Origin of the sequence: Poseidonibacter sp. (assembly GCF_041821165.1) — a bacterium.
In the GTDB taxonomy this organism is placed as follows: Bacteria; Campylobacterota; Campylobacteria; order Campylobacterales; family Arcobacteraceae; genus Poseidonibacter.
In genome coordinates this window covers 1-52,264 of record NZ_JBGUES010000003.1, presented here as the reverse complement: position 1 = coordinate 52,264, position 52,264 = coordinate 1, and the positions used below count along the sequence as shown (strand labels likewise).

The window sequence follows — 52,264 nt, the reverse complement described above, 5'->3', positions numbered from 1 at the left end:
TGATGCTTTAATGACAGCTTTAATCTTTATAAAATTAAAAAATTTTCCAAAAGTTAAAATAAATTAATATTAGGTTAGAATCACATCCCAAAATTACAGCTATAAAAAATTATATAAAAGGATATAAATAAATGTTAGTATTTATTTTAAACGCAGGAAGTTCATCTTTAAAATATCAATTAATGAATCCAGAAAACTCAAAAGTTTTAGCTTCTGGACTTTGTGAAAGAATTGGAATTGATGGTAGATTAGTTCATGAAGCTAATGACAAAAAGATTAAAGAAGAAATTTCAATGCCTACTCATAAAGAAGCAATTGAAATTGTTCTTAACTGTTTAACTAATGGAGAAAACAAAGTAATAGATAATATTGATGAAATTTCTTCTATTGGACATAGAGTTGTTCATGGTGGAGAGTATTTTTCAAAGTCTGTAATAATAGATGATGATGTATTATCAAAATTAGAAAAACTTATACCTTTAGCACCATTACATAATCCTGCACATATTGTTGGTATTAAAATTTGTAGGGAATTAATGCCTACAAAACCAAATGTAGCAGTATTTGATACTGCTTTTCATCAAACTATGCCTGCAAGTTCATATATGTATGCTGTTCCTTATGCTGATTATAAAGATCATGGTGTTAGAAAATATGGTTTTCATGGAACAAGCCACTATTATGTATCAAATGAAGCATCAAAATTATTAAATAAAGAAAATACTAAAGTAATAGTTTGTCATTTAGGTAATGGTTCATCAATTTGTGCAGTTCAAGATGGGAAATCAATTGATACATCAATGGGATTAACACCACTTGAGGGTTTAATGATGGGAACAAGATCAGGAGATTTAGATCCTGCTGTTATTTCTTATTTAATGCAGAAAAAAGAGATGAGTGCTGAACAATTAGTAAACTACTTAAATAAAGAGTCAGGATTACTTGGTGTTTCTGGTATTTCATCAGATTTAAGAGAAATAATTGAAGCTAGTGCAAAAGGTGATGAACGAGCAATGTTATCAATTGATATGAAGTGTAATAGAATAAAAAAATATATTTGTTCATATGCTGGAATGTTAGGTGGAGTTGATGCAATTTGTTTTACTGCTGGAATTGGTGAAAATGCTGATATTATTAGAGAAAAAGTTTGTTCTGGTTTAGAATTTATGGGAATAAAACTTGATAAAGAGAAAAATATAAATAGAATGGATGGAAATAGAGAAATCAACCATGATGATTCTAGGACAAAAATATTTATAATCCCTACTAATGAAGAATTAGTTATAGCAAAAGACACATATGAATTAACAAAAGCATAATGCTTTTGTTAATTATAATTTTTGTAAAAAATCTATACTTACTGTACAATTCTTGTACAAAATCACCTTTTATTTAATAATTTAAATTTCTACAAGCCTTAAAATAGCGATATATTATTACAAAAATGCACAAATCTTTTATTTTTATTTTTAATTGTATATTTTGTGTACTTTTTCCAAAATATCCTATACAATATAATTTGTTTTAAGATTATATACCGATGCTACTTTAATGCTACGGTTATAAATTATAATCTTCACGACAGTTAAAAGTAGAAAGGATAACTTAATGGGTTTAATTGAAAATATTAAAGAAAAAGCAAAATTACAAATAAGAACTATCGTACTTCCAGAATCAGAAGACGAAAGAGTACTTAAAGCGACACAACAAGTATTAGAAGAAAAAACAGCAAACGTTGTTTTAATTGGAAATGAAGATACTATTAAAAAAGATGCGCAAGCGTGTGGAGCAAATATTGAGGGAGCAAGAATAATTGATCCTAAAAAATTTGATAATATTGATAAATATATTGATGAATTAGTTGAGTTAAGAAAGAAAAAAGGTTTAACTAGAGAAGAAGCTACTGAAATCATGACTACAGAACCAAGATTTTTTGGTTGTATGATGGTTAGACTTGGTGATGCTGATGGTTTAGTTGCAGGTTCAAACTCTCCTACTGCTGATGTTTTAAAAGCTGCTATTCATGTTATTAAAACAGCACCTGGAATAAATACTGTTTCTTCAGCATTTATTATGGAAACAGCTGATGGAAAATTTGGTGATAATGGTTTAATTTTATTTGCAGATTGTGCAGTAATTCCTGAACCAAATGCTGAGCAATTAGCAGATATCGCATGTGCTACAGCTGCAACTGCATCATCTGTTGTTGGTTTAGAGCCAAGAGTTGCAATGTTATCATTCTCAACAAAAGGAAGTGCAAACCACCCATTAGTTGATAAAGTACAATATGCAGTTGATATTTTAGATGAAAGAAATGTTGATTTCTCATTTGATGGTGAAATGCAAGCAGATGCAGCAATCGTTGAAGCAATTGGAGCAAAAAAAGCACCAGGTTCAGAAGTAGCTGGAAAAGCAAATGTATTAGTATTCCCTGATTTACAATCTGGAAATATCGGTTATAAATTAGTTCAAAGATTTGCAGGAGCACAAGCTCATGGACCAGTTGTTCAAGGTTTAGCAAAACCAGTTAATGACCTTTCAAGAGGTTGTTCAGTTGAAGATATCGCAAATTTAGTGGCTATTACAGCAACACAAATCAAATAATTAAATTTAATAACAAAGGAAATAATATATGTTAGTATTTATCTTAAATGCAGGAAGCTCGTCTTTAAAGTATCAATTAATGAACCCAGTAAGTAAAGAAGTTGTAGCAGTTGGTTTATGTGAAAGAATCGGTATCGATGGTGTTTTAAAGCATGAATTCGGTGAAGGTCAAAAACTTACTTTAGAAGTTCCTATGCCAACTCATAAAGAAGCTATTGAGTTAGTATTAAAAACTTTAACTGATGGAGAAGGAAAAGTTATTTCTTCTATTAATGATATTGATGCAATTGGACATAGAGCTGTTCATGGTGGAGAAGAGTTCGCTTCATCTGTAATGGTTTCTGATAAAGTTATTGAAACAATGAAAAAATTAATTCCTTTAGCACCATTACATAACCCTGCAAATATCATGGGTATGGAAATTTGTAAAGAATTAATTCCTGGTAAACCAAATGTAGCTGTTTTTGATACTGCATTCCACCAAACTATGCCTGATTATGCATATATGTATGCATTACCTCATGATCAATACACTAAACATGGTATTAGAAAATATGGTTTCCACGGAACTTCTCACTACTTCGTATCTAATGAAGCAAGAGGAATGTTAGATAAAAAACACAATACTAGAATTATCGTTTGTCACTTAGGAAATGGTTCTTCAGTTTCTGCTGTATTAAATGGTAAATGTATTGATACTTCAATGGGTCTTACTCCTGTTCAAGGTTTAATGATGGGAACAAGAGCTGGTGATGTTGGTGCTGGTGCAATTTCTTACATGATGAACCAAGAGGGTATGACTATTGATGAAACTCTTGATGTTATGAATAAAAAATCTGGTATCTTAGGAATTTCTGGAAAATCATCTGATTTAAGAGAAGTTTTACAAGGTATGCAAGATGGTGATGATAGATGTAGATTAGCTGTTGAAATGGTTGCTTACAATATCAAAAAATATGTTGGAGCTTACGTTGCAGCACTTGATGGTGTTGATGCATTATGTTTCACAGGTGGTATTGGTGAGAATTCATCACTAATTAGAGAAATCGTTTGTGCTGGTCTTGATGGTATGGGATTAAATCTTGACCCTACTAAAAATAATAAAAGATCAGGAGATGCAAGAGATATCGCAACAAATAGTTCTGCTGCTAGAATCTTTGTTATTCCTACAAATGAAGAATTTGTTATTGCAAATGATACTTACAAAATTGTATCTGGACTTGAAGCATAATTCCTTTCTAAAAGATGAAGCTTTTGCTTCATCTTTATCTTTCTTCTTACATAAAAACTCTATATTTCTTTTACCTTTTAAATAAAAAATCATCATTTCAAGTATTATTTAAATTAGTTACAATAAAGTGACTTAAAAATGACTGTTATAAGTAATCATTAATCCTTAAAGTAGTAGTATTGCAATAAACTTATCAAAAGGATTATAATGAAAAAGTTATCACTTATTTTTCTACTTCTAATTACAACACTATTTACAGCATGTTCTGATAAAAAAGAGAATAAAGAAGTAATTAGTTCAAAAGAGGTAATAAAAGTTGGTACATCAGGTGGATATTACCCTTTTACATTCTTTGAGAATGATAAACTACAAGGTTTTGAAATTGATATTTGGAATGCAATTGGTAAAAAACTTAATGTAGATATTGAGTTTAAAACTGCAAAATTTTCTGGATTATTTGGAATGTTAGAGACAAATAAAATTGATACTATTTCAAACCAAGTTACAATGACTGAAAAAAGAGTTGCAAAATACTCTTTTGCTAAGCCTTATGTATTTGATGGTGCACAAATTGTTGTACATGAAGATACACAAAATGTTTCTTCTTTAGATGATTTAAAAGGTAAAAAAATTGGTGTTTCTTTGGGAACGAACTATGTTAATATTGTAAAAGATTATGATAAAGATTCACAAATTGAAGTTATTTCATATGATGGAAATGGTTTTGAGCAAGATGTAGTTTTAAAAAGACTTGATGCTTTTGTTCAAGATAGAGTATCCTCTGTTGAATTAATTAAAAAATCTAAATTACCATTAAAACTTGTAGGTTCACCTATTGTAATTATTGAAAACTCTTTTCCATTTATAAAAAATGAGAAGAATGAAGAATTATTAAAGAAAGTTGACTCAGCAATTGTTGCATTAAGAGAAGATGGAACATTTAAAAACATTTCTATGAAATGGTTTAATACGGATATTACGACAAAATAAATGTATAGTTTTGATGTAGATTACACATTAGGAATTTTTCCAATACTTTTAAAATATATAAATATTACACTAAGCTTGGCTGTTATTTCAACAGTCATTGCTTTGAGTATTGCAATAATTATTGCAATAATTAAGACATATAATATAAAAGTATTATCTCAACTTTCTGACCTTTATGTTTCTTTTTTAAGAGGAACACCTCTTCTTGTTCAACTATTTTTATTTTATTATGGTTTACCTCAAATTATTCCATTTTTCTCTGCTATGGATGCATATTGGGCTTGTGTTCTTGGTTTATCTCTTCATTTTTCTGCTTATATGGCAGAATCAATTAGAGGTTCAATTAGTTCTATAGAAAAAGGTCAATTTGAAGCAGCTTATTCATTAGGGTTAAATAAAACACAAACATTTATTTATATTGTTTTACCACAATCTATTCGCGTTGCAATTCCTAGTTTAATGAATAATTTTATTGATTTAGTAAAAAGTACATCTTTAGCTTTTACACTAGGTGTTCCAGAAATTATGGCAAAAGCTCAACTTGAAGCAGCAAGTAGTTTTAAATATTTTGAATCTTTCTTAGCAGTTGCTATTGTTTATTGGGTAATTGTGCTAATATTTACTTATCTACAAAATAAGCTTGAAATAAAACTAAATAAAGCATATTAACTCTTATTTATTTGTATTTAAAGCTTATTTATTCTAAATAAAGGCTTTAATATGGATTATAGAATTGAAAAAGACACAATGGGGCAGATCCAAGTTCCTAATGATAAATATTGGGCAGCTCAAACACAAAGAAGTCTACAGAATTTTCCTATTGGTGATGAAAAAATGCCAAAAGAGATTATAAATGCTTTTGCATATTTAAAAAAATCTTGTGCTATTGTTAATAATAAATTAAAGAACTTAGATGATAAAAAATGTGAAGTTATTTCAAAAGCTTGTGATGAAATAATAAGTGGTAAATTTGATGATAACTTTCCTCTTGTAGTTTGGCAAACAGGTTCAGGAACTCAATCTAATATGAATATAAATGAAGTTATTGCAAATAGAGCAAGTGAACTTTTGGGATATGATTTTAGAGTTAAAAAAGTTATTCATGAAAATGATGATGTAAATAAAAGTCAAAGCTCAAATGATACCTTTCCTACTGCAATGAGAATTGCTTTTATTCTACAATTACAAAATAAATTAATTCCTTCAATAAATATATTAAAAACAACAGTTGAAAAAAAAGTAGAAGAGTTTAAAGATATAGTAAAAATTGGAAGAACTCACTTACAAGATGCAACTCCTTTAACTTTAGGTCAAGAATTAAGTGCTTATGTTGAAATGTTAAAAAAAGGCTTAGAACAAATTGATGATTCAATAAAATATCTTCAAGAATTAGCAATTGGTGGAACTGCTGTAGGAACTGGGTTAAACTCTCATCCTAATTTTTCACCTATGGTTTGTGAGGTTTTAAATGAAATTACAAATACAAAGTATAAATTTAAATCACATCCAAATAAATTTCATGCATTAACATCACATGATGCTGAAGTATTTTTAAGTGGAGCATTAAATGCTCTTGCATCTAATTTAATGAAAATAGCAAATGATATTAGATGGCTTTCAAGTGGTCCAAGATGTGCAATAGCAGAAATTAATATTCCTCAAAATGAACCTGGTTCTTCTATAATGCCCGGAAAAGTAAATCCAACACAAAGTGAAGCTATGACAATGGTTGCTGTTCAAGTTATGGGAAATCATACTTCTATATCAATTGCTGCTAGTCAAGGAAATTTTGAACTAAATGTATTTAAGCCTATAATTGCATATAATTTACTTCAATCTATTAGATTATTAAGTGATACAATAAAAGCATTTAATGATAATTGTGCAATAGGAATAGAAGCAAATATTAAAAATATTGAAAAGTTTTTAAATAATTCATTAATGTTAGTAACTGCATTAAATCCTTATATAGGTTATGAAAAAGCGGCATTAATAGCAAAAACAGCTTATAAAAATAATACAAGTTTAAAAGAAGAAGCAGTAGCTTTAAATATCTTAACAAAAGAAGAGTTTGAGAAGTATGTTAAACCAAATGAGATGATTTATGCAAAAGAATAAAAAAGTAAAGTTAAAAGCTTAATAAGCTTTTAACCCACTCATAAAATTCATAGAAACTTTTGAAGCAGTTTCACTTATGAATTTATTGATAAATTTATCAAATTTATCTTGTTTTTTCCAAATTGGATTTTCTACTTTTGATAATTTAATTAAAGCATCAGAAGCTAAAGAAATAGTTCCAACCTCATCAACTAAACCAACTTTTTTTGCTTGTCTAGCTGTAAAAACTTTTGCATCTGCATATTTAGTATGATTTTTCACATCTAATTTTCTTGCATTTGCAACATCAGTTATAAACATATTATAAGTATCATCAATTATACTTTGTAATTGTTCTTTTTCATAATCAAACCATTTTCTTGTAGGTGTTCCTGATTCTTTGAACTTACCTGCTTTTACAGTTTGTGTTGAAATACCAATTTTAGCCATTAATTCTTCTGTATTTACACCTTGCATAATTACACCTATTGAACCAACCATTGAACCTGGATTTGCAATAATTGTATTAGCCCATATAGAAGCATAATAAGAACCACTTGCAATTATTCCACTTGCGTATGCAACAACTGGTTTTATAGCTTTTAACTCTTTAATAGCATAAGCTAATTCAACAGAAGGAGCAACTGCACCACCTGGAGAGTTTACTATTAGTAAAACACCCTTAATACTAGGATTATTTTTAGCCTTTTCAATTTCATCTAATGTTTTAGATACATCTAGGATTGGACCATAAAGTTCAATCTTTTGTAAATTTGCTGATTTATTTATTACATCTTCACTAATACTATCATTTGAACCATATATAACAAAATACATAATAGTTAAAAAAACTATTGTTTTAAAATACTTAGTAATAAAATCTAAAATAGCAATTATTGGTGAAAATAAAAATTTAATCATTTTAAACAAATTCTCCTCCTATTATAGTTTTTTCTACAGATTTAGTATGTAGTATTATTTGCATAGCTAAGTCATCTTTATCAACAACCTCATCTGCTAATGTTATTGAAATAATATCTGCATCTGCATCTTTTTGTAATTTTCCTTTATTTAAACCCATTGCTTTACTACCATTTATAGTTGCCGCTTTTAATAAAGTTTTTGAAAATTCAATTATATTTTCATCAGTATGCATCATTAATGCATTTCTTAATTCATCAAACATTGATAATGAATTATTAGAACTAAGTCCATCTGTTCCAATTGTAAAATCAATTCCATTTAATCTTTTTAAATCAAGTTTTGTATTATTTAATACCCTATTTGATGTAACACAGTGATTTATACTTGCACCTAATAGTTTGATTTTTTCTAAGTCATTATCACTAGCTTCTACACAATGTGTAAATGAAAGATTTTTTACATTTGAAAATTGATTTAAAAACTCCATTGGTTTTGTAACAGCCTTACTTTGACCTAAAAAGTTTCTAAAGAATTCTGTAAATAAACCTTCATCTTTATGTAACCATTCAAACTCTTCAGGTGATTCTAAAAAATGAGTTGAAACAGGAAGGTTTTGTTCTTTTGCTAAAGCTAAACTTTCTCTTACTAAAAAAGGATGAACAGAGTATGCTGAATGAATTGCAACAGCTGGCATAAAGTTCTTTGAACTATTTTTCTTAGCACTTTCTAATCTATTTTTAAAATCTGCAAATAAAGTATCAGCCATATCAGCTTTTGAACCAATTACTTCACAAAAAAATACTGTATTTATAGGTGAATTTATACAAGCTTGCATATCAAATGAATAAGATGAAATTGCACCAATTGTTGTAGTACCTGTTTTTTTCATTCTATCAAGTTTTGTTGATATTAACTTAGGAGTAGCTTTTTCAATTAATGTATCTCTATTTGAAATAACTGAATTTAACCATGCCATAAAATTACCATATTTTAATGTTGTACTATTAGCACTAAACTCTAAATGAACATGAGAGTTAATAAGTCCTGGCATTAAAACAGTATTATCTTTTGATTGAATGATTTCTTTATTTGGATATTTTATTTGGATATTTTCAAGAGTATCAATATCTAGTATCTTATCAGTAAAAACAATAGCACCATCTTTGATGATACTAAAGTCTTCATCGCAGGTAATAACCCACTTTGCACTTAAAATTTTCATTAAATATTAATTATTCAGCAATTGGTGCTGCGTTTTCTTGTGCTTCTTGTACTGCTTTAATTTCTGAAATAATTTGCATTAATGCAATTAATCCCATATGGTAACCAAAAGGACCAAATCCAGAAACAACACCTGTTGCAGCTGCAGCAGTTACTGATTTTTGTCTAAATTCTTCTCTTTTATAAATATTTGAGATATGTACTTCAACAGTTGGTAACTCAACAGCACTTAATGCATCTTTAATAGCTATAGAAGTATGAGAATATGCTGCTGGATTAATTAAAATACCATCAACTGTTCCTAAAGATTCTTGAATTCTATCTACAATTTCACCTTCTAAGTTTGATTGGAAAAACTCTAATTCTACTCCATTTTGAGAAGCTGCACCTTGTAATTGTTCATGTATTTGGTCAAGACTCATTGGACCATAAATGTGTTGCTCTCTAATACCTAACATATTTAGGTTTGGACCTTGAATTACTGCTATTTTCATATTATATTCCTTTTATAAAATTTAGGTAAGATTATATTTAAATTATTGTTAAACGATACCAAAGGAAAGGTTTTTTATGAAGAATTTTATTATGCAGGATGAAAATGCAGTTTATTTTGAATGTGGTTTCTCTTGTGACAATGTTATATTTTTAAGTTTAAATACTGATAATTATTTTATCACAGATGCTAGATATACAGTTGAAGCACAGGAATTTAGTAAAAACTGTGAAGTTATCGAGTCTTCAAACTTAGTTCAAACAGTAAAAGATATTCTAAAAAAGAATAAAATAAAAAATATTATATTTGATCCAAATGATTTTTCGTATGCTATGTATATAAACTTAACTAGTGATTTAAAAACTAAATTCACTCCAAAGCCAAACTTTTCAAAAACAAAAAGAATAATAAAATCAGATGATGAAGTTAAACTATTATCTAAAGCAGCTAAACTTGGAAGAAAAGGTTTTAAAGAATTAGGTAAATATATTAGAAAAAATGGATATAAACAAACAGAACAGTTCTTATTTTTTAAAGGAATTGAAAAAATGAGTCAAAGTGGAAAACTTGACTTAAGTTTTGATCCTATTATTGCAATAAATGAAAATGCTGCAAAACCTCATGCCCTACCAAGTAAAAAAATACTTACAAAAGATGATTTAATATTAGTTGATGCTGGTGTAAAATATAAAAGATATTGTTCAGATAGAACTTGTGTAACTAGTGCAAATTTTGAAAAACTATCTTTTAAAAGGGACCAAAATTTTAAAAATAAAAAACATCAAAAAATTTATGACTTAGTATATAAAGCACAGTTAAATGCAATTAATAATGCACGTTGTGGAATGAAAGCTTCACAAATTGATAATCTAACTAGAAGTGTTATAGAAAAAGCAGGTTATGGAAAATATTTTGTTCATAGTACTGGACATGGAGTTGGACTTGATATTCATGAATTTCCAAATATAAATGCAAAATCTGATGTTATTATTGAAGATAATATGGTTTTTACAATTGAACCTGGAATTTATTTACCAAAAGAGTTTGGTGTAAGAATTGAAGATACTGTTGTAATGAGAAATGGTAAAGCTGTAATTCTATAAAATTAAAAAATATCTAAAAAAGAGAGAAATTTGAAAAAAAATTTAACTGATAAATTAACACTTTTTAAAACTAGTAATTTTCCTTATATTTCAAAATACACATCCTCTAAAAAATATCATGTAACTATTGGTATTGGGGGAAACATTGGAAATATGAAAAAAACTTTTGATAAACTTTTTTTATCTTTAATGCAAAATAAAAAAATTCATATTATTATGACAAGTCCTCTATTAAAGAATCCTCCCTTTGGATTCTTAGAACAAAATGACTTTTTAAATGGTATAATCACGATTAAAACTGATCTAGCACCTAATGAATTTTTAAAAATCATGCAAAGATTAGAGATAAGATATGGAAGAAAGCGATCCTTTCAAGATGCGCCTAGAACCTTGGATATAGATATAATATTTTTTGATAATAAAAAAATAAATACAAAAAAACTTATTATTCCTCACAAAGATTGGGCAAATAGAGAATCAGTGATTATTCCTTTAAATTATATGAAGAACATTTAATTGTTCTTTTAATTTTGACTAAAAAAAATGAAAAAAAACAAATCAAATATATATAAAATTTATAAGGGTAGAAAATGAAAAAAAAAGTAGTTGTTGGAATGTCTGGTGGTGTTGATTCCTCTGTTACTGCATTACTATTAAAACAACAAGGTTATGAAGTAGTAGGCTTATTTATGCGAAATTGGGACTATGGAGTTAAAGGTAGTCAATGTCCTAATCGTATAGAGTTTGAAGATGCAAAAAAAGTTGGTGAAATAATAGGCATTGAAGTAAAAGGTAAGGACTTTGTTGAAGAATACAGAGGAAAAGTATTTGATGTATTTTTAGAAGGTTTAAAAAAAGGACTTACTCCTAATCCAGATATTTTATGTAATAGAGAAATCAAATTTAATGTATTTTTAAATGAAGCTAAAAAAATGGGTGCTGATTTTATTGCAATGGGACATTATGCAAAAATATCTAAGCATGAAGACCACTATGTATTAGATACTCCAAAAGATTCTTCAAAAGATCAATCTTATTTCTTGCATGCACTATCTAGTGAACAACTTTCACAAGCTATGTTCCCACTTGGGGATTTAACTAAAAAAGAAGTTCGAGAAATAGCAAGAGAACATAATCTTCCAGTTAGTGATAAAAAAGATAGTACAGGAATTTGTTTTATTGGTAACCAAAGATTTGATGATTTTATTACACAACATTTAAAAGCAGTTCCAGGTGATATTATAGATGAAAATGGAAAAGTAATAGGAAAACATAAAGGTCTTATTTGTTACACACTAGGTCAGAGAAAAGGTATTGGTCTTGGTGGTATTAAAGAGACTGAATCAGATGGACACATCCATAAACCATGGTATGCAGCAAAAAAAGATATTGAAAACAATACATTAACAGTTGTACAAGATACAATTCATCCATTACTAATGAATGAAAATGTTGAAGCTTCTCATATGCATTGGGTGTTAGAACATCCACCTAAAGTTGGTGATAAACTTATGGCACAAGTTAGATATAGACAACAAAAGCAAGAATGTACAGTAACAAAAACTGATGGTGATAAAGTTTTAGTTAAATTTGACAAGCCTCAAAGAGCTGTTACTTTAGGACAAAGTCTTGTTTTATATGATGGAGAATATTGTCTAGGTGGTGGATTTATAAGTGATTATAATTAATTAAAATAGCTAAAGAGTTCCTTTATCAAATATCAAAGGAACTTTTTAAAGGTTAAAAATGCAAAAAAAAGTAATGGTAGGTATGAGTGGAGGAATTGATTCTTCAGTTACTGCTTATATGCTACAAAAAGAAGGTTACGAAGTTGAAGGTGTATATCTAAAACTTCACAATAGAACAGATGGTTATCATGAAAGAAACCTAGCTTATATTGAAGATGTAGCAAAATTTTTAAATATAAAATATCATGTATTAGATTTAGCTGATAAATTTACAGCAGAAATTTATGATTATTTTGTTGATTCTTACTTAGAAGGTACAACTCCAAACCCATGTGTTAAATGTAATAAACAAATAAAATTTGGTGCAATGCTTAAATTTGCACAAGAGAAGGGATCATCATATTTAGCAACAGGACATTATGCTAAAACAGATGGTGAATTTTTCTATGAAGCAGATGATAAAACAAAAGATCAAAGTTACTTCTTATCACAAGTTGACAAAGTTGCACTTCCTTATATGATGTTTCCATTAAGTACATACAAAAAAGAAGATATTGTTAAATTTGGAAGAGATTTAGATGTGGCTTATAAAAGAATTACTGAAAAAAATGAATCTCAAGAAATTTGTTTTGTGGAAACAGTTTATACAGATGTAATTAAAAGACATGCAAATATTGACTTACCAGGAAAAGTATTAGACGAAAATGGTAATGTTGTAGGTGAGCATAAAGGTTATATGCATTATACAATTGGGAAAAGAAGAGGATTTACAGTAAAAGGTGCACAAGAACCACATTTTGTAAAAGAATTAAATCCTAAAGATAATACTATTGTTGTTGGTAAAAAAGAGGTATTAGAAGTAAATGAAGTAATAGCTCAAAATTTAAATATGTATATTGATAAAAATAATTTCTCATGTACTGTTAAATTAAGATATAGATCAAATTCTACACCCTGTGAAGTAAAAATTGAAAATAAAAAAGCTTATATTACTTTAAAGCAATCTGCATTTGGAGTTGCTGCTGGTCAATTAGCAGTATTTTATGAAGGCGAAAAAGTAATTGGTTCTGCTTGGATTGAAAGTACTAAATAATTTAGGAGTAACTCCTAAATTATTTATTTTAAACAATATTAAGATTAAAAAGTATAACTAGCAGTTGCACTTAATGCTTTATAATCACTACTAGAGCTTCCTTCTAAGTCATAATCTACATATAAAAGACCTAAACCTAAATTATCAGAAATACTATAAGAAGCAGTAAGATTCAACTCTTTTTCTTCTGAATTTACACCAAAGTCAGTTTCACCATATAATGCACCTAATTCAACTGCAGCAATTGTATATCCTACAGAACCATAAACTGTTTTTGCATCTGCACTATATGTATTTGCACCATTATCAAAAGGTGAGATATTATCACCATATGCAGATATTGAAGCAGTACCTGCATCTTTATCAGTTTTTATGTAACCTGTTGCTAAAGATAATCCTGCAATTGATGTACTTAATTCAATATGAGCAATTGATCCATCTTTTTTAGTTGAGACATCTTCACTTGATGCTGCATATTGTGCAACTGCCCCAAACATATCAGACGAATATGAAGCTTTTAAACCATAAAATTCTGCAACATCAACAGCAGAATAGAAGTATGGATTTAATTCAACATTTTTAATCCCTGAATATTTTATATCTAAAACATAAGCTCCATCTTCAGTAATTTCATCAAATTTACCTATTTCATCTTCATCAGCAGCAGCTTGTTGATTTACATACCCAAGAACTATTGAAGTATCAGCAGTAGGAGTAATTGCAGCAACTACTGATTCATTATAATCACCTAACCATTCTAAATCAATTGCTTGTCTACCAACAGAAATAGAAAATGCATCTTGTGCATATTTAACATAAGCTTCTGTCATTAAAGAATCATTATTAAACTTTGTTCCATCAAAAACATGCCCTGCTCTAAAAGAAGCTTTTGCACTTAAGTTCATAAAACTTGCAGTTTCATAAGATAATCCACCAGTTAAAGCAGTAAGCTTTCCATCTTTTGTACCGCCTTTATTATCTTGTTTTAAAGAATACCCTGTAATATCTCCAGATACTGTTCCTGTCTTAAATGCTTCATCAATTGAATCAGCTGCAAATGCCATATTTGTTGATAGTAATAATCCACATGTTATTAAACTTATTTTTTTTGTCATAATTAATTTTCCTTTTGTTTATATATTGAATATGTTCGCAATTTATATTCATAATCTAGAAGAACAGAAAAATTATACCACTTAATTTTATATATATTATACATTTAATTGGTTATAAAATATACATATTTAATTTAATTAATCCATAATAAAATCCAATAACTATTGATTAAGTACAGTTTAGATAAAATCGCAAATATAATCATTCAATTAAGGAAATTTTCATGTCAACATTTAAACTTTTTAGTGGTTCAGCTAACCCTGAGTTTGCAGCTAAAGTTGGAGAGTATCTAGGAACTCCAGTATCAAATGCCAAATTAAACAAATTTAGTGATGGTGAGATATCTGTACAAATTACTGAAAGTGTTAGAGGACAAGATGTATTTATTATACAACCAACATGTGCTCCTGCTAATGACAATTTAATGGAACTACTAATTATGGTAGATGCACTTAAAAGATCAAGTGCTAAATCAATTTCAGCTGTTATTCCATACTATGGATACGCAAGACAAGATAGAAAAGCAGCACCAAGAGTTCCAATTACAGCAAAATTAACAGCTGATTTATTAGAAGCTGCTGGTATTACAAGAGTTGTAACAATAGATTTACATGCTGCACAAATTCAAGGATTCTTTAATATTCCTGCTGATAATTTATTTGGTTCAATTATGTTTGTAAATTACATAAAAGAAAAAGAATTAAAAAACCCAATTATTGCAAGTCCAGATATTGGTGGAGTTGCACGTGCAAGATCTTATGCTGATAAACTAGGATATGATTTAGTAATTGTTGACAAAAAAAGAGAAAAAGCTAATGAATCTGAAGTAATGAATATTATTGGTGATGTTGAAGGTAAAGATGTAATCTTAGTAGATGATATGGTTGATACAGCAGGAACATTAGTAAAAGCAGCTGAGGTATTAAAGAAAAGAGGAGCAACTTCTGTAATGGCATGTTGTACTCATGGTGTACTTTCAGGACCAGCATACGATAGAATTGCAAATGGTGTTTTAGATGAATTAGTTATTGCAGATACAATTCCAACAAGAAAAGATGCTAAAAAAATTACAGTTTTAACAGCTTCTGCTATGATGGGTGAAGCAATTAGAAGAATTCACAATAATGAGTCAGTTAATTCAATTTTTAACGCATAATTTTAGTTTTAACTCTATACGTAAGTTCTATATGTTATAATATACGAAATTATTTACAAAGGAAGATAAGATGAAAAAGATATTATTATCATCAGTGCTTTGTGCATCAATGATGTTAGCTGCAAACAGTGATTACAAATATGAAATTACTCCAATGATTGGGGGAGCTTATACAGAAGGTAATCTAGGACTTGATAGAAATTACGCAAATGCGGGATTAGCTTTAGGATTTAATCAAACAGATTCAATGTTTGATCAAGTAGAGTTAGGTTTCTTACGTACGATTGATAGTGTTGATTTTGTTGATTCAAATGGTAAAGAGACTGATGTAACAAGATTTTTTGCCAATTTAATTAAAGAGTATCCTTTAAGTTCAAATACATCTCTTTATGCATTAGTTGGTGCAGGAATTGAATTATTTGACTCTGAAGGATATGGAAACGAAGACGGTTTATTTGGAAACTATGGTGCAGGAATTAAATATAAAGTTTCTGAACATTTTTCGTTAAAAGCTGATTTAAGACATTTAATTGAAACAGATCATGGAGATAATAATCTTTTATATAATATTGGATTATCTATTCCATTTGGAAAAATTGAAAAAGCTGCACCAGTTGTTGAAACTCCAAAAGATTCAGATAATGATGGTGTAATTGATGCAAAAGACAACTGCCCAAATAGTGCAGTTGGTGCTATTGTAAATGCAAAAGGTTGTGAATTAGATTCTGATAATGATGGTGTTGTAGATAGATTAGATAAATGTCCAAATACAATGCCTAATGCAAAAGTTGATAATACTGGATGTATGACAATCGTTGATTTAAATATCAAATTTAATACAAACTCAGCAAAAATTCAAGAAGGATATGATGCTAAAATTATTGCTTTTGCAAATATGATGAAAAACAATACTCAATTAAAAGCAACAATTAATGCTCATACAGATTCAAAAGGTAGAGCTGCTTATAATAAAACTTTATCTGAAAAAAGAGCACAAGCAACTGTTGATGCATTAACTGCATTAAAAGTTGAAGCTTCAAGATTAAAAGCAGTTGGATACGGTGAAGAAAATCCAATAGCTTCTAATGATACAGCAGAAGGTAGAGAAGAAAATAGAAGAGTTACAGCTGTAATTACTAAATAAATCTACTTTATACTATTAAGATTAGGAAATTTCCTAGTCTTAATATCTTTCAAAAATCACTCAAAAAAACTTATATTCTCTTAATTTTTTTATTTAACTGTAAACTTACTAATATTTAGATACAATCGCGTATAAATAACCTAAATTAAGGATAAAACCTTGCAAGAAAATATTAGAAACTTTAGTATCATTGCTCATATTGATCATGGAAAATCTACATTAGCAGATAGAATTATACAAGAATGTGGTTCTGTTGCAGATAGAGATATGTCAGCACAAATGATGGATACAATGGATATTGAAAAAGAACGTGGTATTACAATCAAAGCACAAAGTGTAAGACTTGATTATGTAAAAGATGGTCAAAATTACGTATTAAATCTTATTGACACTCCTGGTCATGTTGATTTTTCTTATGAAGTAAGCCGTTCTTTAGCATCATCAGAAGGTGCACTTTTAATTATAGATGCAACACAAGGTGTTGAAGCTCAAACTATTGCAAATGTATATATAGCAATGGAAAATGATTTAGAACTACTTCCTGTTGTTAATAAAATTGATTTACCATCAGCTGATCCAGATAGAGTTTTAGAAGAAGTTGAAGAATCAATTGGTGTTGATTGTACAGAGAACAACTTAATTTCTGCGAAAACAGGTCTTGGGGTAAAAGATTTAATTGACTCAATAGTTGATAGAGTTCCATGTCCTAAAGGTGATGAAACAGCTCCTACAAAAGCATTAATCTATGATTCTTGGTTTGATAACTATCTTGGAGCTGTTGCACTTGTAAGAGTTTATGATGGGTCTATTAAAAAAGGACAATTAATTAAATTAATGAATACAAAACAACAACATCAAGTTCTTAATTTAATGTATCCACATCCTTTAAAAAGACAAAATACAAATGAAATTAAAACAGGTGAAATTGGTATTGTTATTTTAGGACTTAAAACACTTGATGGTGTTGCAGTTGGTGATACAATGACTGATGCAAAATTACCAACTCCTATAGCAATTGATGGATTTGAACCAGCTAAACCTTTTGTATTTGCAGGACTTTATCCAATTGAAACAGATAAGTTTGAAGATTTAAGAGAAGCACTTACTAAATTACAATTAAATGATTCATCGATCTCTTTTGAACCTGAAAGCTCTGCTGCACTTGGTTCTGGATTTAGAACTGGATTCTTAGGTATGCTTCATATGGAAGTTATCAAAGAAAGATTAGAAAGAGAGTTTGATTTAGATTTAATTGCAACTGCTCCAACAGTTGTATATGAAGTATTAAAAAATGATGGTGAAAAAATTTCTATTCAAAATCCAAGTGAATTACCAGAACCAAACTATATTGATACAATTTTTGAACCTTATGTAAAAGCAACTATTTTAGTTCCTGATGAATTTTTAGGAAATGTAATTAAACTTTTAAATGATAAAAGAGGTGTTCAGATTAAAATGGATTACATTGGAAAAAGAGTTTTACTAGAGTATGATATTCCAATGAATGAAATTGTAATGGACTTTTATGATAAATTAAAATCAACTACAAAAGGTTATGCATCTTTTGATTATGAACCAGTTGGATTTAGACCAGGTGTATTACAAAAACTTGATATTAAAGTTGCTGGTGATGTTGTTGATGCATTATCTATTATTGTTCCTGAAAACAAAGCACTTTCTAAAGGTAGAGAGTTTATTAAAGCCTTAAAAGAGTTAATTCCAAGACAATTATTTGAAGTTGCAATTCAAGCATCAATTGGCTCAAATATTATTGCAAGAGAAACTGTAAAATCAACAGGTAAAAACGTAACTGCAAAATGTTATGGTGGAGATATTACAAGAAAAAGAAAACTACTTGAAAAACAAAAAGCAGGTAAAAAAAGAATGAAAGCTATTGGTAAAGTAAATGTACCACAAGAAGCATTTATGGCTGTTTTAAAAATATAGCTTTATCTTTTTGCGTATTTCTACGCCAAATTAAAATTTAAATGCTCACGTACTCTTAGTATAGTGAGCTTTAAATTTTTCCTTTTTCTTAAACTACATTCAGAATCTAAAACTCAATTTTCAAAATAATCTTAATTTTTATAGAATAAATAGTATTATTATTTATGAAATGTATAACTTGTGAAAACCTATCTTTTCAAATTATCTGCAAAACTTGTCAGAATAATTTATTAATACCTTCTTTTCATAAAAGAGAACTACAAAAAGATTTTTTTAATTTCTCATTTTATTCATTATCTGAACTTGAAGATTTAATTTCTTCTAAATATTACTTTCATGGTGATAGAGTTTTTAATACTTTAGCTAAGTTATCTTTTGCGAAATTTGCTAAAAACTTTTCATTAGATACAGATATTTTAGCTATTCCAATTGATGATCATACAAGACACGAATTTTCTCATACAGCAATACTTGCTAGACATTTAAACTCAAAACATATAAAAGCAAAATATAACTGTCTTAAAGCTACAAATATTGTAAAGTATGCAGGTAAAGATTTAGAGTTTAGATTAAAAAATCCTCGTAAATTTAAACTTGAAAATATTAGTAATCAAAGTGTAATATTAGTTGATGATTTAATTACAACAGGCACAACAATACTTGAGGCAAAAAAGGTCTTAGAAAGAAAAAATAATACTGTTCTTTTCTCTTTAACCCTAGCTGATGCAAAAATTTAGTATAATCATTTTTTATAAAGGGTTAAATGTGATTGGAATTATTGATTATAATATGGGAAATCTTGCAAGTGTTTATAATGCTTGTCATACAATTGATGCTCACGCAACGATTGTAAAAGATCCAAATGACTTAAGAAACTATGATAGAATTATTTTACCAGGTGTTGGTGCTTATAAAGATGCAATGCAACATCTAATTGATACAGGAATGAACGAAGCAATATATGAGTTTGCAACAAGTGGAAGACCAATGATTGGTATTTGTCTTGGTATGCAACTATTATTTGAAAGTTCACAAGAGTTTGGACATACTGATGGATTGGGTTTAATAGATGGTCAAATAATAAAATTTGATAAATCAAAAATGCATGAAGATGTAAAAATCCCACATATGGGATGGAATACAATTAAAAATAAAGAACATGCATTATTTGAAGGTCTTGATAATCCTTATTTATATTTTGTTCACTCTTTTCATGCTGTTACAGATGAAAGAAATGTGATTGGTACTACTGAATATGGTTATGATTTTGTAAGTGCTGTTAATAAAGAAAATATTTATGGATTTCAACCTCATCCTGAAAAATCTCATGATAATGGACTTAAAATTTTAAAGAACTTCATGAAAATCTAATATAATTAAAAGGATCTCAAATGAAAACAATTGCAATATCAGGTGCTAGTGGTTTTGTTGGTACGAATTTAAAAGATTATTTTACAAACTTAGGATACAAAGTTATTCCTATTTCTAGAGATATTTTAAACAAAAAAGATAAGTTAGAAGAGTTAATTAATTCTTCTAATATTGTTATTAATTTAGCTGGTGCAAATATTATAAATAGATGGACAGATAAATATAAAAAACTACTTTACTCAAGCAGAATAGATACTACCTCAAAAATCGTAAATGCAATTAATAGTGTTGAAAATAAACCAGAACTTCTAATTTCAACATCTGCAGTTGGTATATACGATAATCAGTTTATTCACGATGAAGATGGTTCTTATTCAAATGACTTTCTATCAAAACTATGTCAAGATTGGGAAAAAGAGGCTTTAAAAGCAAACTCATTTAATACAAGAGTTGCAATTTTTAGATTTGGTATAGTTTTAGGAAAAGATGGAGGAGCATTACAAAAAATGCTAACACCTTTTAAATTAGGTCTTGGTGGAATTATAGGAAGTGGAAAACAAGCTTTTTCTTTTATTCATCTTGAAGATTTATTAAATGCATATAAATTTGTTATTGAAAATTCTAATGCAAACTTAGCATTTAATCTAACTGCACCAACTCCAACAACAAATAAAGGCCTAACTATGGCTTTAGGAAAAACACTAAAAAGACCTACTATACTTCCAGTGCCAGAATTTATTTTAAATCTTATTTTTAGTGAAGGTGCAAAAGTTTTAACAGATGGTCAAAATGTTATTCCTAAAAAACTTCAAGACTTAGGGTTTGAATTTAAATACAAAAATATAGAAGACACAATAGAAAATTTATTAAAAAATTAAAGGAAGTTTTATATGGATATTTTACCAGCGATTGATTTAAAAGATGGGAAAGCTGTTAGATTAAGTAAAGGACTTATGGATAGTGCAAAAATCTATTCAGATGAGCCTTGGCAAGTTGCAAAAAGATTTGAAGAATTAGGTTCAAAATGGTTACATATTGTTGATTTAAATGGTGCATTTGCAGGAGAACCAGCAAATTTAGAGCAAATTAAAAAAATTAGAGAAAACTGTAATTTAAAAATAGAACTTGGTGGTGGAATTAGAGATGAAGAAACTATCAAAATGTATGTTGAGCTTGGTGTTGATAGATTAATTCTTGGTTCAATTGCTGTAAAAGATCCACAATTTGTAAAAGATATGGCAGCTAAATATCCAATTGCAGTTGGAATTGATGCAATGAATGGAATGGTTGCAGTTGAAGGTTGGGCAGAAGTATCTACAATGGAAGCTACTACTTTAGCAAAAGAGTTTGCAAATGCTGGTGTTGAAGCTATTATTTGTACTGATATTTCAAAAGATGGAATGCTTTGTGGAGTAAATGTTGAATTTACAGAATCTATTGCATTAGCTTCAAGTGTTGACACTATTGCTTCAGGTGGAGTAAAAGATATCAATGACATTATAAATTGTAAAGCAAATGGAAATATTTCAGGTGTTATTATTGGAAAAGCATTTTATGAAGGAACTATTGATTTAGAGGAAGCATTTAAAATTCTATAATTTTCAATATATTTAATAAAAAATTTATTATAATAAAATAATTTTGTGCTATCATATAAAAAACTATTTTTAAAAGGTGTTTTATGAACTCTAATAAAAAAATAACAATTATAATATTTTCTATGGTTACTTTATTAACTATAGTTATAGTTGCTTTAGTTGCTCTAGGTTCTAGGCAAAGTGGTTATGATAGTGCAAAAAAAAGAGCTTATTTAACAGCTGATATTGTAAAAAAATCATTAACAACTCATATGGTTAATGGAAATATGCAACAAAGAGAAACTTTCTTAGATAGCATCAATGACTTAGAAGAAGTTAGCAACTTATGGATTATTAGAGCCAAAAGTGTAACTGAGCAATTTGGTGAATCCAATATTGCAAATGAAATACCTAGAGATGAGATAGATAAAGAAGTTCTAAAAACTGGAAAAGAAAAAATAGTAACAGATGAATCACTTAAAAATGCAACATTAAGAGTTACAATACCATATACCGCGTCATCACTTGATAAACCTAATTGTCTTGCTTGTCATAATGCAAAAGAAGGTGAAGTTTTAGGTGCTATATCTTTAGAGTTTGATATTCAAGATGACAGAATTTCAAGCATTACTGTTTTATTAAATATTGTAGCAATTATTACAATATTTTTAATCTTTATACTAATTTATATTAGTAAAAAAATCAAACCTTATACATCTTCACTTGATTCAATAACAGAAGTATTAAAACAAGTTCATGAAGGAAATTATTCAATTAGAGCTAAAGAAGGAACACTAAAAGAGGATAAAGAGGCTTCTTTATGGTTAAATGAAATAATTGAAAAATTAGAAACTGTTTTAACTGGAATTGAAAAAAACTTAACTGCATTTGTTCATAATAGAACAACAAATGTTAATAATGACAAATTATTAACAGCAAAAGAGATAATTGAAGATATTTCTGAAATATATAATTTCAAAAAAACTATTGAAACTGATTTAACAAGAGAAGATATTTATTATAGATTAATTCAAGTATTTAAACATAAACTAGAGATTAAACACTTCTGTATATTTGAGAATGATTTATTAAAAGATGAAAGAAAAGTAATTTTTACTACAAAAGATACTCAACCTTGTTGTACTGTTTCAAAAAATATCAAAGAACAATGTAGGGCTGAAAGAACAGATACTATTATTGCATCTGAAAATTTCCCTGAAATTTGTAGAGTTGCTACTTGTAAAAGTGATTGTAATTATATTTGTATTCCATTTTTAATTAATGAACAAAAAAGTGTAACTGTTCATATTTTATGTAAAGATAAAGATTGTTTAAAACATACAAAATATCAAATAGGAATAATTAAAAAATATCTTGAAGAAACAAAACCTATTTTAGAGAGTAGAATGTTAATGGATGTTTTAAGAGAAAGAAACTTAGTTGATGGATTAACAGGACTTTATAATAGAAAATATTTAGATGAATTTATTGAAAGAAGAATGCCAGCTGAACTTAAAGAAGATACAACTTATGCTGTTATGTTCTTAGATATAGATTATTTTAAAATGATAAATGATACTTATGGTCATGATGCAGGAGATGTAATTCTTCAAAAACTTTCTAAAACAATGAAAGACTCTATTAGTGAAAAAGAGTTTATTATTAGATTTGGAGGAGAAGAGTTCTTAATTATTATGAAAAATCCAACAGAAGAAAGTGCATTTAATCTTGCAACAAAAATAAATCAAGAGTTTGAAAAATTAGTATTTACTTTCAATAATGAATCATTTAGTAAAACAGTAAGTATTGGTTACTCTTTCTTTCCTAAAGATACAGATCAAATATGGAAATGTATTAAATTTGCTGATTTATGTTTATATGAGGCTAAAGAAACAGGTAGAAATAAAGTAATTAAATTTACAAGAGATTTATTAAAAAATGGCGATAAAGAAAAATATTAAAAAGTAGAAGTTAATTCTTCTACTTTTCTAACATTGTATAGTGTAACTCTAAACCATTAGAAGTTGCAACAAATCCATTTACATTTATACTTCCATCATGTACCATTTTATGATGTTCTTTACATAAAGGGATTAAATTATACTTATGATTTGCATTTATATGATCAATAAAACCATCTTTATTTGCACGTGATTGTTCTTTTATATGATGGACATCATCACATGCTTTTTTACAAATAACACAAGTACTTGCATATACGTTTTTATTATATTTAGATGTTTTTCTTTGAGACAATCTTTCAATTGATGAATAATCATCTGTTAGTTTTTTTCTTATATCATTTGCTACAGATAAAAATTCTTTATCCATATGCAAAGATTTTGCATACTCTAATCCATACATAGAAGAACCACTTCCGTAAGCTAATTTTCTATCAAAGATTAGTTTATCTTCATCATCTTTATACATAACAGATAAATGTAATGCAATTATATTTTTAAGTTCTTCAATCTCATTTATTTCAGGTAATTGATGTAAGTGTGTTGCAAAAACAAAGATAGCTTCTAACTTTGAAAGTTTTAGTATAGAACTTGCTACTATTGATAATCCACTCATTGTTTCTGTACTATGAGAGATTTCATCACCCAAAATTAATGATTTTTTACTAGCACGATTAAAAATATTTTTTAACTCTAACATTTCAACAGCAAAAGACGATAAACCTTTTGCAATATTATCAGCTCCTGAAATTCTTGTATAAACAGCATCAAAAATTGAAAATCTCATTGATTTAGCAGGTACATAAAAACCAGCTTGTGCTAGAATTACAGCTATTCCTATGGCTTTCATAAGTGATGATTTACCTGAAGAGTTAATACCATAAAGTAAAACACCATGCATCTTATTTTCTGTTAGATTTAGAGGATTTGAGTTTTTTATAATTACATTATCTTTATACTCTTTTGAAGCAAGTGATAATTCACCTAAAATTATATCATTAGGTACATATACACCTTGTTCTTCATTTGCTTCAATTATAGGATGTCTTAAATCTATTAATTCTAAGAAGTTTTCTTCATCTTTTGTTTTTACAATTTTTGGACATACATAGTTATATTTTTTTGCTGTTTTAATATTTGAAACTGTTAAATCAACTTCTGCAATAAATTGAACTAACTCTTCAAGTAATATTGCAAATTTCTTTTCAAATTCACATAATTTATCTTTAAATACTAATTTATTAAGTTCAATAATTTTTCTTAAATTATGTACATAATTTGCTGAGATATCTTCTGTTAATTTACAAAATATTTTAACCGAATTAGTTTGAACTTTTATATTCATATCTTTAAATAAAATTAGCTCTTCATCAATAATAATATGAGAGTTCATTAACTTTTCTTTTACAAGATTAAATCTATTTCTAGTTAAAGTTAAAAAGAATCCCTCTTTATCTAATCTATTTATACCGACATAATTTGTATCTTCTGTATTTAAAAAAGATAAGATATGAGATTTTAGTAATTCAAGTTTTGTATATAATCCATCATTTTGTCTATTTAATTCATCTATTTGAGTATTAATACCCTCACAAACCATATTAACCTCAACATCTTTTAACATATATTTACCAGATATTGATAAATCAAATGTTGAATCTATTGATTGAATAAATAGTTGTAATTGGGCACTTGAACAAGGTGGTTTTATAAATTTATAACTTTCCATAAATGTTACAACTTCTTTAATACTTAATAATGAATCATATAAATAATTAAGTTCGAAAGGGTGTAATCTATTTAATTTTATTCTTCGTGTAAGTCTTTCAATATCATAAATATTTGCTAGTTCATTCTCAATTGGAGCATGATAATCATATAACTCTTTTGATAAAGCAAATCTTCGTAAAAGTTCTTTTTCATCTTTTACTGGATGAGAAAGCCTCTCTTTTAAAAGTCTTTTTCCCATTGCTGTTGAAGTGTTATTAATTAATTTTATCAATGATGGATTATGACTTGTTTCTATTATATTTAATTGCTCTAGTGCATTATTTCCTAAATAAATATATTTAGAAATATCAAGCTTTTCAGGAGATGAAAGTTTTTGCACAATATTTGAATCATGCCCTATTACAAAATCAATTAAAACTGCAAGTGCTTCTGTACTTAATGGAACTCTTTCCATATCTAAATGTTCAATTGCAGTTAATAATGACTGAACGTTAAATACATTTTTAAATAATTCATTTTGATAAGATATCTTAGGTCTAAAAGAACCAATATGAAAAGTTTTTAAAGACAACTCTAAATATTCAATAACCTCTTTTTGATTTATATTTTTATCTGCAAAACTTATAACTATTTCATTTGTTTTATGCATATTCATATAATTAAAAACTTCATCTAAGGCATAAAATTTATCTTCACTAGTTCCGTGTATTTCATTATAATAACACTTTCCCGTTGTTACATCAATTGCTGAATATCCAACTAAATAAATACCTCTAATTTGATCAATTAAAAGTGAAGTAATATTATTTTCATCTTGGTCTAATACAAAATCAAAGTTTGTTCCAGGACTTACAACAATATCTAAATATCTTGAAACATTAGGTGGAACACCTTTTTGTTTTATAAGTACAACTGTATATTTTTGTTCTGCGATAATTCGGGCAAGATGCTTTTCTAAAGAAATAGCAGGAACTCCTGCCATAATAGGATTTTCTTTTGAGTTTTCTAATATAGTTTTATTTTTTCTAGTCAATTGAATATTTAAAAGTTCAGCAATTTCTTTTGCTTTTCCTATTTGTTCATGTTCATTATTTACTTCATAAACTTCAAAAAATGTTCCAATTTCCATAAGAAGAATAGTATTTTTACCATACTTCTTTTCAAACAATTTTTGCAACTTAAAATAAGTAATTGTTAATAATACTTTTCTATCTGCAAGTAGTTCTAATACCTCTTCTCTCAATTTCTTTTCCTAATTCCTGTCCAATCTCTAATTAATAATCTTTGTTCTTTAGTTAAATCAGCTTCTTTATGCATAACAATATAACTTTGTAATGGCATTGCTGCATATACTGTTCTATATATTTGTTTTAATTCATGTTGTTTTTCATCATCAGTATAATTTTCCCATATAGAAAAATTCAATGCTTTTCTTCCATTTTTTACATGTGATGATATAATCCATGAAAATGGTGCTATTTGAGAGTATGCTGGCCAAACTACATTATTAGAATGGCAATCATAACAAGATGACTTTAACACTGTCATCACTTCTAATGGTGCTTTTATTTCTAAATCTTTTTGTGTAGCTATATTTTTTTGTTCAGGTCTTATAAATTGCATTAAAATAAATACAATTAAAAAAATAAGAAGTGTTCTTTTCATTTTTATTTTACTTTGTCATTAAATTATACGGTCTTTTTAATTCTTCTATGAATAAAGGAACACTTATATTCCTACCCATTCTTCGAAATTCTTTTTTATCAAAATAAACCAGTATTGTAGGTATAGAAAATACCGTAAAATGACTTGTGATTTCTTTATGTATGTCAGTTTTAACTTCATATAAATTAAATTTATCAAAGTTCTTACTTATTTGTTCTTCAATTTTTGGTTTTAAGACTTTACAAACAGAACAATTTTCACCTGAGAAGTATATTAATACAGGTTCCCCTGTATTAATACTATTTGTTAGTTGTTGTAGATTTTGAATTTGATTCATTAATATAATTTTCCTCTACTTCTTCATCAACACACTGCATTGGATTATCTTTTTGTAAATTAACTTGATAAGATTGCTCTTTAAAAATATCCTCTTTTGATAAAGATACACCTTTCATATGAGAAAGAGGGAAAGCAAAAGCAACACCTTTTCCAGTTGTTGTAATATGTAATGAATGAATAATTGATTTAACAACTTCATTTACTAAATATCTAGGTAATAAAAATAGAAGTAAAGTATCATTTGCTTCAAATGACGTTCTATAGAAATTAGCCATCTCTTCAAGTCCAATACCATCAGCACGTAATACTGTAACACCAGAAGCTCCGGCTTTATGTGCAGCTTGAATTGCATCAAGTTTTTTATCAACAGGTACAATAACAACAACAGCTGAAAACTCTAATGATAATGAATGTCTAACTGTAGAACCATCAATATTAACTGTTGCTAAATCCATATTTTCAGCATCAACTAATGTATCTTTTAATAACTCTTCTTGCTCAATTTGAGTATCTGATTTAACACCAAATTTCTCTGTTATTATTCCATATAACATAACTGTAATCATCGGAAATAATGAAGCAAATGCAATAAGTCCGAAACCATCAATTAATGGTGATCTTCCAGGAATGTTTGTAGCAAGCCCAATTCCAAGTGCCGCAACTAAAGGAACAGTAACAGTTGAAGTTGTAACTCCTCCTGAATCATATGCAATAGGAATAATATACTTAGGAGCAATAAATGTAAGAATAATTACAATTAAATATCCTACAATAATATAGTAGTGAATATGTCCACCATCAACAATTCTAAATGCACCTAATGCAATACCAATTGCAACACCAGCTGCAACAAATAATCTTAATGCAAAATCATTAATTTTACCATCTGATATCTCTTTTGCTTTTTTTGCAATTGCCATAAGTGCAGGTTCTGCCATAGTAGTAGAAAAACCAATTGCAAAAGCAAAAGCATAAATCATTAATACAGAATCAGATTTAGTAAGTTGGTATGCCATTGTCTCACCAAGAGAGAATAACCCCATTTCTAAACCAAGAATAAATGCGTATAAACCAACAATTACAAGTACAAATCCTAAAAATACAGTTTTAATATTTTGTATAGGTTTTTTAAGTACTCCATATTGGAAAAATAAAATGATTAATAAAATAGGTATAACATCTTTAACTACTGAAATAATTCCATATATGATTGATTGAAATGTAATATCAGTTGGAGAAGAAACAGAAGCTTGAACTATAACATTAGCTACTTCTTTTGCATCGACTAAATTATATACAGCAATACCATAAATTTGAACAAAAATCATAGGAGTTAATGAAGCAAATGCAATAAGACCAAATCCATCAATTACAGGATTTCTACCTTTTATATTTGAAGCTAGTCCAATACCAAGTGCAGCAACTAATGGTACTGTAACAGTTGAAGTTGTAACTCCACCTAAATCATAAGATAATCCAATAATTTCAGGAGGTGCAAAAAATGTAATTGTAACAACAATAATGTATCCAGCAATAATATAATAGTGAATTGGATGACCTTTAATAATCCTAAATACACCTAATAAAATTGCAAAACCAACAGAACCAGCAACTACAAATCTTAAAATAGTAGCATCAATTCTTCCACTAGAAATTGAGGCTGCTTTATCAGCAATAACAGCAAGCGCAGGCTCTGCTATTGTTGTACCAAATCCAATTAAAAATCCAAAAATTAAAATCCAAGTAACCCATCCTGATTTTGCAAAATCTCTTGCTAAACCTTCACCAACGGGGAATATTCCAATTTCTAAACCTTGTAAAAAAATTGCTAAACCAACACCAACAATACCTAGACCAATAGCTGTACTAACCCAACCTTCTGGTACTGTTTGAATAATTGCTAATTGAAAAAATAGAATTACAACGATAATAGGAATTAAATCCCGAAAAGACTCTTTTAGTAGCTTCAAAAAGAAGTTAAACTGCATCATATTACTTTATTTCTCCCTTGTGTTTGAGTAAATATATATTATTTTAATATTATTATTCAAATTTCTTGCTGAAGCAACTAAATTTTATTATTTTATAAGGTTAAAAAAGAAGAAGAAAGTTATTTAATAAGGAGTTTAGATAAAGTAGTAAAACTACTTTATCTTTTTTTAAACTTGATGTTCGCTATTTTTAGAAAGTCTCTCTTTTTGAGAAAGGTAAGAGTTTACAGAACCTAAGTAAGCTTTTGCAGTTGCAAGCATTGTGTCAATACTTAAACCATGACCTACAAAAGATGGAGCATCTTTATCAAAAGTTACTCTTGTTGTTACTTTTGCAAGTGAATCTTTTCCTTCAGAAACAGAAGTTACTTTATAATCATTTAATTCACCACTAATTCCAGTTAATCTATCAATAGTTTTAAATATTGCATCCATTGTTCCATCACCAATATTTGCATCTTGCATAATATCGTCTTTGTATTTTATAGATACAGCTGCCATTGGCATACCATTTGAACAATCAGAAATTTGTAATCCAACTAATTCATAAGTCTTATCTTGATTTAATGCTTCATCAGTAATTAACATTCTAATATCATCATCAGTTACATCTTTTTTCTTATCAGCTAATAATTTAAATCTATCAAATGCAGCGTTTAATTCTTCATCACTTACTTTATCAAAACCTAAATGCTCAATTTTATCTCTAAATGCAGCACGACCTGAATGTTTACCTAAAATTAAAGTTGATTCTTTAAATACACCAACATCTTCAGGTTTCATTATTTCATATGTTTCATTATTTTTTAACATACCATCTTGATGAATTCCACTTTCATGAGCAAATGCATTTTTACCAACAATTGCTTTATTTTGTTGTGGTTCAACACCTGTAATAGTTGCTACTAATCTTGAAGTTGGGAATAATTCAACAGTATTAATACCTGTGTATAAATCACCAAATGCATCTTTTCTAGTTTTAATAGCCATAACAGCTTCTTCTAAAGCTGAATTTCCTGCACGCTCACCTAAACCATTCATTGTAACTTCTATTTGTCTAGCACCATTCATAACAGAAGCTAAAGTATTAGCAGTTGATAAACCTAAGTCATTATGATTATGTACTGAAATAATTGCTCTATCACCAGCAAAATCAGATAATTCTTTTACCATTGCACCTAACTCATGAGGTAATCTATATCCAACCGTATCAGGTAAATTAATAGTAGAAGCACCTGCTGCAATAACAGCATCCATTACTTCTTTCATAAATGAAATTTCAGAACGACCTGCATCTTCTAGTGAAAACTCAACATCATCAACAAATGTTCTTGCATATTGTACAGCATGAACTGCTCTTTTAATAACCTCTTCTTCACTCATTTTCAATTTATATTTCATATGAATTGGCGAAGTTGCAATAAATGTATGGATTCTGTGTAATGGAGCTTTACTAACAGCTAAAGCAGATTGTTTAATATCATTTTCAATTGCTCTTGATAAAGAACAGATTGATGAGTTTTTAACTCTTTCTGCAATTCTTGAAACTGCATCAAAATCACCTGGTGATGCTGCTGCAAAACCAGCTTCAATAACATCAACACCTAATTTTTCTAATTGTAATGCTACTTTGATTTTTTCATCAGTGTTCATTGAACAACCAGGTGATTGTTCTCCATCTCTTAACGTTGTATCAAATACTATAATTCTATTTTTATCCATTATTTTTTACCTTTTAAAATGTAAAATATTATATCTTTTTTTATATAAAAAAAGAAAAACTATTGTTTGTTATTTAATGTAGATTGTTTGTAAATCGGTATTCTAATTTAAAATTAGAGAGATTTTGAAAGTAGTAGAAGAGTATTCACGCTTTTGATGAAATGGTTATTATAAAAATTAAAAATTTTCATTTGGACTCTCCTTTGTAATTGTATGCTAGATTATAATTAATAAAAAAATATTTGTCAAGTGTTATTTTGATATTTTACAAAGCTAAAGGTAAGTAATACTTACCTAGCTTTTATTAATCTTCTTTTTTATCTGTTTTAGTAGTTGAATCTTCTTTTACTTCTGAATCTTTAGATTCTTTAGTTTCTTTTTTATCTTCATCTACAATTGCTTCTGAATGTAAATCTTCATCTTCAAAAACAGTTCCACCATTTTCTTTGATAATTTCTCTTACTCTTTCACCTGAAATCACTTCAATTTCTAGTAATTCAGCTGTCATTTGCTCAATTGCTTCTTTATTATCTCTAAGAGATTGAAGTACTACTTCATATCTTTCATTTAATAAAGTTTTAATATGAGTATCTAAATCTTTAGCCATATTATCAGAGAAGTCTTTTTGACTTTGTCCACCTAAGAACTGATTTGATCTTTTTTCTAAAACCATAAGACCAGCAATATCACTCATACCATAAACAGTTGCCATTGATTTAATAATATCAGTAGCTCTATCTAAATCATTTCCAGCACCTGTTGATATTTCTTTTATAAATACTTCTTCAGCAGCTCTACCACCTAATAAAACATCTACTTCAGCAATAAGTTCATGCTTTTGCATTAAATATTTATTTTCTTCTGGTGTATTTAAAGTATAACCAAGTGCAGCTAATCCTCTTGGAACAATTGAAACTTTATTAACTTTATTAGCACCTTTTGTAATTTCTGCAATTAAAGCATGTCCAGATTCATGATAAGCAACAATTTTTCTCTCTTTTGGAGAAATTCTTCTTGATTTCTTTTCAAGTCCTGCAATTTGTCTTTCAACAGCTTCTTTAAAATCTGATGGATCAACTTGATCTTTAGATGCACGACCTGCAAGTAATGCAGCTTCATTAATAATATTTGCTAAATCAGCACCTGCTAATCCTGCTGTCATTTTAGCAATCTCTTTTAAATCAACATTTTTACCAAGTTTTACATCTTTAATATGTACATTTAAGATTTCAACTCTACCTTCAAAGTCAGGTTTATCAACTAAAACTTGTCTATCAAATCTTCCTGGTCTTAAAAGTGCTGGGTCTAATACTTCTGGTCTATTTGTTGCAGCTAATACAATAACAGGTGCATGTTCTGTTGAGAAACCATCCATTTCAGCTAATAACTGATTTAAAGTTTGTTCTCTTTCATCATTTCCACCCATTGGACCACCTGATGCTCTACTTTTACCAATAGCATCAATTTCATCAATAAAAATAATTGCAGGTGCAACTTTTTTTGCTTGTTCAAATAGATCTCTAACTCTTGAAGCACCAACTCCAACAAACATTTCAATAAATGCAGAACCAGAAACAGATAAGAACTCAACATTTGCTTCACCAGCAACTGCTTTTGCTAATAATGTTTTACCAGTACCTGGAGGTCCTACTAATAAAACACCTTTTGGAATTTGAGCTCCAAGTCTTACATATCTATCTGGTGATTTTAAGAAATCAACAACTTCTTGTACTTCTTCTTTAGCTTCTTTATTTCCAGCCATATCATCAAAAGTAACATTTGGTTTTTCAGAATTAATCATCTTTTTAGAAGACCCTATTCCAAGAAGGCCTCCGCCTCCTCCACCCATTGATTTTTGCATTCTTTTTGTAATAAACATCCAAATTGCAAAGAATATAAATATTGGTAAAACCCAACCAAATAAAATATCAGCTAAAACATTTTCTTCATTGATTCCACCATAATTAATTCCATTTTTTTCTAATGTTGCAATTAATGTTTCATCTGGAATTACTCTTCTTGCTGTATAAGTTTGAATCTGTCCATTTCCATTTTTAGAAACAGCTCTAATTTGAGTATTTCCAATTCCTACGTAGTCAATTTTTCCTGAATTAATTAATTTTTTTAAATCAGAATAAGCAACTGTTTGATTTTTAGATTGTCCAAAAGGTGCAACAGCTGAATTTGAAGAACTTCCCATTTGATCTTCTGGGAATAGTGCTTTAAATGCGAAAATTGTAACAATTGAAAAAATTACAAATATTAATAAAGGATTATTATTAAAGAAATTATTGTTATTATTTGAATCGTTATTATTGTTTTGTTGATTATTAGCCATAAATTAAAACTCCTTATTATTTTTAAATATTAAAGTTACCCACTCATTTTTATGAATAGCTTTAATTTTTTCTATATCTTTAAATTTATTTAATACTCTATCTAAATGTTTATCTAAAATTCCAGAAATTATTAAAATTCCATTAGGTTTTATAGATTTCTTTAAATCAGTAGCAATCATAACTAAAACATCTGCAACAATATTTGCAATAACTATGTCATAAGTTTTTGAAGCTTTATTAACAGATCCAATCCAAGAATCTTTAAATGTTGTATCATTTAACACAAAGTTACTAGCAGTATCTTTGATACAAACATCATCTGTATCACAAATATCAACTATTCCACCTTTTTTTGAAGCACAAATAGCAAGTATACCACTTCCTGTTCCTACATCTAAAACAGTATCATTTTGTTTTACAAACTCATCAATAGCTTCTACACAAGATGATGTTGTTTCATGGTGACCTGAACCAAAAGATAATGCAGGATCAATTATAATGTCAATTTTATTCTCTTTCTTTTCATCCCAAGATGGTCTAATAAAGAAGTTTCCAATTTCAACAGATTTTACTGATTCTTGATATTGTTTAATCCAGTCAATGTTTTCTTTTCTAACATTTGTAGTTTCACATTCGATATTTAGTGCTTTTGCAAATTCTAAAATACCAAATTCAACATCATCTAAGCTCTCTTCACTTCTTGAAATTAATGTTCCATCAAGTTCTTCAATTGCTTGTTGTGTTAAAGACGTAAGTAGTTCTAAAAAAAGTTCGTAATTTTGAGTTGGTTTAATTGTTAATTCAAAATAGTATTCAGACAAATATTTCCCTTTATTTTATTTATGTATAAATTGGGATATTTTATCTAAATAACTTTTGAATTATATTAAAAGAAGTTTTCTATCATATCTCTCATGATTTTTGCATCAGAAATAGTATTTATAATGTTTCTAAATTCATTAGCACCATCATAACCTTTTGAGTAAGAATGTAATAGTTTTCTAAACATTACAGCACCATGCTCACCATGAAATTTAAGTACAGCATCATAATGTTCTAAGATGATTTCTCTTTTTTTATCTTCAGTGATATTTTCAATTCCATGTTTTAATTGATAAAACACCCAAGGTTTACCAACAGCAGCACGTCCGATCATAACACCATCAGCTTTTGTATGTTGCAATACTTCTTTTGCTTTTGCATAATCTTTAATATCACCATTTGCAATAACAGGAATACTAATAGCAGCTTTCATATCTCTAATTGCATCATAATCAACAGGAGCTTTATATTTACCAGCTCTTGTTCTTCCATGTACAGATACAAAATCAACACCACAAGCTTCAACAGCTTTTCCAATTTCAACTGGTATTTTTTCATTAACTCCAATACGAACTTTTGCAGAAGTATATTGTTTTGTAGAATATTTTTTTACAGTTGAAAGAATAGCTTCAAGTTTTTTTAAATCACCAAGTAGATTAGAACCTGAACCATGTGAAAATACTTTTGGTGCAGGACAACCACAGTTTAAGTCAATTCCATCAATTCCATCAATATCATTTAAAATTAAAACAGCATCACGAACTAATTCAGGACTATTTCCAGCTATTTGAACAATATAAGGATCTTCAGAAGGTGATTTTTCAATCATTCTTAATGTTTTTTCAGATTTATAAACTAAGGCATTTGATGAAATCATTTCAGAAATAGTAATATCTGCACCAAATTTTTTTACAACAGAACGAAAAGGTAAGTCAGTATATCCAGCAAGTGGTGCCAACACCATTAAGGGTTGGCTAAAATCAATCTTCTTTTCCATTATTTATATGAAATCGATTCTAAATCATAATGTTTACCAGCATCTTTTAAATCTAAAAGAGCTTTAAATGAAGTATATTCTCCATCAGGAGTAGCATCTACAACTTCTCTAACTTTATCAATCATTTCATATTCAAATAATACATGTAAATATGCAGGTGTTGATTCTTCTAAATCAGAAGATAACTTTTCAAATAGTGCAATAATTTGATCAGGCTTTAAAATAGTTTCATAATTTTTTGCTAATGCAACATAATCTTCTTTTTTGAAATCTAAATCTTTAACAATTTTTAAAATTTCTTCATGAGTAAAACCAAATTCATTATTTTGAGCATCTTTTTCAAATAATTTTTTTGCTAATTCTTTATCTAATTTAACATTTTTATAAAGTTTTTTCATTGTAGTCATTGTTTTTTTCTCAAGAACATTTAAGAAAGCTTGTCTTACAACATTTGGTGCATAATTTTCTGTTTTCTTTAATACATCAATTGCAAAATCAATTTGTTCATTAACTTTATTTATCATATTTAAGTTTGATAAATCTGAAATTTCATTTATTTTAATTGATTTATCACTTACATATTTACCAGCTTTTATATCTTGAATAGCAGCAACTAATTTATTTAATTCTTCATCCGGAGATGAAAAAGTATTATCTTTAACACTTAAATTTAATTGATTAAGTACAGAAGATAAACTTTTAAATACTTTAGATTTAAATTTTTTAGAGTTAGGATTGTCAGATAAATTAGATTTAATTAAACTAAGCATTGTTTCTTGATCTTTAAGAATAGCTCTTGTTTTAAATATATTGATTAAACCATAAAATACAATATGGCCAACTGTTGCTAAAAATAAAAGTATTACAGGAGTAATAACCCATGCACTAACTGGTAAGTTTAGTGATATATCAAATACTGTTAGTTTATACTCACCTAAATCTAAACTAAATAAATATCCGTAAATCGCAACTATTAATATTATAGAAAATACAACATATTTTTTAAATCCCATCTTTAATCCTTTTAATTACTATCTTTCAGATTCATAAATCTCTCTACATGGTGTACAAAACTTTGCAAACGGTTTTGCTCTTAATCTACCAATTGCTATTGATTCATCACACATTTCACAAACACCATAAGTTCCCTTTTCAATGCTCTTAATTGCATCTTCTATTTCACTTAACTCTTTTACTTGTTGGTTTGCTATAATTCCCTCTTTGAAACTATCACTTGATATTTCAGCATAATCATAATCATCTTTACACTCAGAGTTTTTTAAAGAATCAATACTATCTCTACTATCTCTTATGTTGTTAATAATCAATTCTTTTCTATTAATTAAAATCTCTTTTAACTCTACAATCTGTTTTGAATTAGCCACTTAATACCTTTTAATTTTTAATTTTTTGCATTATACAAAAAACTATATAAATTATTTATGATATGGATGATTATTTATTATACATAAACCTCTAAATATCTGTTCTGTTAGTACAATATTTGCAATTTTGTGGGCCATAGTCAAATCACTTAAAGATATAATGTTATCACATTTATTCAAAAAATCTCGTTTAAATCCATACGCACCACCAATAAAAAAGTTAATTTCATTTTTACCCTCTAGTATTTGAGAAAATTTGTAACTATCTACTTTTTTTCCTAATACATCTAGTGCAATATTGTAGCCTTTTAATAATGGTTCATAAACATCACTATAAGATTGTTGAGCTTCTTTTTCACCAATTGTTTGTGCTTTTGCAATTGTTTTATTAAAAATATAGTGAACTTCAACATTTGCATATTTTTGTGACATTTTAATAAAATTTTTAATTAATATATCAGATTCATCTTTTGATGGTTTTACAATTGAATATATATTAATTTTACTCATAATTATTCCTTATCACTTTGAAATATTCCAGAACCAACAACATTAAATGAAATATTTTCAATAATATCATTAACTTTTACACCACCAATAGCACAAACAGGATGTATAGACATTTTGGCTAAATAAGAAATTCTTGAACCTAATACAGTTTGTACATCTTTTGTACTTGTATTTTTATAAGCACCTAGACCAATCATATCAATATCTAGATTATTAGACTCAAGTATTTCCATTTCATTATGAGTAGAAAGACCTAAAAGTTTATTTCCAATCTTTTTTCTAAGTAGTTTAACCGCAATTTGTTTATCTTTATGTATTAAATCAAAATCTTCTTGACCTAAGTGTAAACCATCGGCATATTCAATTAATTCAATTTTATCATTTATAATGATTGGTATATTTAAGTTTGATTTTAAAAATAAAAGATTCTTTTTTTGTTCTTCAATAGTAGAAACTTTATCTCTGTATTGAAGTATTTTTACATCTTTGTCATTACATATTTGAATAAATTGTTTAAGAGAGATGTTCTTTTTGATTAATGTTTCATAATCGCAAAGAACATATAAATTATTAAAGCTTTTAGGTTCAGTAACTAAAAGCTTTTTTGTATTACTTATCATCAAAACTTAACTTATTTTAGTCTCTTTTTCAAACATTTTTAATAAATCAGCTAATGTTTGTTTCATATCTGATCTATTAACAACCATATCAATAGAACCTTTTTCAAGTAAGAATTCTGCTCTTTGGAAACCTTCTGGTAAATCTGCACCAATAGTTTGTTTAATTACTCTTTGACCAGCAAATCCAATTAATGCACCAGGTTCTGCCATAATAATATCACCTAAGAAAGCAAATGATGCAGAAACACCACCCATTGTAGGGTCTGTTAAAATTGAAATATATGGAAGTTTTGCATGATCTAATTTTTTTAATGCAGCAGATGTTTTAGCCATTTGCATTAAAGCAAAAGTAGACTCTTGCATTCTTGCTCCTCCTGATGCTGAAACAATAATTAAACCTTGATGTTTTTCTAATGCTCTATCAACAGCTCTTACAATTTTTTCACCTTCAACTGAACCTAATGAACCACCCATAAATGAGAAATCAAATACAACAATTTGTACACCCATTCCGTTAATTTGCGCTTCACCACTTACAACAGATGAAGTTCTACCAGTTTTCTTAAAAGCTTCATCTACTCTTTTTTTATATGATGTTTTATCTACAAATTTCAAAGGATCATTTGGCTTTAAATCTTCATCAAATTCAACAAAAGTATTTTCATCTGTTAGTATTTCAATTCTTCTTTTTGCACCAATTCTCATATGAAAATTACATTTTGGACAAATATTATCTTGATTTTCAACTTCTTTAAAGAACATTAAAGAGTTACATTCAGGACATTTAATCCAGTGACTTGGAGCATCTTTTTTTGTTGGTTGTTCTTTTGAACTACTTTCAAATGAAATTTTACTAAATAAGTTTTTTAAATCCATTTTAAATCCTTTGTATCTATTTTATAAATTATCGAATTTTTCTAATTCGTCAAGTTTTTCCCAAGGGTAATCACTTTGACCTACTTGTCCTCGTGATGCAACATCTGCATAAAGGAAAGTTTCTGCACTTGGTTTATCTAATGCAAATTTATCTGTAATCCATTTTGGTGTTAAAGGGAATGTATCCATAATAAATTGAGATAAAACATCATCGTTTAATCTTGTATATGTTCCCATTGTATCAACAGAAACAGATGTAGGACGTGCAACACCAATTGCATATGAAATTTGAACTACTGCTTTTTGTGCAAGTTTTGCAGCTACAATGTGCTTAGCAATCCATCTTGCTGCATAAAGTCCAGATCTATCTACTTTTGTATAATCTTTTGAACTTTGAGCACCACCACCAATTGGTGAATATCCTCCAAATGAATCAACAATAAGTTTTCTTCCTGTTAAACCACTATCATGTAAAGAAGAGTGACTTACATATCTTCCTGTTGGATTAATATGAATAATTGTTTCTTCTTTTTTATACATATCTGTTGGAAGTCCAGTATCATCAATTAAACCTTGGATTAATTCTCTAACTTCATCAATTCCCATTCCTTCAACAGAAGGTGCAGAAACAACGATAGTGTGAATTTTTTGAGGTTTACAATTTTCAAAATTTTCTTTTGTTCCATAATCAATTGTAACTTGTGTTTTAATATCAACACCTAATTTATGATTATGTTTTAAAGCATAAGCATAAACTTTATCACAAAGCATTCTTGCATAAGTAATAGCAGCAGGCATATAATCAGCTGTTTCAGTAGATGCAAATCCAAACATAATACCTTGATCACCTGCGCCAATATCACCAGTTGTTTGATCAACTCCTTGAGAAATATCAGGGCTTTGTTGATTTAATAATACTTGCACTTTTACATCATCAGGGTGTAAACATTGTTCTTTTGTAAATGAAGATTTTCCATCATAACCAATTTTAGCTAATGCGTCTTTTACTAATTTTTCATAATCTGCATCAGATAATTGACAAGTTGATTTAACTTCTCCACCAATAACTACATTTTTTCCTGCAACAAAAACTTCAGATGCAACTCTGCTGTTTTTATCTTCAATAATTAATTTATCAACAATAGTATCAGCAATAATATCTGCACATTTATCAGGGTGTCCTGGGCTTACTACTTCTGAAGTAAATAAATACTGTTTCTTGTTTTCCATATTTGTTTTCCTTTTAGGTTTTCCATTTTTGTTTTCCATTATTTTTAATTACTATTTTGCTGTTAAAAAAATAACAAATACAACAGCAAGTCGAATTTATTCTACGGTTACTGATTTTGCCAAGTTTCTTGGCATATCAACATCATTTCCTAATCTAACTGATATTTCCATTGATAATAACTGTAAAGCTATTAACATTTCAAAAAATTCTAACATATAATGATCAGTTTTCTTAGTTTTTATAAAATCATCACTTAATTCAAAATCAAGTGGTGATATTGCGCAAATAGTACTATCTCTAGCACTTAATTCTTCAACATTTGATTTAATTTTATCATAAAGAAGATTCTGAGGCATCAATGCAATTGTAAATAATTCAGGGTCTGCTAATGCAATAGGACCATGTTTCATTTCACCTGCTGGATAACCTTCTGCGTGTAAATACGAAATCTCTTTAAGCTTTAAAGCTCCTTCTAAAGCAAGAGGGAAAAATATATCCCTACCAATAAAGAAGAAACCATGACCATGCAGGTACCTTTTAGATAATCTTTTAGTTTTTTCATGAATTTTATCATCAATTATCAAAGATTGTGGAACTTCTCTTAATACTCTAATCTCATTTTGTAATAATTCTTTTTCTATTACATTTTTTGCTTTTGCAAAATATAAAGACAACATCCATAATACAACAGTTTGTGTTGTAAATGCTTTAGTTGAAGCCACACCTTTTTCAATTCCAGCTCGCGTTAAAATTGTAGCATCTGCTGTTCTTGTCATTGATGAATTATCAACATTACAAATAACTAAAGTTTTCAATCCTGCTGCTTTTGCCATTTTTAAGGCTTCTAAAGTATCAGCTGTTTCACCACTTTGAGAGATTACAATAAATAAAGTATCTTTTGTTAATAATGGGTCTTTATATCTAAATTCACTTGCAATTTCAACATTACACTTAACTTTTGAAAGTCTTTCAAAAAGATATGATGCTGTTAATCCTGAATGGTACGATGTTCCACAAGCACAAATTTTTATTTCATTTATACCATCAATTAATGATTTATCAATTTCATCAAATAAAATTTCTTCATCATTAATTCTACCAAGCATACAATCAACAACTACATCACTTTGTTCATAGATCTCTTTTTCCATAAAAAATCTAAAGCCATTTTTTTGAGCAAATTGTTTTGATGTTGGTAATGTTGACCATGAATAATCATCACTAAAGAACTCAATACCATTTGCACTTGCAATTCCACCAACTGCATCTTCTAAATAAACTACTTCATTAGCTAAACCAATTAACGGGGCATCAGAAGATGAAAATAAAACTTCATTTTCTTCATTTCCCTTAGCAATAATTAAAGGGCTTCCATGTTTAAAGAAAAATACCTTTGAAGGATCTGCTTTAGTTATTAAAAGAATTGAAAAAGCACCTTCTAAATCTTTTATTGTATTTTCAAAAGCTTTTTTTGTGTCATTTAATTCATTATTATAATTTTCAAATAAATGAACTATAACTTCTGTATCTGTTTGAGATACAAATTTATGACCTTTGCTAATTAATTCTTCTTTTAATTCTTTATAATTTTCAATTATTCCATTATGAACAACATAAGAGTATTCACCCAAATGAGGATGAGCATTTAATTCAGTTGGTTTTCCATGTGTTGCCCATCTTGTATGTCCAATTCCAAGTTCATAATTATCATTTTTTGATAATTTTACTTTTTCTTCAAGATTATTTATTTTACCTAAGGCTTTAAATACATCAATTTTATCTTTATTTAAAACAGCAATTCCAGCAGAGTCATAACCTCTATATTCAAGCTCTTTTAATCCATCAAGTAAAATTTTTGTTGTGTTATTTTTACCAATGTAACCAACTATTCCACACATTTATAAATACCTTTAAGCAAAATTTTAATCAAAGATTATATAAAAAACTTGCTAAAAAAGCGCTTTCTTGATTTTAAATGAATATTCATAGATTAATCTGAACTATTATATAATGAATTTATGAAACAATTTACAAATATAAAAGACAAAAAAATAACTTTCTCATCATGTGATATATGTCAAGCAAATTGCTGTGATGGTAAAAAAGGTACAACTTTTTCACAAATTTTAAAAGATGATTTTTCTTCTGTTTATAAAAATTTTCCTATACTTTTTATATTTGGAGAATTAGGATTTTGTAAGCCTGTAATTATATTAACAAATGGACAAACATATTGTAAATATTTAGAAAATTTCAAATGTATTATATATGAAAATAGACCTTCTATTTGTAAACTTTACCCATTAAGTGCAAATATTGATAATTATATTTATTTTGATGAAAACTGCCCTGCAATAAATAATAATTTAGAAAGTACAATAATTTCACAAAATAATCAAATAAAAAAAGAGTTCTTTCATAATAATTTAGATAATTACCAAGATAAATATATTGATACGTTTAGAGAGTTTGAAAAGTTTGATAAAAATGAAGATTTTACTTTAGCAATACAACTAAATGGAATGCAATTTTTTAAATGTTCTAAAAATAGTGATAATAAATATATGCAAATGCATCAAAAATCTTTGATACATTTACAAGATAAATATTTTAAAGATTTAATGTTTTAATTAAATCTTTATGAATTTTATTATTTGAAGCAACAATATATTTATTTTCAAATAATTTGTACTCATTTCCATCAATATTAGAAACTTTTCCACCTGCTTCTTGTAAAATAATTAAACCAGCACTAACATCCCAAGCTTTTAGATTCATTTCATAAAAACCTTCATAAGTACCATTTGCTACATAACATAAATCAAGAGCAGCAGAACCAAGTCTTCTGATATCTTGACATTTTGGTAATACATTTTTCATTTTTTTCATAACATCATTTAAATCATCCTCACAACTTCCTGATGAATATGGAAAACCAGTTGATAATAATGCTTTTTGAAAATCATTTTCATCTGAAACTTCAATTTTTTCATCATTACAATATGCACCTTCATTTGCTATTGCATAAAATAATTGATTTAAAATCGGATTATATACAATACCAATAAATGGTTTTTTATCTTTATAAACTCCAACTGAAATAGCAGTATGAGGAACTTTATTTACAAAATTTGTTGTTCCATCTATTGGGTCAACTATTATAGAATTTGAAAATATTTTACTAGTATTATCTGACTCTTCTGCAATTACATTAAAATCTTTAAATTCATTTTCAAATTTTTCTTTTAAAAAATTTTCTATTGCTAAATCATATTGAGTTACTAAATCTTTTTTAGCTTTAAAAGTTATATCTTTTTTACAAAAATATCCCTCTTTCATAATTTCACCAGCTTCTTTTATTATTTCAATTAATTTATCTTTCATATTTATTCCATTATATATATTTTTTATAGTTTATAGAAATTACTTTATATAAAAAAAGGGGAACTGTAAAACAGTTCCCCTTTTATGAAAAGTGTTAGACTAAAGTCTAACTACATTCCCATTCCACCCATTCCAGGCATTCCACCCATATCAGGCATAGCTGGCATTGCGCTTGCTTTTTCTTTTATATCAGTAACAGTAGCTTCAGTTGTTAATAATAATGAAGCAACAGATACAGCATTTTGCATTGCAACTCTTTCAACTTTTGCAGGATCAACAATACCAGCAGCGAACATATCAACATATTCACCAGTAGCAGCATTAAATCCTAAGTTTTCATTTTCAGATTTTTCAACTTCATTTGCAACAACACCAGCATCATAACCAGCATTAATAGCAATTTGTTTTAATGGTGCTTTAATAGCTCTTAAAACAATAGCAGCTCCAATAGCTTCATCACCTTCTAAATCTAAAGATACTTTTGCAGCAGCTCTAATTAAAGCAGCTCCTCCACCAATTACAATACCTTCTTCAACAGCAGCTCTTGTTGCAGATAATGCATCATCAACTCTATCTTTTTTCTCTTTCATTTCAGTCTCAGAAGCAGCTCCAACTTTAATAACTGCAACACCACCTGAAAGTTTTGCTAATCTTTCTTGTAATTTTTCTTTATCATATTCAGAAGATGTACTATCAATTTCAGCTTTAATTTGATTAACTCTACCTTGAACAGCTTCAGCAGAACCAGAACCATTAACAATAGTAGTATTATCTTTATCAATTACAACTCTTGAAGCTGTTCCTAAAACATCCATTGTTGCTGTTTCTAACTTCATACCTAACTCTTCTGAAACAACTGTTCCAGCAGTTAATACAGCGATATCTTCTAACATTGCTTTTCTTCTATCACCAAAACCTGGAGCTTTAACAGCAGCAATATTTAATGAACCTCTTAATCTATTTACAACTAAAGTAGATAAAGCTTCACCTTCAACATCTTCAGAAATAATTAATAAAGGTCTTCCTGATTGATTAACAGCTTCTAAAATTGGTAACATTTCTTTTAAATTAGAGATTTTTTTCTCACATAAAAGAATAAATGGATTCTCCATTTCAGTAGTCATTTTTTCAGTATTTGTTACAAAATAAGGAGATAAGTAACCTCTATCAAATTGCATACCTTCAACTACATCTAATTCATCAGAAATACCCTTAGCTTCTTCAACAGTAATAACACCATCTTTTCCAACTTTATCCATTGCTTCTGCAATCATTGAACCAATAGCAGTATCAGAGTTAGCAGAAATAGTAGCAACTTGCTCAATTTCAGTTTTATTAGCAACAACTCTTGATGCTTTTTTAAGTTCAACTAAAATAGCTTCAGTTGCTTTATCCATACCTCTTTTTAATATAATTGGATTTGCACCAGCTGTTACGTTTCTTAAACCTTCTTTGAATACACTATGAGCTAATACAGTTGCAGTTGTTGTTCCATCACCTGCTTCATCAGCAGTTTTAGAAGCAACTTCTTTAACTAATTGAGCACCCATATTTTCTAAAGTATCTTCTAGTTCAATCTCTCTTGCAACAGAAACACCATCTTTAGTAATAGTTGGAGCACCAAATGATTTTTGTAATAATACATTTCTTCCTCTTGGTCCCATTGTAACTTTAACAGCATTTGCTAATTTTTCAACACCAGAGAATAGTTTATTTCTTGCTTCATCACTAAATAATACTTCTTTTGCCATCTTACATAACTCCTATAATATTTTCAACTTCTAATACTAAATAATCTTGTCCATCAAGAGTAAACTCAGTACCTCTATATTGTTCAAATACAATTGTATCACCAACATTTAATTCTGTTACTTCACTTCCAATTGCTTTTACTTCAGCTGTATTTGGTTTTTCTTTCGCAGAATCAACTAAGATAATTCCACTTGCTGTTTTACTCTCAACTTCTGTTCTTTCTACAAGAACTCTTTTTCCTAATGGTTTAAAATTCATAATATATCCTCTATTAGATTTATTTAATAATATTTATTGTAATAAAATTAAGAATTAGCACTCTAATTTTATAAGTGCTAAATTTTATATAATTTTTGTTTATTTGTCAAGTACTTTGAGTTAAATTGACTAAGAGTTGTACTTAAAATTGAAACTCTTAGTTAATTTATGATTATTTGTGTCTATTTATATATTTTAAAAGTAGTTCTTCTAAAGATAGTTTTAATTTTTCATCTAAAGAATCTAGTGTATGTATACATTTTATAGCTAATGTATCAGCAGATTGAATTGCACCTTCTAATCCAAGAAGATTTACAAAAGAGTTTTTATCTTGGTCATTTTGTGTTGTTTTTCCAGCTTCTTCTTCAGTTAAGGTTTCATCAATAATATCATCTTGAATTTGAAATAATAAGCCTAAATCAATTCCAAAATTATAAAGTGTTTCTTGAGTAGCTAAATCATATTCTGAAATGATTGCACCCATTTTAAGTGAAGCTGCAATTAATTTTGCAGTTTTATGAATATGTAAAAATTCTAATTGACTAAGTTCTAATTTTTGATTTTCAAAATAACAATCAATTGCTTGACCAATTATCATTCCATTTATTCCACCATCACTGCTTAAACATTTAATTAATTCAATTTTAATATCATTAGATAATGGAGCATTAGAAATTTGATTAAATGCTTCTGTATTTAAAGCATCTCCAACTAATATTGCTGTAACTTCATCATATTTTTTATGTAGTGTTTCAAATCCACGTCTTAAATCGGCATTATCCATTGATGGTAAATCATCATGTACAAGTGAATAAGTATGAAGCATTTCCAAACCAAGTGCAACTGGCATAGCATTTTTAAGAAGAAGACTTTTATTTGATTTTATTACAGAAAGTAAAAGCATTGGTCTGAATCTTTTACCACCAGCTTGTAGCATATCACCCAAAGCACTTTCGAATGTAGGGTGAAATGTTTGTGATTTAGGAAGATTATCTAAAAGATAATCTTCAAATTGATTAAGTAAGTTTTTCATATGATTACTTTTGTCCAAAAGAACCTAGACCACCCATCATATTCATAGCCATCATTTTTTTATTTTCATCTGATTGTTTAATTACATCATTCATACATGAAATTAGTAATATTTGTAAAGAATCTTTATCATCAAGTAATGATTCATCAATTTGTAAATCAATTACTTCTGAATTACCATTAATTGAAATTTCAATCATTCCTCCACCAGCTTTTGAAGTGAACACTCTTTTTGCATTATCTTCTTTGCTAGTTTCAGCCATATCCTGAACTTGTTTCATCATATCATTTAAATTAAGATTTTTTAAATCGATTCCATCAAACATGATCACTACCTACTAATTCATTAGTAATCATATCAATATTATTTTTATCATCAACAATAACAACTGTTGGTTTATATGTTTCTAATTCATTTTCATTATATGAAGCATAAGAAATTACAATGATTTTATCACCAATTTCTACTTTTCTAGCTGCTGCTCCATTTAAACACATATCTTTAGAACCAGCTTTTCCTTTAATTACATAGGTAGCAAATCTTTCACCATTATTAACATTAACAATTTCTACTTTTTGCCCTACTCTTAATTTTGATGCATCCATCAACTCTTCATCAATTGTAATTGACCCTACATAATTCAAGTTTGCATCTGTAACTGTAGCTCTGTGAATTTTACTATATAGCATATCAAATGTCATTTACTTAATTCCTCTAATTATTTAAATTAACTGGTTCACCCCAGTACTGTTTTGGCATTAAATACTCTTCTACTGGCTTTCCACCAAGAATATGTTCATCAACTATTTTATCTATTTTTTCCTTAGATAACTGGCAATACATAAAATGGCCAGGTTCTACTAACATTACAGGACCTAATTGACATCTTCCTAAGCAAGATGTTCTTACCACTTGAACTGGTCCCATTACACCTTTTTTCATTAATGTTTGAGCTGTATGATTAAATAAATCTCTTGTATTTTCATTTACACATGAAGGTTTTGGCATACCAGGAGGTGATGCTTGTTCGCATTTAAAAACGTAAAACGTTGGTTGTGGTAATTCCATTTTATTTCCTTAATATAAATGTATATTTTATAATTTTCGTGATTTTAACACTTTTTTTTTAAATCTTGATAAAAAACGATTTTTAATTTTCTCTTAAAGCTAAAATAATATACTAATTTCTTAAAAATCTAGATATAAAGGCACAATATGAAAAAAATATTTTTCATTCTATGTTCAGTGATGTTACTTTTAGAAGCATCGAATCCTATTGCACTTGTTAAAACGACACAAGGTTCAATTGAAATTGAATTAAGACCAGATTTAGCTCCAAAAGCTGTAGAAAATTTTGTAACACATTCAAAAAATGGTTACTATAATGGCTTAATTTTCCATAGAGTAATAAAAGATTTTATGTTACAAGGTGGAGATCCAACAGGTACAGGTAGAGGTGGTGAATCTATTTGGAATAAAGCTTTTGAAGATGAATTTTCATCTAAAGCACTTTTTGATAAACCAGGTATTTTAGCAATGGCAAATTCAGGAAGAAATACAAATGGCAGTCAATTTTTTATTACAACAGTACCAACTTATTGGCTAAATGGAAGACATACAATTTTTGGTTATGTAATAAAAGGAATGGATACAGTTAAGAAAATTGAAAATGTTCCAACAGGAAGAGGAAATAAACCTTTAAGTGATCAAAAAATATTATCTATAGAAATTAAATAATTTTTAAATTTGATTAAAAAAAAGGCAAGTTCAAATGAACTTGCCTTTTTTATTTTATATAAATACTTATTAACAAGAATAAGTTGATTTAAATTCAAAAGCAGTAGGTCTAGCTTCATCAGGCCAAACTTGAGTTTCAAATTTATAATGTTGGTATGTATCTACCATATCAGCAGTAAATACAGGTTTTAAGAAATCATTATCTCTAATTAATGCTTCTAAAGAACCTCTTAAAGTATGAGGCATTTGAGGAATATTTCTTTCTCTAATCTCATCTAAAGGCATTTCATATAAATCTTCATCCATTGGACCAATTGGTTCAACTTTATTTTTAATTCCATCAATTCCTGCCATTAACATAGCTGCAAACCCTAAATAAGGACAAGCAGTTGAATCTGGGAATCTCATTTCAACTCTAACAGCTTTTTCACCAGCACCATAAGGTACTCTACATGAAGCAGATCTATTTTGAGAAGAGTAAGTTAAGATTGAAGGTGCTTCAAATCCTGGAACTAATCTTTTGTATGAGTTAGTTGATGGGTTTGTAAATGCAGCAATTGCTCTTGCATGTTTAAATACACCACCAACATAATGTCTTGCCATTTCTGAAAGATTTCCGTACTCACCCTCTTTGTAGAATAAGTTTTTACCATCTTTCCAAATTGATTGATGTACATGCATACCATTTCCATTATCTCCATAAAGAGGTTTAGGCATAAATGTAGCACTTTTTCCATTTAAATGAGCAACCATTTTAATTACATATTTTAATTTTTGTACATTATCTGCAGCTTCTATTAAATCTCCAAATACGATACCAATTTCATGTTGACCTTGAGCAACTTCATGGTGACCTAAAATCACTTCTAAACCAACTTGCTCTAATACTAACATCATTTCAGCTCTTAAGTCTACACCATTATCAATTGGTTGAACTGGGAAGTAACCACCTTTAGTTCTAGGTCTATGTCCGATATTTCCATTTTCATAGTCAGTAGCATCATTCCACTCACCATCTTCTGAATCAACTTTGTAGTAAGATTCATTTGCATTATCAATAATTTTTACATCATCAAATACAAAGAATTCATTTTCTGGTCCAAAGTATGCAACATCACCAACACCAGACTCAGTTAAATGAGTTAATGCTTTTTTAGCAATAGATCTTGGACATTTTTCATATAATTCATTTTTATAGATATCATAAACATCACAAATAACAATGATTGTAGAATCAGCAGTAAAAGGATCTAAGAATGCTGTATCAACATCTGGCTTTAAAATCATATCTGATTTATTAATTGGTTGCCATGCATCAACAGATGAACCATCAAAAGGCATTCCACCATTTAATTGATCAGTAGTAACAGCACTCATCATATAAGTAACATGGTGCCATGTTCCTTTCATATCTGTAAATCTAAAATCTACAAACTTTACTTCATTTTCTTCACAATATTTAAAAAATTCTTCAGTATTGTTAACAAATTTACCCATGCTTATTGCTCCTTGAAATTATTAATACGATTATTCTATCCAAAATAAAATAAAATAAAATAAATTTACTGTATAAAAAATATACAACTAATCAAAAACAGTATAATTTATCCCAAATTAATTGTTTAAAAAGTAACTAGTTTAGAATCTCTAGCTGAAAATGTCATACATTTCTCATAACCAATCTCTTTTGCTAGATTTTTTACTTCTTCATATTTGAAACCAACTTGATCAACAGCATGTGCATCTGAACCAAATGTTATATTAATTCCCATTTCATATGCCATTTGTAAAAGTTGCTTTGAAGGATAAGTTTCACCTATTGGTTTTCTTAAACCCGCAGGATTAATCTCTAAAGTCATATTAGCTTTTTTTATAGCCAATAATGCATCTTTAGCTAATATTCTTATATCACTTTTAGGTAAGAATTTAAAAACTTTTATTAAATCTAAATGTCCTGCAATATCGAAAAGATTTGTTTTTGCCATTGCTTCAATTGCATCAAAATACTCTTTCCAAATTGAATCAATATCTTTTGATTTATAAACTCCAATAAATTCAGGATTATCAAATCCCCACATATCATTTTTATTTTTTATAAAATGAACAGAACCAATTAGATAATCAACTTTTGAATTAATCACTTCATCTAAAATATAACCATCTAAATAATCAACTTCATATCCTAATAATATTTCAATCTCATTTTTGTATTTTTCTTTAAGAGATAATATATCATTTTCATAAGCATCTTTTTGAGAAAGACTCATTCTATATTTTGGATCAAAATTCATAGGAGCATGATCAGAAAAACCATAAACATCAATTTTTAATTCAATTGCTTTTTTTACATACTCTTCTGTTGTTCCACTTGCATGATTACATAAAGTTGTATGATTGTGTAAATCAACTCTCATTAAGATATTCCATTTATCATTTTAAAATTCCAGCACCAGAAATTTTGGTACTTCTATCTTGTGCATATACTCTTTTCCCATTTATAATATCATATTTCCAAATAGGAGCTTGTGCTTTAAAATCTTCAACAAATTCATCAATCATTTCTAAAGCAACTCTTCTTTTAGGAGAACAAACAGCAGCTATATACGAACTTTCATGATTTAAAACATCACCTGTACTATGAGCCATTAAAACAATTGCATTTTTAGCTTTTGCTTTTTCTTGCCATGAGTTAAACCAAGAAGTAAGGATTGGTTCATATAAATCAAAAGATAAACCATCAATTTCATTCTCATTTCTAACAACACCTACAAAAGTTATTATGGCACCATAATTTGAGTTTTTAAACTCATCATACCATGCATTTGTAATTTCTTCAACAGGTAATGCTTTATCAAATATTTGTAACTTTTTCATTTAATTTTAACCTTTTCATCCACCACAAACAGGAGGTAATAATGAAACTTTATCTCCATCGTTTAAATCAATATCTTTTGAAGAAACTAATGTATCATTTACAGCAACAGCACAGTTTTCTAACCATGAAGAAACTTCTGCATCACTTTTTAATATTTCACTTAATTGAGATAAATTTGCAATATCTACTGAAATAGACTCTTTATTTATAGGTCCTAGAAATTCTACTTTTACCATTTTAAACCCTTATTTACCATATTTGTAATATTATACCAAAAAAAAATTAACTTTGAAGGACGCTATTTCATGATCTTTGCAAAAATAGATTTTATAAATTTATTGCCATTTCATATCTTTTTAAAGAAGAATATTCAATCAACTCAATTAAAATCAATTATCCAATATAAAAAATCTTATCCATCATTAATTAATAAAAAATTTAAAAAAAGAAAGGTGCATAGTGCATTTATTTCTTCAATTGCATCAAGAAATGAAAAAAACTTAGATTTTGGAATTGTTGCTAAAAAAGATGTTTTATCTGTATTATTAGTTCCAGGAAAAGATGAAAAAGATTTTCAAAGTGATACATCTAATGCTTTAGCAAAAGTCTTAAATTTAGAAGGAAAAGTAATAATTGGAGATAAAGCACTTAAGTTTTACCATGAAAACCCAAATGCTCATTTTTTAGATTTAGCTCAAGAATGGAATAAAAAATATAATCTTCCATTTGTTTTTGCAGTATTATGTTTTTCTTCAAATAAAAGAATCCTTCAAAGAGTTACAAAAAACTTCAATAAACATCATATTAAAATACCAAGGTATATATTAAATCAATATTCTCAAAGATCTGGTATTTCAAATACAGATATTTTAGATTATCTTAAAAAAATTGATTATGAACTAGGAATAAAAGAAAAAAGAAGTTTAAAACTTTTTTTAAAACTAACAAAACAAAAAGGCTTTAAATGAATTTATACGACACAATAATATTAGGGGTAATTGAAGGAATAACAGAATTTCTACCAATTTCTTCAACAGGTCACTTAATAGTTGCAAGTGAATTTTTAGGTTTAGAGCAAACAAGTGTTAATAAAGCATTTGAAGTAATAATTCAATTTGCTGCAATTTTAGCAGTAGTTTTAACTTATCCATCAAAATTCACTTTTAAACATATTGATTTATGGACAAAAGTTATGATTGCATTTTTACCAATTGCAGCAATTGGTTTTTTATTTTCAAAACAAGTAAAGGCAATGTTCTCAATTGAAATAGTTGCTTATAT

52 protein-coding genes are annotated in these 52,264 nt (G+C 28.0%); 22 read left to right on the top strand and 30 right to left on the bottom strand.

Translation table 11 applies throughout. The features are described from left to right. The first annotated feature begins 131 nt into the window (after positions 1-131). From ACERKK_RS00865 to fumC, 6 genes are all read left to right on the top strand, one after another. A complete protein-coding gene (locus tag ACERKK_RS00865) occupies positions 132-1,319 on the top strand; it encodes an acetate kinase (protein ID WP_373771175.1) in 1,188 nt (395 codons plus the stop codon). 289 nt (positions 1,320-1,608) lie between these two features. Beyond that, a complete protein-coding gene (gene pta / locus ACERKK_RS00860) occupies positions 1,609-2,604 on the top strand; it encodes a phosphate acetyltransferase (RefSeq protein ID WP_373771174.1) in 996 nt (331 codons plus the stop codon). 28 nt (positions 2,605-2,632) lie between these two features. Continuing rightward, positions 2,633-3,835 (top strand): acetate/propionate family kinase, encoded by a 1,203-nt coding sequence (locus tag ACERKK_RS00855; protein ID WP_373771173.1) that lies wholly within the window; start codon positions 2,633-2,635, stop codon positions 3,833-3,835. Positions 3,836-4,042: 207 nt separating this feature from the next. Beyond that, positions 4,043-4,825, top strand: coding sequence for an amino acid ABC transporter substrate-binding protein (locus tag ACERKK_RS00850; RefSeq protein ID WP_373771172.1), 783 nt, complete (start codon positions 4,043-4,045; stop codon positions 4,823-4,825). Then, on the top strand, positions 4,826-5,494 hold the full coding sequence (locus tag ACERKK_RS00845) for an amino acid ABC transporter permease (protein WP_373771171.1): 669 nt from the start codon (positions 4,826-4,828) through the stop codon (positions 5,492-5,494). Between the two features lie 51 nt (positions 5,495-5,545). After that, on the top strand, positions 5,546-6,943 hold the full coding sequence (gene fumC / locus ACERKK_RS00840) for a class II fumarate hydratase (protein WP_373771170.1): 1,398 nt from the start codon (positions 5,546-5,548) through the stop codon (positions 6,941-6,943). A gap of 18 nt (positions 6,944-6,961) precedes the next feature. Here the strand turns inward: fumC and sppA are convergent, their stop codons facing one another. From sppA to aroQ, 3 genes are read right to left on the bottom strand one after another with little or no spacing between them, the layout of a single operon-like run. Next, on the bottom strand, positions 6,962-7,843 hold the full coding sequence (gene sppA / locus ACERKK_RS00835) for a signal peptide peptidase SppA (RefSeq protein ID WP_373771176.1): 882 nt from the start codon (positions 7,841-7,843) through the stop codon (positions 6,962-6,964). A 1-nt stretch (position 7,844) separates the two neighbouring features. Next, complete coding sequence (locus ACERKK_RS00830; protein WP_373771169.1) at positions 7,845-9,068, bottom strand: metal-dependent hydrolase; 1,224 nt, start codon at positions 9,066-9,068, stop codon at positions 7,845-7,847. Between the two features lie 10 nt (positions 9,069-9,078). Further along, the gene (gene aroQ, locus ACERKK_RS00825) at positions 9,079-9,561 is read right to left on the bottom strand and encodes a type II 3-dehydroquinate dehydratase (RefSeq protein WP_373771168.1); all 483 of its coding nucleotides are present in this window, start codon (positions 9,559-9,561) and stop codon (positions 9,079-9,081) included. A 76-nt stretch (positions 9,562-9,637) separates the two neighbouring features. Between aroQ and ACERKK_RS00820 the strand changes: the two genes are divergently transcribed. The 4 genes from ACERKK_RS00820 to mnmA (ACERKK_RS00805) all read left to right on the top strand — a co-directional run bounded on the left by ACERKK_RS00820 (position 9,638) and on the right by mnmA (ACERKK_RS00805) (position 13,444). Further along, complete coding sequence (locus tag ACERKK_RS00820; protein WP_373771167.1) at positions 9,638-10,663, top strand: M24 family metallopeptidase; 1,026 nt, start codon at positions 9,638-9,640, stop codon at positions 10,661-10,663. Positions 10,664-10,693: 30 nt separating this feature from the next. After that, positions 10,694-11,179: a 2-amino-4-hydroxy-6-hydroxymethyldihydropteridine diphosphokinase gene (gene folK, locus ACERKK_RS00815; RefSeq protein ID WP_373771166.1), complete on the top strand. Its 486-nt coding sequence runs from the start codon at positions 10,694-10,696 to the stop codon at positions 11,177-11,179. Between the two features lie 74 nt (positions 11,180-11,253). Next, entirely contained in the window at positions 11,254-12,351 is a 1,098-nt protein-coding gene (gene mnmA, locus ACERKK_RS00810; protein ID WP_373771165.1) for a tRNA 2-thiouridine(34) synthase MnmA, read from the top strand. Between the two features lie 58 nt (positions 12,352-12,409). Next, the gene (mnmA, locus tag ACERKK_RS00805) at positions 12,410-13,444 is read left to right on the top strand and encodes a tRNA 2-thiouridine(34) synthase MnmA (protein WP_373771164.1); all 1,035 of its coding nucleotides are present in this window, start codon (positions 12,410-12,412) and stop codon (positions 13,442-13,444) included. Between the two features lie 44 nt (positions 13,445-13,488). On the opposite strand, the gene ACERKK_RS00800 is transcribed toward mnmA (ACERKK_RS00805), so the two are convergent. Further along, positions 13,489-14,559 (bottom strand): Opr family porin, encoded by a 1,071-nt coding sequence (locus ACERKK_RS00800; RefSeq protein ID WP_373771163.1) that lies wholly within the window; start codon positions 14,557-14,559, stop codon positions 13,489-13,491. A gap of 224 nt (positions 14,560-14,783) precedes the next feature. Between ACERKK_RS00800 and ACERKK_RS00795 the strand changes: the two genes are divergently transcribed. The 8 genes from ACERKK_RS00795 to ACERKK_RS00760 all read left to right on the top strand — a co-directional run bounded on the left by ACERKK_RS00795 (position 14,784) and on the right by ACERKK_RS00760 (position 23,716). Then, on the top strand, positions 14,784-15,716 hold the full coding sequence (locus ACERKK_RS00795) for a ribose-phosphate pyrophosphokinase (RefSeq protein ID WP_373771162.1): 933 nt from the start codon (positions 14,784-14,786) through the stop codon (positions 15,714-15,716). Between the two features lie 70 nt (positions 15,717-15,786). After that, on the top strand, positions 15,787-16,860 hold the full coding sequence (locus ACERKK_RS00790; RefSeq protein ID WP_373771161.1) for an OmpA family protein: 1,074 nt from the start codon (positions 15,787-15,789) through the stop codon (positions 16,858-16,860). Between the two features lie 159 nt (positions 16,861-17,019). Next, on the top strand, positions 17,020-18,807 hold the full coding sequence (lepA, locus tag ACERKK_RS00785; RefSeq protein WP_373771160.1) for a translation elongation factor 4: 1,788 nt from the start codon (positions 17,020-17,022) through the stop codon (positions 18,805-18,807). A 164-nt stretch (positions 18,808-18,971) separates the two neighbouring features. Further along, positions 18,972-19,544 (top strand): ComF family protein, encoded by a 573-nt coding sequence (locus ACERKK_RS00780; RefSeq protein WP_373771159.1) that lies wholly within the window; start codon positions 18,972-18,974, stop codon positions 19,542-19,544. A gap of 28 nt (positions 19,545-19,572) precedes the next feature. Further along, positions 19,573-20,178, top strand: a complete 606-nt coding sequence (gene hisH, locus ACERKK_RS00775; RefSeq protein ID WP_373771158.1) for an imidazole glycerol phosphate synthase subunit HisH — start codon at positions 19,573-19,575, stop codon at positions 20,176-20,178. 20 nt (positions 20,179-20,198) lie between these two features. Then, the gene (locus ACERKK_RS00770) at positions 20,199-21,056 is read left to right on the top strand and encodes a TIGR01777 family oxidoreductase (protein WP_373771157.1); all 858 of its coding nucleotides are present in this window, start codon (positions 20,199-20,201) and stop codon (positions 21,054-21,056) included. 12 nt (positions 21,057-21,068) lie between these two features. Further along, the gene (hisA, locus tag ACERKK_RS00765; RefSeq protein WP_373771156.1) at positions 21,069-21,776 is read left to right on the top strand and encodes a 1-(5-phosphoribosyl)-5-[(5-phosphoribosylamino)methylideneamino]imidazole-4-carboxamide isomerase; all 708 of its coding nucleotides are present in this window, start codon (positions 21,069-21,071) and stop codon (positions 21,774-21,776) included. 83 nt (positions 21,777-21,859) lie between these two features. Next, the gene (locus ACERKK_RS00760; RefSeq protein ID WP_373771155.1) at positions 21,860-23,716 is read left to right on the top strand and encodes a GGDEF domain-containing protein; all 1,857 of its coding nucleotides are present in this window, start codon (positions 21,860-21,862) and stop codon (positions 23,714-23,716) included. 19 nt (positions 23,717-23,735) lie between these two features. Here ACERKK_RS00760 and ACERKK_RS00755 read toward each other — a convergent pair whose 3' ends face one another. The 15 genes from ACERKK_RS00755 to glmS form a co-directional block, all read right to left on the bottom strand. Then, complete coding sequence (locus ACERKK_RS00755; protein ID WP_373771154.1) at positions 23,736-26,690, bottom strand: DNA mismatch repair protein; 2,955 nt, start codon at positions 26,688-26,690, stop codon at positions 23,736-23,738. Further along, on the bottom strand, positions 26,687-27,112 hold the full coding sequence (locus ACERKK_RS00750) for a heme-binding domain-containing protein (RefSeq protein WP_373771153.1): 426 nt from the start codon (positions 27,110-27,112) through the stop codon (positions 26,687-26,689). The genes ACERKK_RS00755 and ACERKK_RS00750 overlap by 4 nt, the downstream gene beginning before the upstream one ends. Positions 27,113-27,119: 7 nt before the next feature. Continuing rightward, on the bottom strand, positions 27,120-27,449 hold the full coding sequence (locus tag ACERKK_RS00745) for a thioredoxin family protein (RefSeq protein WP_373771152.1): 330 nt from the start codon (positions 27,447-27,449) through the stop codon (positions 27,120-27,122). After that, the gene (locus ACERKK_RS00740; RefSeq protein ID WP_373771151.1) at positions 27,412-29,442 is read right to left on the bottom strand and encodes a DUF1538 domain-containing protein; all 2,031 of its coding nucleotides are present in this window, start codon (positions 29,440-29,442) and stop codon (positions 27,412-27,414) included. Before ACERKK_RS00740 ends, ACERKK_RS00745 begins: the two co-directional genes overlap by 38 nt. Before the next feature lie 168 nt (positions 29,443-29,610). Further along, positions 29,611-31,164, bottom strand: coding sequence for a 2-isopropylmalate synthase (locus ACERKK_RS00735; protein ID WP_373771150.1), 1,554 nt, complete (start codon positions 31,162-31,164; stop codon positions 29,611-29,613). 304 nt (positions 31,165-31,468) lie between these two features. Further along, on the bottom strand, positions 31,469-33,502 hold the full coding sequence (gene ftsH, locus ACERKK_RS00730) for an ATP-dependent zinc metalloprotease FtsH (RefSeq protein WP_373771149.1): 2,034 nt from the start codon (positions 33,500-33,502) through the stop codon (positions 31,469-31,471). 3 nt (positions 33,503-33,505) lie between these two features. After that, positions 33,506-34,324: a 50S ribosomal protein L11 methyltransferase gene (locus ACERKK_RS00725; protein ID WP_373771148.1), complete on the bottom strand. Its 819-nt coding sequence runs from the start codon at positions 34,322-34,324 to the stop codon at positions 33,506-33,508. A 65-nt stretch (positions 34,325-34,389) separates the two neighbouring features. Then, positions 34,390-35,289, bottom strand: coding sequence for a tRNA dihydrouridine synthase (locus ACERKK_RS00720; protein WP_373771147.1), 900 nt, complete (start codon positions 35,287-35,289; stop codon positions 34,390-34,392). Between the two features lie 32 nt (positions 35,290-35,321). Further along, positions 35,322-36,335 carry a hypothetical protein gene (locus ACERKK_RS00715; RefSeq protein WP_373771146.1) on the bottom strand — a complete coding sequence of 338 codons (1,014 nt, stop codon included), beginning with the start codon at positions 36,333-36,335 and terminating at the stop codon, positions 35,322-35,324. 18 nt (positions 36,336-36,353) lie between these two features. Next, a complete protein-coding gene (gene dksA, locus ACERKK_RS00710; protein WP_373771145.1) occupies positions 36,354-36,707 on the bottom strand; it encodes an RNA polymerase-binding protein DksA in 354 nt (117 codons plus the stop codon). Positions 36,708-36,758: 51 nt separating this feature from the next. Next, complete coding sequence (locus tag ACERKK_RS00705) at positions 36,759-37,217, bottom strand: 23S rRNA (pseudouridine(1915)-N(3))-methyltransferase RlmH (RefSeq protein ID WP_373771144.1); 459 nt, start codon at positions 37,215-37,217, stop codon at positions 36,759-36,761. Between the two features lie 2 nt (positions 37,218-37,219). Then, positions 37,220-37,837 carry a thiamine phosphate synthase gene (locus ACERKK_RS00700; protein ID WP_373771143.1) on the bottom strand — a complete coding sequence of 206 codons (618 nt, stop codon included), beginning with the start codon at positions 37,835-37,837 and terminating at the stop codon, positions 37,220-37,222. A gap of 6 nt (positions 37,838-37,843) precedes the next feature. Further along, positions 37,844-38,713: an acetyl-CoA carboxylase, carboxyltransferase subunit beta gene (accD, locus tag ACERKK_RS00695; protein ID WP_373771142.1), complete on the bottom strand. Its 870-nt coding sequence runs from the start codon at positions 38,711-38,713 to the stop codon at positions 37,844-37,846. 21 nt (positions 38,714-38,734) lie between these two features. Further along, positions 38,735-39,943 carry a methionine adenosyltransferase gene (gene metK / locus ACERKK_RS00690; RefSeq protein ID WP_373771141.1) on the bottom strand — a complete coding sequence of 403 codons (1,209 nt, stop codon included), beginning with the start codon at positions 39,941-39,943 and terminating at the stop codon, positions 38,735-38,737. A gap of 96 nt (positions 39,944-40,039) precedes the next feature. After that, a complete protein-coding gene (gene glmS / locus ACERKK_RS00685; protein WP_373771140.1) occupies positions 40,040-41,842 on the bottom strand; it encodes a glutamine--fructose-6-phosphate transaminase (isomerizing) in 1,803 nt (600 codons plus the stop codon). 120 nt (positions 41,843-41,962) lie between these two features. Here glmS and ACERKK_RS00680 point away from each other — a divergent pair, with 120 nt between their 5' ends. Next, positions 41,963-42,574: a YkgJ family cysteine cluster protein gene (locus ACERKK_RS00680; protein ID WP_373771139.1), complete on the top strand. Its 612-nt coding sequence runs from the start codon at positions 41,963-41,965 to the stop codon at positions 42,572-42,574. Here the strand turns inward: ACERKK_RS00680 and ACERKK_RS00675 are convergent. The 7 genes from ACERKK_RS00675 to ACERKK_RS00645 all read right to left on the bottom strand — a co-directional run bounded on the left by ACERKK_RS00675 (position 42,555) and on the right by ACERKK_RS00645 (position 47,439). After that, positions 42,555-43,328, bottom strand: a complete 774-nt coding sequence (locus ACERKK_RS00675) for an inositol monophosphatase family protein (RefSeq protein ID WP_373771138.1) — start codon at positions 43,326-43,328, stop codon at positions 42,555-42,557. The genes ACERKK_RS00680 and ACERKK_RS00675 overlap by 20 nt on opposite strands. A gap of 110 nt (positions 43,329-43,438) precedes the next feature. Then, complete coding sequence (gene groL / locus ACERKK_RS00670) at positions 43,439-45,079, bottom strand: chaperonin GroEL (protein ID WP_373771137.1); 1,641 nt, start codon at positions 45,077-45,079, stop codon at positions 43,439-43,441. Position 45,080: 1 nt separating this feature from the next. Continuing rightward, a complete protein-coding gene (gene groES, locus ACERKK_RS00665; protein ID WP_373771136.1) occupies positions 45,081-45,338 on the bottom strand; it encodes a co-chaperone GroES in 258 nt (85 codons plus the stop codon). 172 nt (positions 45,339-45,510) lie between these two features. Next, a complete protein-coding gene (locus ACERKK_RS00660) occupies positions 45,511-46,371 on the bottom strand; it encodes a polyprenyl synthetase family protein (protein ID WP_373771135.1) in 861 nt (286 codons plus the stop codon). A 4-nt stretch (positions 46,372-46,375) separates the two neighbouring features. Further along, positions 46,376-46,696 (bottom strand): YbaB/EbfC family nucleoid-associated protein, encoded by a 321-nt coding sequence (locus tag ACERKK_RS00655; protein ID WP_373771134.1) that lies wholly within the window; start codon positions 46,694-46,696, stop codon positions 46,376-46,378. Further along, positions 46,689-47,072 (bottom strand): aspartate 1-decarboxylase, encoded by a 384-nt coding sequence (gene panD / locus ACERKK_RS00650; protein WP_373771133.1) that lies wholly within the window; start codon positions 47,070-47,072, stop codon positions 46,689-46,691. Before panD ends, ACERKK_RS00655 begins: the two co-directional genes overlap by 8 nt. Before the next feature lie 13 nt (positions 47,073-47,085). After that, on the bottom strand, positions 47,086-47,439 hold the full coding sequence (locus ACERKK_RS00645) for a ferredoxin (RefSeq protein ID WP_373771132.1): 354 nt from the start codon (positions 47,437-47,439) through the stop codon (positions 47,086-47,088). 147 nt (positions 47,440-47,586) lie between these two features. Between ACERKK_RS00645 and ACERKK_RS00640 the strand changes: the two genes are divergently transcribed. Then, a complete protein-coding gene (locus tag ACERKK_RS00640) occupies positions 47,587-48,108 on the top strand; it encodes a peptidylprolyl isomerase (protein ID WP_373771131.1) in 522 nt (173 codons plus the stop codon). 69 nt (positions 48,109-48,177) lie between these two features. Here ACERKK_RS00640 and glnA read toward each other — a convergent pair whose 3' ends face one another. The 4 genes from glnA to ACERKK_RS00620 form a co-directional block, all read right to left on the bottom strand. After that, positions 48,178-49,605, bottom strand: coding sequence for a type I glutamate--ammonia ligase (gene glnA, locus ACERKK_RS00635; protein ID WP_373771130.1), 1,428 nt, complete (start codon positions 49,603-49,605; stop codon positions 48,178-48,180). Between the two features lie 125 nt (positions 49,606-49,730). Continuing rightward, positions 49,731-50,522, bottom strand: coding sequence for a histidinol-phosphatase HisJ (gene hisJ, locus ACERKK_RS00630; RefSeq protein ID WP_373771129.1), 792 nt, complete (start codon positions 50,520-50,522; stop codon positions 49,731-49,733). Positions 50,523-50,538: 16 nt separating this feature from the next. Next, a complete protein-coding gene (locus ACERKK_RS00625; RefSeq protein ID WP_373771128.1) occupies positions 50,539-50,982 on the bottom strand; it encodes a molybdenum cofactor biosynthesis protein MoaE in 444 nt (147 codons plus the stop codon). Positions 50,983-50,997: 15 nt separating this feature from the next. After that, positions 50,998-51,219, bottom strand: a complete 222-nt coding sequence (locus tag ACERKK_RS00620; protein ID WP_373771127.1) for a MoaD/ThiS family protein — start codon at positions 51,217-51,219, stop codon at positions 50,998-51,000. Positions 51,220-51,288: 69 nt separating this feature from the next. Between ACERKK_RS00620 and ACERKK_RS00615 the strand changes: the two genes are divergently transcribed. After that, positions 51,289-51,951, top strand: a complete 663-nt coding sequence (locus ACERKK_RS00615; RefSeq protein WP_373771126.1) for an MqnA/MqnD/SBP family protein — start codon at positions 51,289-51,291, stop codon at positions 51,949-51,951. Then, positions 51,948-52,264 (top strand): undecaprenyl-diphosphate phosphatase (locus tag ACERKK_RS00610; protein WP_373771125.1); only part of this gene is annotated, 317 nt, incomplete at its 3' end. The genes ACERKK_RS00615 and ACERKK_RS00610, both read left to right, overlap by 4 nt.

Excerpts from the sequence above, each read along its gene's own strand:
- ACERKK_RS00715 (WP_373771146.1), bottom strand. The coding sequence starts at position 36,335 with ATGGGATTTAAAAAATATGTTGTATTTTCTATAATATTAATAGTTGCG.
- ACERKK_RS00660 (WP_373771135.1), bottom strand. The coding sequence starts at position 46,371 with ATGAAAAACTTACTTAATCAATTTGAAGATTATCTTTTAGATAATCTT.
- hisJ (WP_373771129.1), bottom strand. The coding sequence starts at position 50,522 with ATGAGAGTTGATTTACACAATCATACAACTTTATGTAATCATGCAAGT.
- ACERKK_RS00865 (WP_373771175.1), top strand. The coding sequence starts at position 132 with ATGTTAGTATTTATTTTAAACGCAGGAAGTTCATCTTTAAAATATCAA.
- ACERKK_RS00615 (WP_373771126.1), top strand. The coding sequence starts at position 51,289 with ATGATCTTTGCAAAAATAGATTTTATAAATTTATTGCCATTTCATATC.
- mnmA (WP_373771165.1), top strand. The coding sequence starts at position 11,254 with ATGAAAAAAAAAGTAGTTGTTGGAATGTCTGGTGGTGTTGATTCCTCT.
- ACERKK_RS00735 (WP_373771150.1), bottom strand. The coding sequence starts at position 31,164 with ATGGATAAAAATAGAATTATAGTATTTGATACAACGTTAAGAGATGGA.
- accD (WP_373771142.1), bottom strand. The coding sequence starts at position 38,713 with ATGGATTTAAAAAACTTATTTAGTAAAATTTCATTTGAAAGTAGTTCA.
- ACERKK_RS00740 (WP_373771151.1), bottom strand. The coding sequence starts at position 29,442 with ATGATGCAGTTTAACTTCTTTTTGAAGCTACTAAAAGAGTCTTTTCGG.
- ACERKK_RS00700 (WP_373771143.1), bottom strand. The coding sequence starts at position 37,837 with ATGATAAGTAATACAAAAAAGCTTTTAGTTACTGAACCTAAAAGCTTT.
- glnA (WP_373771130.1), bottom strand. The coding sequence starts at position 49,605 with ATGGGTAAATTTGTTAACAATACTGAAGAATTTTTTAAATATTGTGAA.
- metK (WP_373771141.1), bottom strand. The coding sequence starts at position 39,943 with ATGGAAAACAAGAAACAGTATTTATTTACTTCAGAAGTAGTAAGCCCA.
- ACERKK_RS00745 (WP_373771152.1), bottom strand. The coding sequence starts at position 27,449 with ATGAATCAAATTCAAAATCTACAACAACTAACAAATAGTATTAATACA.
- ACERKK_RS00800 (WP_373771163.1), bottom strand. The coding sequence starts at position 14,559 with ATGACAAAAAAAATAAGTTTAATAACATGTGGATTATTACTATCAACA.
- ACERKK_RS00820 (WP_373771167.1), top strand. The coding sequence starts at position 9,638 with ATGAAGAATTTTATTATGCAGGATGAAAATGCAGTTTATTTTGAATGT.
- ACERKK_RS00855 (WP_373771173.1), top strand. The coding sequence starts at position 2,633 with ATGTTAGTATTTATCTTAAATGCAGGAAGCTCGTCTTTAAAGTATCAA.
- ACERKK_RS00830 (WP_373771169.1), bottom strand. The coding sequence starts at position 9,068 with ATGAAAATTTTAAGTGCAAAGTGGGTTATTACCTGCGATGAAGACTTT.
- aroQ (WP_373771168.1), bottom strand. The coding sequence starts at position 9,561 with ATGAAAATAGCAGTAATTCAAGGTCCAAACCTAAATATGTTAGGTATT.
- ACERKK_RS00750 (WP_373771153.1), bottom strand. The coding sequence starts at position 27,112 with ATGAAAAGAACACTTCTTATTTTTTTAATTGTATTTATTTTAATGCAA.
- ACERKK_RS00845 (WP_373771171.1), top strand. The coding sequence starts at position 4,826 with ATGTATAGTTTTGATGTAGATTACACATTAGGAATTTTTCCAATACTT.
- ACERKK_RS00705 (WP_373771144.1), bottom strand. The coding sequence starts at position 37,217 with ATGAGTAAAATTAATATATATTCAATTGTAAAACCATCAAAAGATGAA.
- ACERKK_RS00760 (WP_373771155.1), top strand. The coding sequence starts at position 21,860 with ATGAACTCTAATAAAAAAATAACAATTATAATATTTTCTATGGTTACT.
- ACERKK_RS00795 (WP_373771162.1), top strand. The coding sequence starts at position 14,784 with ATGTCAACATTTAAACTTTTTAGTGGTTCAGCTAACCCTGAGTTTGCA.
- ACERKK_RS00640 (WP_373771131.1), top strand. The coding sequence starts at position 47,587 with ATGAAAAAAATATTTTTCATTCTATGTTCAGTGATGTTACTTTTAGAA.
- sppA (WP_373771176.1), bottom strand. The coding sequence starts at position 7,843 with ATGATTAAATTTTTATTTTCACCAATAATTGCTATTTTAGATTTTATT.
- pta (WP_373771174.1), top strand. The coding sequence starts at position 1,609 with ATGGGTTTAATTGAAAATATTAAAGAAAAAGCAAAATTACAAATAAGA.
- fumC (WP_373771170.1), top strand. The coding sequence starts at position 5,546 with ATGGATTATAGAATTGAAAAAGACACAATGGGGCAGATCCAAGTTCCT.
- panD (WP_373771133.1), bottom strand. The coding sequence starts at position 47,072 with ATGACATTTGATATGCTATATAGTAAAATTCACAGAGCTACAGTTACA.
- glmS (WP_373771140.1), bottom strand. The coding sequence starts at position 41,842 with ATGTGTGGAATAGTTGGTTACATTGGTAAAAATAACACAACAAAAATT.
- hisA (WP_373771156.1), top strand. The coding sequence starts at position 21,069 with ATGGATATTTTACCAGCGATTGATTTAAAAGATGGGAAAGCTGTTAGA.
- ACERKK_RS00625 (WP_373771128.1), bottom strand. The coding sequence starts at position 50,982 with ATGAAAAAGTTACAAATATTTGATAAAGCATTACCTGTTGAAGAAATT.
- ACERKK_RS00790 (WP_373771161.1), top strand. The coding sequence starts at position 15,787 with ATGAAAAAGATATTATTATCATCAGTGCTTTGTGCATCAATGATGTTA.
- ACERKK_RS00770 (WP_373771157.1), top strand. The coding sequence starts at position 20,199 with ATGAAAACAATTGCAATATCAGGTGCTAGTGGTTTTGTTGGTACGAAT.
- mnmA (WP_373771164.1), top strand. The coding sequence starts at position 12,410 with ATGCAAAAAAAAGTAATGGTAGGTATGAGTGGAGGAATTGATTCTTCA.
- ACERKK_RS00645 (WP_373771132.1), bottom strand. The coding sequence starts at position 47,439 with ATGGAATTACCACAACCAACGTTTTACGTTTTTAAATGCGAACAAGCA.
- ftsH (WP_373771149.1), bottom strand. The coding sequence starts at position 33,502 with ATGGCTAATAATCAACAAAACAATAATAACGATTCAAATAATAACAAT.
- ACERKK_RS00720 (WP_373771147.1), bottom strand. The coding sequence starts at position 35,289 with ATGGTGTTGGCACCACTTGCTGGATATACTGACTTACCTTTTCGTTCT.
- ACERKK_RS00680 (WP_373771139.1), top strand. The coding sequence starts at position 41,963 with ATGAAACAATTTACAAATATAAAAGACAAAAAAATAACTTTCTCATCA.
- groES (WP_373771136.1), bottom strand. The coding sequence starts at position 45,338 with ATGAATTTTAAACCATTAGGAAAAAGAGTTCTTGTAGAAAGAACAGAA.
- ACERKK_RS00675 (WP_373771138.1), bottom strand. The coding sequence starts at position 43,328 with ATGAAAGATAAATTAATTGAAATAATAAAAGAAGCTGGTGAAATTATG.
- groL (WP_373771137.1), bottom strand. The coding sequence starts at position 45,079 with ATGGCAAAAGAAGTATTATTTAGTGATGAAGCAAGAAATAAACTATTC.
- ACERKK_RS00655 (WP_373771134.1), bottom strand. The coding sequence starts at position 46,696 with ATGTTTGATGGAATCGATTTAAAAAATCTTAATTTAAATGATATGATG.
- ACERKK_RS00780 (WP_373771159.1), top strand. The coding sequence starts at position 18,972 with ATGAAATGTATAACTTGTGAAAACCTATCTTTTCAAATTATCTGCAAA.
- ACERKK_RS00850 (WP_373771172.1), top strand. The coding sequence starts at position 4,043 with ATGAAAAAGTTATCACTTATTTTTCTACTTCTAATTACAACACTATTT.
- ACERKK_RS00620 (WP_373771127.1), bottom strand. The coding sequence starts at position 51,219 with ATGGTAAAAGTAGAATTTCTAGGACCTATAAATAAAGAGTCTATTTCA.